The organism is Neoaquamicrobium microcysteis (genome assembly GCF_008180155.1).
GTDB classification, from domain to species: Bacteria; Pseudomonadota; Alphaproteobacteria; order Rhizobiales; family Rhizobiaceae; genus Aerobium; species Aerobium microcysteis.
Map to the genome: position 1 here is coordinate 1 of NZ_VSZS01000051.1, position 53,375 is coordinate 53,375.

Annotated in this window: 61 protein-coding genes, 2 tRNA genes, 4 pseudogenes and 1 riboswitch; of the genes and pseudogenes, 23 read left to right on the top strand and 44 right to left on the bottom strand. The window is 63.5% G+C overall.

Features of this window, described 5'->3' with window-relative positions:
* Positions 1-95: 95 nt before the first annotated feature.
* Together FY036_RS01815 and FY036_RS01820 are read right to left on the bottom strand one after the other, a co-directional pair.
* Positions 96-425: pseudogene (locus tag FY036_RS01815) on the bottom strand (alpha/beta fold hydrolase); the annotation flags it as partial.
* Between the two features lie 208 nt (positions 426-633).
* Positions 634-1,056, bottom strand: coding sequence for a DUF4260 domain-containing protein (locus FY036_RS01820; RefSeq protein ID WP_148913005.1), 423 nt, complete (start codon positions 1,054-1,056; stop codon positions 634-636).
* Between the two features lie 309 nt (positions 1,057-1,365).
* On the opposite strand from FY036_RS01820, the pseudogene FY036_RS01825 reads away from it, so the two are divergent.
* The 7 genes and pseudogenes from FY036_RS01825 to FY036_RS01850 form a co-directional block, all read left to right on the top strand.
* Positions 1,366-1,550 (top strand): annotated as a pseudogene (locus FY036_RS01825) (chromate resistance protein ChrB domain-containing protein); the annotation flags it as partial.
* 427 nt (positions 1,551-1,977) lie between these two features.
* The gene (locus FY036_RS01830) at positions 1,978-2,268 is read left to right on the top strand and encodes a hypothetical protein (protein WP_148913006.1); all 291 of its coding nucleotides are present in this window, start codon (positions 1,978-1,980) and stop codon (positions 2,266-2,268) included.
* A 44-nt stretch (positions 2,269-2,312) separates the two neighbouring features.
* On the top strand, positions 2,313-3,083 hold the full coding sequence (locus FY036_RS01835; RefSeq protein WP_148913007.1) for an SOS response-associated peptidase: 771 nt from the start codon (positions 2,313-2,315) through the stop codon (positions 3,081-3,083).
* Positions 3,084-3,177: 94 nt separating this feature from the next.
* Entirely contained in the window at positions 3,178-3,351 is a 174-nt protein-coding gene (locus FY036_RS23700; RefSeq protein WP_161601076.1) for a hypothetical protein, read from the top strand.
* Between the two features lie 60 nt (positions 3,352-3,411).
* Complete coding sequence (locus FY036_RS01840; RefSeq protein WP_148913008.1) at positions 3,412-3,621, top strand: hypothetical protein; 210 nt, start codon at positions 3,412-3,414, stop codon at positions 3,619-3,621.
* Positions 3,622-3,803: 182 nt separating this feature from the next.
* A tRNA-Cys gene (locus FY036_RS01845) sits at positions 3,804-3,880 on the top strand.
* Positions 3,881-3,882: 2 nt separating this feature from the next.
* Positions 3,883-3,958: transfer RNA gene (locus tag FY036_RS01850), tRNA-Lys, on the top strand.
* A 626-nt stretch (positions 3,959-4,584) separates the two neighbouring features.
* Here the strand turns inward: FY036_RS01850 and FY036_RS01855 are convergent.
* Both FY036_RS01855 and FY036_RS24285 read right to left on the bottom strand, forming a co-directional pair.
* Positions 4,585-5,295 (bottom strand): methyltransferase, encoded by a 711-nt coding sequence (locus FY036_RS01855; protein ID WP_148913009.1) that lies wholly within the window; start codon positions 5,293-5,295, stop codon positions 4,585-4,587.
* 81 nt (positions 5,296-5,376) lie between these two features.
* Positions 5,377-5,583, bottom strand: a pseudogene (locus FY036_RS24285) (methyltransferase family protein); the annotation flags it as partial.
* Between the two features lie 660 nt (positions 5,584-6,243).
* Here FY036_RS24285 and FY036_RS01865 point away from each other — a divergent pair.
* Positions 6,244-6,780 carry an Ntn hydrolase family protein gene (locus FY036_RS01865; protein WP_235897453.1) on the top strand — a complete coding sequence of 179 codons (537 nt, stop codon included), beginning with the start codon at positions 6,244-6,246 and terminating at the stop codon, positions 6,778-6,780.
* 487 nt (positions 6,781-7,267) lie between these two features.
* Here FY036_RS01865 and FY036_RS01870 read toward each other — a convergent pair whose 3' ends face one another.
* The 8 genes from FY036_RS01870 to FY036_RS01905 form a co-directional block, all read right to left on the bottom strand.
* Positions 7,268-7,975, bottom strand: a complete 708-nt coding sequence (locus FY036_RS01870) for an aspartate/glutamate racemase family protein (RefSeq protein WP_148913011.1) — start codon at positions 7,973-7,975, stop codon at positions 7,268-7,270.
* Positions 7,972-9,276, bottom strand: coding sequence for a TRAP transporter large permease (locus FY036_RS01875; protein WP_148913012.1), 1,305 nt, complete (start codon positions 9,274-9,276; stop codon positions 7,972-7,974). The genes FY036_RS01870 and FY036_RS01875 overlap by 4 nt, the downstream gene beginning before the upstream one ends.
* Positions 9,273-9,842 (bottom strand): TRAP transporter small permease, encoded by a 570-nt coding sequence (locus FY036_RS01880; RefSeq protein ID WP_148913013.1) that lies wholly within the window; start codon positions 9,840-9,842, stop codon positions 9,273-9,275. Before FY036_RS01880 ends, FY036_RS01875 begins: the two co-directional genes overlap by 4 nt.
* Before the next feature lie 27 nt (positions 9,843-9,869).
* Positions 9,870-10,907 (bottom strand): TRAP transporter substrate-binding protein, encoded by a 1,038-nt coding sequence (locus tag FY036_RS01885; protein WP_148913014.1) that lies wholly within the window; start codon positions 10,905-10,907, stop codon positions 9,870-9,872.
* A 260-nt stretch (positions 10,908-11,167) separates the two neighbouring features.
* A complete protein-coding gene (locus FY036_RS01890) occupies positions 11,168-12,010 on the bottom strand; it encodes a MurR/RpiR family transcriptional regulator (protein ID WP_148913015.1) in 843 nt (280 codons plus the stop codon).
* Positions 12,011-12,399: 389 nt separating this feature from the next.
* On the bottom strand, positions 12,400-13,665 hold the full coding sequence (locus FY036_RS01895) for a type II toxin-antitoxin system HipA family toxin (RefSeq protein WP_148913016.1): 1,266 nt from the start codon (positions 13,663-13,665) through the stop codon (positions 12,400-12,402).
* On the bottom strand, positions 13,649-13,966 hold the full coding sequence (locus FY036_RS01900; protein ID WP_235897455.1) for a helix-turn-helix transcriptional regulator: 318 nt from the start codon (positions 13,964-13,966) through the stop codon (positions 13,649-13,651). Before FY036_RS01900 ends, FY036_RS01895 begins: the two co-directional genes overlap by 17 nt.
* Positions 13,967-14,168: 202 nt before the next feature.
* On the bottom strand, positions 14,169-15,119 hold the full coding sequence (locus FY036_RS01905) for an alpha/beta hydrolase (protein ID WP_235897457.1): 951 nt from the start codon (positions 15,117-15,119) through the stop codon (positions 14,169-14,171).
* Positions 15,120-15,272: 153 nt separating this feature from the next.
* On the opposite strand from FY036_RS01905, the pseudogene FY036_RS24290 reads away from it, so the two are divergent.
* Positions 15,273-15,554 (top strand): annotated as a pseudogene (locus FY036_RS24290) (transposase); the annotation flags it as partial.
* A 551-nt stretch (positions 15,555-16,105) separates the two neighbouring features.
* On the opposite strand, the gene FY036_RS01915 reads toward FY036_RS24290, so the two are convergent.
* The 3 genes from FY036_RS01915 to FY036_RS24240 form a co-directional block, all read right to left on the bottom strand.
* Entirely contained in the window at positions 16,106-17,443 is a 1,338-nt protein-coding gene (locus FY036_RS01915; protein ID WP_148913017.1) for a type II toxin-antitoxin system HipA family toxin, read from the bottom strand.
* Positions 17,443-17,697, bottom strand: a complete 255-nt coding sequence (locus FY036_RS01920) for a helix-turn-helix domain-containing protein (RefSeq protein ID WP_148913018.1) — start codon at positions 17,695-17,697, stop codon at positions 17,443-17,445. The genes FY036_RS01915 and FY036_RS01920 overlap by 1 nt, the downstream gene beginning before the upstream one ends.
* A gap of 466 nt (positions 17,698-18,163) precedes the next feature.
* Entirely contained in the window at positions 18,164-18,532 is a 369-nt protein-coding gene (locus FY036_RS24240; protein WP_328593092.1) for a 5-formyltetrahydrofolate cyclo-ligase, read from the bottom strand.
* Positions 18,533-19,290: 758 nt separating this feature from the next.
* Here FY036_RS24240 and rnk point away from each other — a divergent pair.
* The 4 genes from rnk to FY036_RS01945 all read left to right on the top strand — a co-directional run bounded on the left by rnk (position 19,291) and on the right by FY036_RS01945 (position 21,598).
* On the top strand, positions 19,291-19,743 hold the full coding sequence (gene rnk / locus FY036_RS01930; RefSeq protein ID WP_148913019.1) for a nucleoside diphosphate kinase regulator: 453 nt from the start codon (positions 19,291-19,293) through the stop codon (positions 19,741-19,743).
* 144 nt (positions 19,744-19,887) lie between these two features.
* Positions 19,888-20,427 (top strand): nucleoside-diphosphate kinase, encoded by a 540-nt coding sequence (locus FY036_RS01935; protein WP_148913020.1) that lies wholly within the window; start codon positions 19,888-19,890, stop codon positions 20,425-20,427.
* A gap of 27 nt (positions 20,428-20,454) precedes the next feature.
* Entirely contained in the window at positions 20,455-21,201 is a 747-nt protein-coding gene (locus FY036_RS01940) for a sulfite exporter TauE/SafE family protein (protein WP_148913021.1), read from the top strand.
* Between the two features lie 208 nt (positions 21,202-21,409).
* Entirely contained in the window at positions 21,410-21,598 is a 189-nt protein-coding gene (locus FY036_RS01945) for a DUF1127 domain-containing protein (protein WP_083534785.1), read from the top strand.
* A 168-nt stretch (positions 21,599-21,766) separates the two neighbouring features.
* On the opposite strand, the gene FY036_RS24185 is transcribed toward FY036_RS01945, so the two are convergent.
* Positions 21,767-21,889 (bottom strand): hypothetical protein, encoded by a 123-nt coding sequence (locus tag FY036_RS24185; protein WP_268932154.1) that lies wholly within the window; start codon positions 21,887-21,889, stop codon positions 21,767-21,769.
* Positions 21,890-22,820: 931 nt separating this feature from the next.
* Positions 22,821-22,943: a hypothetical protein gene (locus FY036_RS24190; RefSeq protein WP_268932155.1), complete on the bottom strand. Its 123-nt coding sequence runs from the start codon at positions 22,941-22,943 to the stop codon at positions 22,821-22,823.
* Positions 22,944-23,254: 311 nt separating this feature from the next.
* On the opposite strand from FY036_RS24190, the gene FY036_RS01950 reads away from it, so the two are divergent.
* Both FY036_RS01950 and FY036_RS01955 read left to right on the top strand, forming a co-directional pair.
* Positions 23,255-23,803 carry a PTS sugar transporter subunit IIA gene (locus FY036_RS01950; RefSeq protein ID WP_148913022.1) on the top strand — a complete coding sequence of 183 codons (549 nt, stop codon included), beginning with the start codon at positions 23,255-23,257 and terminating at the stop codon, positions 23,801-23,803.
* A gap of 161 nt (positions 23,804-23,964) precedes the next feature.
* The gene (locus FY036_RS01955) at positions 23,965-24,672 is read left to right on the top strand and encodes a hypothetical protein (RefSeq protein WP_148913023.1); all 708 of its coding nucleotides are present in this window, start codon (positions 23,965-23,967) and stop codon (positions 24,670-24,672) included.
* Here the strand turns inward: FY036_RS01955 and FY036_RS24260 are convergent.
* Genes FY036_RS24260 through FY036_RS01975 form a run of 4 tightly spaced genes read right to left on the bottom strand, consistent with a single transcriptional unit; the run spans position 24,611 to position 28,755 of the window.
* Positions 24,611-25,138 carry a uroporphyrinogen-III synthase gene (locus FY036_RS24260; protein WP_148913024.1) on the bottom strand — a complete coding sequence of 176 codons (528 nt, stop codon included), beginning with the start codon at positions 25,136-25,138 and terminating at the stop codon, positions 24,611-24,613. The genes FY036_RS01955 and FY036_RS24260 overlap by 62 nt on opposite strands.
* Positions 25,068-26,333 carry a Glu/Leu/Phe/Val family dehydrogenase gene (locus tag FY036_RS01965; RefSeq protein ID WP_148913025.1) on the bottom strand — a complete coding sequence of 422 codons (1,266 nt, stop codon included), beginning with the start codon at positions 26,331-26,333 and terminating at the stop codon, positions 25,068-25,070. Before FY036_RS01965 ends, FY036_RS24260 begins: the two co-directional genes overlap by 71 nt.
* Before the next feature lie 56 nt (positions 26,334-26,389).
* Positions 26,390-27,505 carry an alanine racemase gene (gene alr / locus FY036_RS01970; protein WP_148913026.1) on the bottom strand — a complete coding sequence of 372 codons (1,116 nt, stop codon included), beginning with the start codon at positions 27,503-27,505 and terminating at the stop codon, positions 26,390-26,392.
* Positions 27,502-28,755 (bottom strand): D-amino acid dehydrogenase, encoded by a 1,254-nt coding sequence (locus tag FY036_RS01975; protein ID WP_148913027.1) that lies wholly within the window; start codon positions 28,753-28,755, stop codon positions 27,502-27,504. The genes alr and FY036_RS01975 overlap by 4 nt, the downstream gene beginning before the upstream one ends.
* Before the next feature lie 392 nt (positions 28,756-29,147).
* Positions 29,148-29,235, top strand: a riboswitch (glycine riboswitch).
* 468 nt (positions 29,236-29,703) lie between these two features.
* Between FY036_RS01975 and FY036_RS01980 the strand changes: the two genes are divergently transcribed.
* The 3 genes from FY036_RS01980 to FY036_RS01990 all read left to right on the top strand — a co-directional run bounded on the left by FY036_RS01980 (position 29,704) and on the right by FY036_RS01990 (position 31,309).
* On the top strand, positions 29,704-30,252 hold the full coding sequence (locus FY036_RS01980) for a L,D-transpeptidase (RefSeq protein WP_407941112.1): 549 nt from the start codon (positions 29,704-29,706) through the stop codon (positions 30,250-30,252).
* Positions 30,253-30,260: 8 nt separating this feature from the next.
* Complete coding sequence (locus FY036_RS01985) at positions 30,261-30,908, top strand: trimeric intracellular cation channel family protein (RefSeq protein WP_148913029.1); 648 nt, start codon at positions 30,261-30,263, stop codon at positions 30,906-30,908.
* 101 nt (positions 30,909-31,009) lie between these two features.
* Positions 31,010-31,309, top strand: coding sequence for an XRE family transcriptional regulator (locus FY036_RS01990; protein ID WP_148913030.1), 300 nt, complete (start codon positions 31,010-31,012; stop codon positions 31,307-31,309).
* A gap of 166 nt (positions 31,310-31,475) precedes the next feature.
* On the opposite strand, the gene FY036_RS01995 is transcribed toward FY036_RS01990, so the two are convergent.
* The 5 genes from FY036_RS01995 to FY036_RS02015 form a co-directional block, all read right to left on the bottom strand.
* Entirely contained in the window at positions 31,476-32,423 is a 948-nt protein-coding gene (locus FY036_RS01995) for a glutathione S-transferase family protein (RefSeq protein ID WP_148913031.1), read from the bottom strand.
* Between the two features lie 206 nt (positions 32,424-32,629).
* Positions 32,630-33,301: a VOC family protein gene (locus FY036_RS02000; RefSeq protein WP_235897458.1), complete on the bottom strand. Its 672-nt coding sequence runs from the start codon at positions 33,299-33,301 to the stop codon at positions 32,630-32,632.
* A 57-nt stretch (positions 33,302-33,358) separates the two neighbouring features.
* Positions 33,359-33,988, bottom strand: a complete 630-nt coding sequence (locus FY036_RS02005; RefSeq protein ID WP_148913032.1) for an NADPH-dependent F420 reductase — start codon at positions 33,986-33,988, stop codon at positions 33,359-33,361.
* Between the two features lie 115 nt (positions 33,989-34,103).
* On the bottom strand, positions 34,104-35,003 hold the full coding sequence (locus FY036_RS02010; protein WP_148913033.1) for a LysR family transcriptional regulator: 900 nt from the start codon (positions 35,001-35,003) through the stop codon (positions 34,104-34,106).
* Between the two features lie 105 nt (positions 35,004-35,108).
* Positions 35,109-35,297 (bottom strand): hypothetical protein, encoded by a 189-nt coding sequence (locus tag FY036_RS02015; RefSeq protein ID WP_148913034.1) that lies wholly within the window; start codon positions 35,295-35,297, stop codon positions 35,109-35,111.
* Between the two features lie 882 nt (positions 35,298-36,179).
* Here FY036_RS02015 and FY036_RS02020 point away from each other — a divergent pair.
* Positions 36,180-38,153, top strand: a complete 1,974-nt coding sequence (locus FY036_RS02020) for a heavy metal translocating P-type ATPase (RefSeq protein WP_407941113.1) — start codon at positions 36,180-36,182, stop codon at positions 38,151-38,153.
* Positions 38,154-38,179: 26 nt separating this feature from the next.
* Here FY036_RS02020 and FY036_RS24195 read toward each other — a convergent pair whose 3' ends face one another.
* From FY036_RS24195 to FY036_RS02075, 12 genes are all read right to left on the bottom strand, one after another.
* Positions 38,180-38,311, bottom strand: coding sequence for a hypothetical protein (locus tag FY036_RS24195; RefSeq protein ID WP_268932156.1), 132 nt, complete (start codon positions 38,309-38,311; stop codon positions 38,180-38,182).
* An 18-nt stretch (positions 38,312-38,329) separates the two neighbouring features.
* Complete coding sequence (ccoS, locus tag FY036_RS02025; protein ID WP_148913036.1) at positions 38,330-38,518, bottom strand: cbb3-type cytochrome oxidase assembly protein CcoS; 189 nt, start codon at positions 38,516-38,518, stop codon at positions 38,330-38,332.
* Positions 38,515-40,722, bottom strand: a complete 2,208-nt coding sequence (locus FY036_RS02030) for a heavy metal translocating P-type ATPase (RefSeq protein ID WP_235897459.1) — start codon at positions 40,720-40,722, stop codon at positions 38,515-38,517. The genes ccoS and FY036_RS02030 overlap by 4 nt, the downstream gene beginning before the upstream one ends.
* A 40-nt stretch (positions 40,723-40,762) precedes the next feature.
* Positions 40,763-41,581 (bottom strand): DUF2189 domain-containing protein, encoded by an 819-nt coding sequence (locus FY036_RS02035; protein WP_148913038.1) that lies wholly within the window; start codon positions 41,579-41,581, stop codon positions 40,763-40,765.
* A 13-nt stretch (positions 41,582-41,594) separates the two neighbouring features.
* The gene (locus tag FY036_RS02040) at positions 41,595-41,789 is read right to left on the bottom strand and encodes a hypothetical protein (protein WP_148913039.1); all 195 of its coding nucleotides are present in this window, start codon (positions 41,787-41,789) and stop codon (positions 41,595-41,597) included.
* Positions 41,786-42,667, bottom strand: a complete 882-nt coding sequence (ccoP, locus tag FY036_RS02045; protein WP_148913040.1) for a cytochrome-c oxidase, cbb3-type subunit III — start codon at positions 42,665-42,667, stop codon at positions 41,786-41,788. Before ccoP ends, FY036_RS02040 begins: the two co-directional genes overlap by 4 nt.
* Entirely contained in the window at positions 42,658-42,831 is a 174-nt protein-coding gene (locus tag FY036_RS02050) for a cbb3-type cytochrome c oxidase subunit 3 (protein WP_148913041.1), read from the bottom strand. The genes ccoP and FY036_RS02050 overlap by 10 nt, the downstream gene beginning before the upstream one ends.
* 3 nt (positions 42,832-42,834) lie before the next feature.
* Complete coding sequence (gene ccoO / locus FY036_RS02055) at positions 42,835-43,587, bottom strand: cytochrome-c oxidase, cbb3-type subunit II (RefSeq protein ID WP_148913042.1); 753 nt, start codon at positions 43,585-43,587, stop codon at positions 42,835-42,837.
* Positions 43,588-43,590: 3 nt separating this feature from the next.
* Positions 43,591-45,228 carry a cytochrome-c oxidase, cbb3-type subunit I gene (gene ccoN / locus FY036_RS02060; protein ID WP_148913043.1) on the bottom strand — a complete coding sequence of 546 codons (1,638 nt, stop codon included), beginning with the start codon at positions 45,226-45,228 and terminating at the stop codon, positions 43,591-43,593.
* A gap of 19 nt (positions 45,229-45,247) precedes the next feature.
* Complete coding sequence (locus FY036_RS02065; protein ID WP_148913044.1) at positions 45,248-45,703, bottom strand: Rrf2 family transcriptional regulator; 456 nt, start codon at positions 45,701-45,703, stop codon at positions 45,248-45,250.
* Positions 45,700-46,116, bottom strand: a complete 417-nt coding sequence (locus FY036_RS02070; RefSeq protein WP_210247464.1) for a hypothetical protein — start codon at positions 46,114-46,116, stop codon at positions 45,700-45,702. The genes FY036_RS02065 and FY036_RS02070 overlap by 4 nt, the downstream gene beginning before the upstream one ends.
* 70 nt (positions 46,117-46,186) lie before the next feature.
* The gene (locus FY036_RS02075; RefSeq protein WP_201744679.1) at positions 46,187-46,636 is read right to left on the bottom strand and encodes a group III truncated hemoglobin; all 450 of its coding nucleotides are present in this window, start codon (positions 46,634-46,636) and stop codon (positions 46,187-46,189) included.
* Between the two features lie 151 nt (positions 46,637-46,787).
* On the opposite strand from FY036_RS02075, the gene FY036_RS02080 reads away from it, so the two are divergent.
* On the top strand, positions 46,788-47,075 hold the full coding sequence (locus tag FY036_RS02080) for a DUF1858 domain-containing protein (RefSeq protein ID WP_148913046.1): 288 nt from the start codon (positions 46,788-46,790) through the stop codon (positions 47,073-47,075).
* Entirely contained in the window at positions 47,066-47,311 is a 246-nt protein-coding gene (locus tag FY036_RS02085; protein ID WP_148913047.1) for a DUF6455 family protein, read from the top strand. Before FY036_RS02080 ends, FY036_RS02085 begins: the two co-directional genes overlap by 10 nt.
* Before the next feature lie 22 nt (positions 47,312-47,333).
* Here the strand turns inward: FY036_RS02085 and FY036_RS02090 are convergent, their stop codons facing one another.
* A complete protein-coding gene (locus FY036_RS02090) occupies positions 47,334-48,032 on the bottom strand; it encodes a Crp/Fnr family transcriptional regulator (protein ID WP_148913048.1) in 699 nt (232 codons plus the stop codon).
* A 136-nt stretch (positions 48,033-48,168) separates the two neighbouring features.
* On the opposite strand from FY036_RS02090, the gene FY036_RS02095 reads away from it, so the two are divergent.
* Together FY036_RS02095 and FY036_RS02100 are read left to right on the top strand one after the other, a co-directional pair.
* The gene (locus FY036_RS02095) at positions 48,169-48,612 is read left to right on the top strand and encodes a pseudoazurin (RefSeq protein ID WP_148913064.1); all 444 of its coding nucleotides are present in this window, start codon (positions 48,169-48,171) and stop codon (positions 48,610-48,612) included.
* 203 nt (positions 48,613-48,815) lie between these two features.
* Positions 48,816-49,094 carry a DUF6522 family protein gene (locus FY036_RS02100; RefSeq protein WP_148913049.1) on the top strand — a complete coding sequence of 93 codons (279 nt, stop codon included), beginning with the start codon at positions 48,816-48,818 and terminating at the stop codon, positions 49,092-49,094.
* 12 nt (positions 49,095-49,106) lie between these two features.
* On the opposite strand, the gene FY036_RS02105 is transcribed toward FY036_RS02100, so the two are convergent.
* The 5 genes from FY036_RS02105 to napE all read right to left on the bottom strand — a co-directional run bounded on the left by FY036_RS02105 (position 49,107) and on the right by napE (position 53,298).
* Positions 49,107-49,835 carry a NapC/NirT family cytochrome c gene (locus FY036_RS02105; protein WP_148913050.1) on the bottom strand — a complete coding sequence of 243 codons (729 nt, stop codon included), beginning with the start codon at positions 49,833-49,835 and terminating at the stop codon, positions 49,107-49,109.
* On the bottom strand, positions 49,836-50,237 hold the full coding sequence (locus FY036_RS02110; RefSeq protein ID WP_407941115.1) for a nitrate reductase cytochrome c-type subunit: 402 nt from the start codon (positions 50,235-50,237) through the stop codon (positions 49,836-49,838).
* Positions 50,238-50,305: 68 nt separating this feature from the next.
* The gene (napA, locus tag FY036_RS02115) at positions 50,306-52,807 is read right to left on the bottom strand and encodes a periplasmic nitrate reductase subunit alpha (RefSeq protein WP_148913052.1); all 2,502 of its coding nucleotides are present in this window, start codon (positions 52,805-52,807) and stop codon (positions 50,306-50,308) included.
* A complete protein-coding gene (locus FY036_RS02120) occupies positions 52,804-53,097 on the bottom strand; it encodes a chaperone NapD (RefSeq protein WP_148913053.1) in 294 nt (97 codons plus the stop codon). The genes napA and FY036_RS02120 overlap by 4 nt, the downstream gene beginning before the upstream one ends.
* 3 nt (positions 53,098-53,100) lie before the next feature.
* A complete protein-coding gene (gene napE / locus FY036_RS02125) occupies positions 53,101-53,298 on the bottom strand; it encodes a periplasmic nitrate reductase, NapE protein (protein WP_148913054.1) in 198 nt (65 codons plus the stop codon).
* Positions 53,299-53,375: the final 77 nt, after the last annotated feature.

The window sequence follows — 53,375 nt, forward strand, 5'->3', positions numbered from 1 at the left end:
CCCGGTTCCGGATTTCTGTCTCATCTTCGCTCCTTTGAAAGGCTACGATGAACCAGAAATCCTCCGTTCTCAGTTAAGCCGATTTGGTCCCATCAGTGCTGACGCCGGACACGGGTCACTTCGCCACCGCCTGTCGAATGCCCGATATGAACCGCGTCGCGCAGATCGAGCGCCCTGGCGATTTCGGCCACGTCCGCGGCATATGTGTCCATGTCATTGCCGGTATCGGTCTGGTCGGACCGGCCATGGCCCCGCCGATCATGCGCGACGACGCGGTAGCCTTCGGACAGGAAGAACAGCATCTGGTTGTCCCAATCGTCGGCGCTGAGTGGCCAGCCGTGGTGGAAGACGACAGGCTGTGCGTCTTTCGGCCCCCAATCCTTGTAGAAGAGGGTCGTCCCGTCGGATGTCGTGATGGTCGCCATTTGCATGTCTCCTTGGAGGTTCAGCGGATCTTCAAAGTGGCAATGGGCCTGAGCAGTCGCGCTCTCACCTCGTCGGAACGCGCGCTCTCTATTCACGCCAAGGTTCTAGCGTGCCGATGAACGTGCTGCGGCGCAGAGGCTGCGGTAGAGGTGCCAATCTTGCTGGATCGTCCCAGCCAATCGCCGCCAGCGTTTCGTTCAAGCGAATTCAGTGGTCGTCTGGAGCAGGCTTGCCTATCGGCCCGAGGTGAGTATGGCGAAAGCCCGCCGCATATTTCAGCCCGTAGCCCAGGCTCCGGTCGAAGGCGGCATGAGCCACGAATATCAGGCCGATCTGCCAGACGATCTCGAGGTTGGAAAGAACACCGGCGACGGACAGCATGGCCGGCAGGGCGTAGCTGTGAACTGTATTGTAGACGAGCGCGCCCGCCTTACTGCCTGCGGCATAGGCCGCGATACTCAGGTCAGGCACAAAGAACAGCACGGCGAATAGCCAGAGTTCACCGCCTAACAGGACGAAGACCGTCGTGCTTGCACCGAATATAGCCAATGCTTCGCCACGAAGAACATGACGGACCTTGCCGGTCGCATGGCCGCATTCGACGTATCCGATCTCCGCCGTGCTGTTCATTTGCTGACCTGTCCCTGCTGCCAAACCTGCGAGATATGCAACCGCATCTCATTCCTCAAAAATGCGATCCGAAAGCCACTTGCCGGTTTTCGGTAACGTCTATGTGGTCGCTTTCCCACACAGACTACACAGTCTGACCTCTCTGCGCGGCGCAAGAGCTGCTGCGGCCGTCCCGGAATTGATGGCTTGGGCAGCAAGCCGTGATGCGAAATCTTGCCGTACCTGCCGTCGGACGCTTTGAAGTCGTTCCGAGCCAAACCTTAGCGGCTGCTTACGGCGAAGGGCAAAGTGTCCCTCGACGGCGGGAATAGGGTGCGCGTTGCGCCCGAGGTGGCCGGGCTGCTCTTGCGTCGCTTGGCCTGGCGCGGATATTTTCCGACGATCTGGAGCAGCTCGAGGCCGGCATGCTGCTTTACGACGCCATTTACCGCTGGGCACGCGACGTGACCGACGAGACCCACAACTGGCCTACCAGCAGGCTCAAGGAAGATTGATGCACGGCCGCACTTACTCCACCATAGCCGAGACCACCCGCATCGTGCACGCATCGGGCTCCTGAGCTTTTTTGGCGGCTCCGAAGGCCAAATCGCGCTCGCCACCTTGTTCTCGTGGAGGAGCAGCGCGACCGGAGGAACCATCGGTGTCGGCCGGGTCGCAGGGCCGGTGGTCGTGCTGGTGGTAGTTGAGACTGGGTTTCTCGCTACGAAGACCTTGGGTGGCCGATCCGGCGATAACCCCGGAAGCCAATATTGGAACATATGAGCGGTGACCGAATGGCTCGCAATTGTGGACATTCGAATGGAAACCTTGATGATCGGATGGTCGCACGTGTTGGGCGCATTGAGGGTGGCGACGCGCGTGCAGTGAACACCGCCGGAAGCTGGGCGGTAGAGAGTTCTCATCTCCAGTGGAGTATCCAACATGCCGCTTGGATTGAGATGCGAGGGCGCGAACGTCGACCAGATCGCCTATGGCATCGCCGCGGCGATGGAAGTGTTCGAAGCCGCAGGCGTAACACCGGAGGAAGGTGCGGACGGGATTGCGGCTCGCGAATGGTGGGACATCAACGGCTTTCCCGAGGAATGCTCGTACTATGGCGAACAAGAAGAACGGTGGGCGTCGGCATGGGATGAGGCGGAAGCTGCCGCGCTGCAGGCCTGCCTTGGCACCGCGCAGAATGCCAGGGGTGACTTCGCCCTCATGCTTGTCTAGGCGGCTGGCTGGATTTTAGGGAACAGCCATCGCATGATCGCCTGATGTGCAACCTTTATAACATCACCACCACAAGCGAGGCCGTGCGGCAGTTTACGAACGCGCTGCGGGACAATGGCGGCTGGAACCAGCCCTCCCTGGATGTCTACCCCGACTATCGAGCGCCGATAGTGCGGAACACCGAGGATGGTCGCGAGCTGGCGATGGTGCGATGGGGACTGCCATCGTCGGAAAAGGCTCTTTTCGACGCTGCGAAGATGCGGGCCGACAAGCTGCGCGCGAAGGGCAAGGAAATCGACGAGGCGGCATTTGCCGAGCTGCTGAGGATGGAGCCCGACGGCGGCACCACGAACGTGCGCAACACCACCAGCCGCCACTGGACGCGATGGCTAGGGGTCGAGCATCGCTGTGTCGTGCCGGTCACGAGCTTCGCAGAGCCGGACCCGGCCAGCAAGGTGGAAGGCGAGCGCACGCCGAACGCGTGGTTCGCGCGGGACGGAACCCGGCCGCTGATGTTTTTCGCCGGAATCTGGGTGCCACAATGGAAGAGCGTGAGGAAGGTCCGAGAGGGGATGACTGTCAACGATCTGTTCGGCTTCCTGACGACCGAGCCCAACGATGTGGTCAGGCCGATCCACGAAAAGGCCATGCCGGTGATTCTGACGACAGTCGATGAGGTGGCTGTGTGGCTCAACGCTCCATGGGAGGAGGCCAAGGCGCTGCAGTGGCCGTTGCCTAACAACAGGCTGACGATAGTGCCACCGCCGGCGAAGATCGAGCAGGAGACGCCCGCAGCCCAGGGCTCATTACTATAGTTCGATTATATGCGCTGCCGCGGTGAGCGCTCACTGTCGCTTGCGGAAACATCGCGCTTGTGTATGACGCGGGCATGCAATCTGGGGGTACGATATGAACCCGAAGCGAGAACAGCTGATCCGTCACATCCAGGACGCGCGAAAAATCGCGCAGGAACTCGACGACCAGATCACGGACTACGTGCTGGAGTTGTCACTGAGGGAAGCCATGCGCGACGTGTCGCCCCAAGGAGCGGCGAGCGTGGGGATCAAGCATACAGGCTGGTAAGCTGTGGTGGTGGATCCCAACCGCCGACGTACTCGATTTGTCTCGTCAAAGGGGATGACAATGGAAGACACGGGAAAGCTCACGCTCAACACCCTGAACCACGACGCGTCAGGGCAGTTTCTCGACTTCAGCTTTAGGGGGTCCCACGGCTCAGAGCCTGTCTCCCTGAGTGGCCGCGTCCCGCTCGTTATGCCAGCCTCCGGCGAGGCGAGACAAATCGCGAAGGACGCGGTGCGGCAGTTGCTGCAAGAGGCTCTGGAAGCCCTCTGATCAGGACTGATCGCGCGCTAGAGCGATTTCTTCTGGTCAGCTTCGGGCAAGGTTATTCCGCAACAGGTGTGAGCGGGCTTCTGCCCGTACTCGGATCCCCGCCACGCCCGGGCCCAACCTCGCTGGGCGGGGATTCTTTTCCCTAACCCCATGTCAACAGTGAGCGACTAGGTAACGTGCGTGGCCTTGTGGCGGAGTGGTTTACGCGGAGGACTGCAAATCCTCGAAGCTTTTGTTCGAACCCAAGGCAAGGCCTCCAGCGAACGGGTAGCTCAGTGTAGAGCGGACGACTCTTAATCGTCAGGTCGGATGGTTCAAATCCATCCCCCGTTCTCCAATCTCATTGCCCTGTGATGAGCCACTTCCAGAAATTGCAAGTCCCGCTGCCGGATACAACCCGGGAGGAAATAGAGACTGTCGGAGAGGCCTAACCCGAGGGGCACGAAGCAGCCAGCCAGAGCAAGCCGCCCTGGCCGATATAGTGAGACCTCAAGGAACGGAGAGAACGCGGTCGGCTTGAGGCAGGCCGGCAATCGTCGGATTCCAGTCGCTGGCCCGCGGCAGGGGTGCGGAGCGATACCGCACTATCGGAAAAACTTTACGACCGCAGTCATCATTCGCGTGGCGGAAAGTCATGACGCGCACATGGTGAATGGTCCCGATCCGAAGTACAGTGCTGTTGCCCTGAAAAACAGCGTTTATTGTCGAACCTGCTATGGAGGTCAGGGACCAGAAGCTACGCTTCTGGGCCCGAAAACGGACTGATCGTAGTTGGCGAGGAATTGTGGAGGCCGACGTTCAGCAGCCGACCCCATGTCGGTCCTTCACGCTGGGAGGCGGAGCACCCGACCTTCCCATTGCCCCGACTATACAGGCTGGCAATCGGAGTTGTCGGACAGACCCAATAGTGCTCGACGGACATATGGCGCCGTTGACGGCGTGGGATGTGGTGGGCAGCCCCGATCAGGCCGCAATTCCCTCGATGATCGCGCCGCGCCCCTCCAGTGTCACTACGCGCTGCAAGCGCCAGTCCGCTTCCGCCATGAGGGCCGCATAGTCGGATTCTGTACGCTCGCGCCCGCCGGTGACGGCCATCATCAGCACGTCGAGTGCGTGCGCGGGGTGTGGCGCACTGTTTTCCGGGATGATTACCTCGATGAGCAGAAGCTTAGCTCCGGGCCAAGCCGCCCGTCGGGCCGCGGACAGGATTTTCCGCGCCTCCTCGTCCGCCCAGTCATGCACGACCTGCATGAGGAGATAGGTATCGCCCGGCGGAAGGGGATCGGTGAAGAAGTCGCCGGCCACCACCTCAAAGGGCGGCATACCCGCGGCGACACGCTCGGCCACTCTCGGCATTTCGAATAGCGCCCCGCGCCCGCCGCTCTTCTTCAGGATGGCGTCGAGCAGGTGGCCGCTGCCGCCGCCTACATCCACGATCAGTTCACGGTCGGAAAAATCGTAACCTGCTAGCACGGCCGCCACGTCGGCCCGGGCCTTTGCCAGCATGGCCCTATCGAACAGCGCGCCTTCCTCCGGATAATGGTTATGATACTCAAACACGCCCATGCCGAATGCCCCGTGCATGCCGCTCTCGTCGGTCAGCACCGCGTGCTTGAGTTCTCCCACCGCACCCCAGCGACCGGGCGTGCCTAGGAGAGCAACGAAATCGCGCATGCTCTGCGGATGATCACTTCTTAGAAGGCGCGATAGGTCGTTATGACGGAACCGACCGTCTCGTGTCGCTTCGAACACTCCATGTGCGGCAAGCAGGCGAAGGAGCCGCCCAAGCCGTTCCGGCAGGGCTCCCTTGCCAGTCGCAGCAGCGAGTGCCGCAACATCAATGGCCTCGTCGTCGAGATGGTCCGCTACACCCAAATCTGCCACCACTTGCAATGCACGCGGCACTAGATGGGAGATGGCTAGCGTGAAAATCTGAGATTGTGGCGAAGACAGCGCACGCACCAGTCAACTCCCCTCGGTGTCAGGACAGTTCGGCAAGTGACTCCCGGCGCCGCTCTGCCCTCGTTATCTAGAGTCGATGTCGGCATTGCCTGTGAGCGAAGTTTATCGGTTTACTTTCGCCTAATCTACACGCATCTCGGAACAGATTCAGGTCCAAGGTATTTGCCGTGGCAATTCCGTGGAAGTTCGCAACCGCAACGGACAGGCTGACTGATGGGCCGACCGTTTCCGGGAGTGAGCGACGTCCCTGCGGCGCACTCAGGACCCGTGGCCCTCAATAGCGGGTGTCGACATGAATGGCCCCATTCCCATGCTCGCCGCCAAAAGCGGCAAATCTGATTTAACATCCCGGTGCATCGGGCCAGAATGTCGGTGTGACGTCAGCCGGTCGATAAGGAGGTGAAAACCGCCCTTATGTCGTCGGATCCCAAGGGCGGGTGGATAGCGCCATGGGGATCTGACGACGAAATTTGGAACCATCGAAAGTAGGACGGGTTTCACTGCCACATTGTCTGTGAGGGGCATGATTTCGGACGTGCGTGCCGGTTGGCGTCACCGCAGAACAACGGGCGCAGACCGCCCCGTCTGCGCGCGCAACGATCGGACTAAGCAGGCTGCGCCCAATACCGCCCCCGGAATTTTACCTGAGAGGATCAGCATATGACCGTCGTCCTTGCCACCGTGTGCCAAGATGGAGTCGTGCTCGGCTCAGACTCGCAGATCACAGACAAGGGGCGAGGCATGACATACCCCGCCGAGAAGTTGCACCCCTTGGGCGAGTTGGCAGCTTGGGGTGGCAGCGGGGCGCGATCGGTGCTGTGCGACGTCGAACGCTGTTTTAACGAGAACAGCACGGTCATTCTGGAGGCACTTGATATCGGACGTGCGCTACAGGAACAGGTCCTCCCAATCCTGCACCATCACTACGACACGTTTATCCCTGACGTGCCTGGCGACGAAGGCGGTGGGACACCTTCGGCCTATGTCATGGCTGCCGGATGGCGAGATGGTAAGCCGTGGATTATAGAGATCACGCCGTCGGGCATGATAGGCCACTATGCCGATATTGGTTTCCACGCTATTGGTAGCGGCGCGGCTATGGCTCAGCAGGCTGGCTCGCTGCTATCCCACTTCCATTTGACCGAGCGGTCCCTGCGCTTCGGTTGCGGCTGTCCTGCGTGTCTTGAAAGCGCTTGACCGCACCTCTGCCAGCGTAGGTGAACCGTTCAGCCTATGTCGCATTGGCGAGGACGGTGCTCACCACCTCAGCGACAAGGACATTGAGCAGGTGAACAAAGACGTGCGCCGATGGGAGCAGGCCGAGCAGGCCGCAATCGCCAAGATATTCGATTAAGCTCTGCTACCGAAGTCGGCGCCTGCGCGCCGCAGCACAGAGAAGTCCCCTTCTGAGATGAAGACATGTTGCCCCGCAATGTGAGTTCTCCTCGTCCTTGATTGGCCGGGGGAGAAACGCTGTAGAATATTACGGCTCATTGGCCCTCTGCGGACAGTCCACTCAGGGCGCCGAAAGGTGACTAGCTGCCACTAGATCGACCGGTTGGGGTCGATATAACCGGTCATGATGGCGTCCTCACCCAACCAGGATCGCGCGCCGCGAGGCGGGCACACGGGTGTAGCTACAGCGACGCCGGATCTGACACGTGGCTGCCCCAGTCCTCCCGGTCTAGTGCCGACCAACCCGCTGCGCCGCAAGTCCCTCGGCCATCGTCACCGCTGCCTGAATACCGTCGATGACCGGTACCGGAACCTTCGTCCGCAAGTGCGGGGCCTTCCCGGCTAAACCGCCCGAGCCCAGCAGGATCGCTTCAGCGCCATCGGTGCCAATCGCCTCGGCGATCGCTGCCAGTACCAACTTCTCAGCCGCCTCGCCGTCGCCGGCCGCATCCGCCACCCCTATGCCAGCCGCGCGCACGGTGCAGATGTCGGCTGCACCGTATCGTTCGAGCAGATCATAGATGCCTGGCACGGCCGAGTGGACGGTGGTGATGATGGCGAAGCGGGCGGCCAGGGTTCTGGCGGCTGCAATGCCTGCCTCGCAGGTGCCCACCACCGGGACGCCTGCCAACGCGCGGGCCTCGAAGAGGCCGATATCGTCGAAACAGCCGAGCACATAGGCGTCATATCCCTCATGCAGGCTGTCGCGAACCATCGAGATTACCTGCGGGACGGCGAGCGCACGATGTTCGGCGGTTTCGATGGAGAACGGACCGACCGACGGGTTCACCACCGTCACGCCGGTCGTGTCGTGCACGACCCCGTCCGCCGCGGCCTGGATCGCCGCGGTCACGGCCGGGTTGGTGTTGGGGTTGATGACCAGCAATCGCCTGGCAACTGCCCGTCCCGGTGCATTTTTCTGCACGGTCACGTTCATCGGCCGGCCAGCCTGTCCGGCAGCCACATGACAATCTCCGGAAAGATCATCAGCAGGATCGTGAAGGCGACCATCACAAAGACGTAGGGCAGCGAGCCCCAGATCACATCGCTATATGGCCCGCCATCCGTGCGTACACCCTGAACGACGAACAGGTTCATGCCGACCGGCGGGGTGATCAGCGCGATCTCGCACATAAGCACGATGAAGATGCCGAACCAGATCGGATCGATTCCGACCGACACCACGATCGGTATAACGATCGGAACAGTGAGGACGAGCATCGACATGGCATCCATGAACGTGCCGAGCAGGATGTAGAAGACGAGCAGCACAAGCAGCAGGGTGAGCGCGTTGAGACCGAGCGATGCGATCCACTGGGTCATGGCCTGGGCCGCGCCCGTCATGGAGATGGTAACGTTGAGCAGCAGCGCGCAGACCAGCACGATGATGACCATGCCGCTTGTCTTCGCCGCCTGGATCGAGCACTCGATCAGGAAGTCGACCGACATCCGGCCATTCAGAGCGACGAAGACCATGGAGATGACGACGCCGATCGCGGCCGATTCCGTCGGCGTGGCCAGCCCGCCATAGATGGAACCCATCACGACCGCGAAGATGACGAAGGGCGGGATGAGATGGCGGCCAAGGGCAAGCTTCTCGCGAAACGGCATTTCGATGAGGTTGGAGGCTTCCGCACCCGCATGGCGATGGGCCACGAAAATGTAGGCCGAGAAGCAGAAGGCCAGCAGCAGCCCGGGGATCAGGCCCGCGGCGAAGAGCTGCCCGACCGAGGCATTGGCCAGCGAGCCATAGACGAGCAGGTTGATGCTGGGCGGGATCAGGATGCCGAGCGTGCCGCCGGCTGCCAGCGAGCCCAGCGCGGGGCGCATCGGATAGCCGTATTGCCTGAGAGCGGGCAGTGCGATGGTCCCCACGGTCGCTGCCGTTGCCACCGAGGAGCCGGAGGTGGCGGAGAATAGGGTGCTGGTGGCGATGTTGCTGTGCAGCAGCCCGCCAGGCAGACGTGCCAGCCAGGCGGCCATGGCGTCATACATGCGATCGGCGATGCCGCCGCGAAGCAGGAGCTCGCCGAGCAGCATGAAGAGTGGAATGGCCAGGATGGACGGGCTGTTGACGGTCTGCCAGATGACGCCTCCCATCATGTTGACCAGCGGCGCGCCATACATGAGGTAGCCGCCAAGGGCCCCGACGGTGACGATGGCAACGGCGACCGGCATGCTGAGGAACATCAGCACAAGCATGGCCCCGAAGCCGAGGAAGACGATGCCAATGCTCATGACGCAACCCCTTCGCGCTTCTTGATGTCGTCAAGCTCGGCCTGCAGTTCCTCATCGGCCGAAATGGTGCCGAACCGGCGCGAGATCGCAGTCCAGTCGCGCCGGGTCAGAAACCGCAACGCTTGCACGGCAAGGACAAGCGCGGCGATCGGGAAGGTGGCCGAGGCCACAAGCCAGACCACCTGCGGATAGATGAGAGGTGTCGCCCAGGGCGTCTGGGCGATCGTTTGGTAGGCGCGCGTGTCCATCACCGTCTGAACAGTGAAGAAGAAGAAGTAGCCCGACAGCACCGCCAAGGAGAGGATCGCAAGCACGTCAAGTACCGCCTGGGCGGACCTTGGGAGCAGTTTGGCGACCTGGTTTATGCGAATATGCGACTTGTGGACGAGCGCTACCGTGAAGGCGAGAGGGGCGGCCACGGCAATGGCGTAGCCGCTCAGCTCGTCAATGCCGCCCAGCGAGACGGAGAAGATCTTTCGAAGCAATGTCTCCGCGGTGACCGCGAAGGAGAGCAGGATCATCAGGACCCCGAAGATGATGCCGAGCACGCGCGCATAGGCCTGCATGGGTCTTCTCCGTCTGTTGCGGGGAGCCTACAGGCCGAGCTGCGCGCCGACCGCGGCCCGCCAGGCGGATTCGCAATCGGGCGCGACCGCGTTGCACTGGGTGGCCCAAATCGGCAGCGACACCTCGCCCACAGCAGCCGCGACCGTCTTCAGGTCTGCATCCGTGACCGCAGCGGTGGTGAGGCTGTAGGGCTTGCCGCGCTCGCACGGCGTCTCTCCTGCGTTGCAGCGCATGGCGTCCTCGTAGAGCTCTTCGGAGAAGGCCCAGATATCGGTCGTCAGCTCGCCGATCGCGGCGGCCAGCTTCTCCTGCTGCTCGGGTGTAAACTTCGCCCAGCTCACGGAATTTATCGCATAGCCGTTGACGGCAAGCTGCAGCGCGATCGGCAGAACGGTGGTCGTCGCCTCCGGCCAGCCGCCGGAATTGGCGGATGCTGGGCCGGTGATGGCGCAGTCGACCACGCCGCGTGCCAGCGACTGCTGCACTTCGCCGAACGGCATCGAGATGCCGGTGGCTCCCAGCTTGGCGACGAAGTTGGCCGCACTCTGGTCGCCGACGCGAACCTTATGGCCGGACAGGTCGGCAAGGCCCTTGATTTCCGGCTTGCAGAAGATGACTTGCGGCCCGGCCGGCCAGACGCCGAGGAGCTTGCCATTGAACTGGCTTTCGATGCGCCCCGCAACATAGGGCATGAAGGCATCGATGTTTTTCCTGCCGGCCTCGTAGCTGGTGTTCAGGCCGACCAGATCGAGGCCGAGCACGGACGGCTCGTCGCGGCTGACCTGCGGACCGCGGATCGACACGATGTCGAACAGGCCGCCCTTGAGGATGCGAAGGCCGTCCGTGTCGGGAATGCCCGCGACATCCACCGGCAGGTATTCCACCTTGATGTCGAGGCCGGTCTTTTCGGCCAGGCTTTCGAAGAAGGGCTTTTCCTTCTGCTGGGCGATGAGACCCGAGCCGGAAGGCTGTCCCAGCACGCGCAAGGTGATGGTTTCGGCATGGGCCGGTGCGAAGGCGAGCAGGCAGAGGCCCGCTGTGGCAATGAGGATACGGTTTGGCATGTGATCGTCCTTTCCCTCTGGATCGATTTCCGGTTGCAAAGCAGTTCCGGAGCGGCGCCGCTTCTTGCCCTTTGCGGGTCTTACGCGGCAGCCGAACCTAAGATACTGCAAAGCAGATTTCATGCCAAGAGGTGTGAAACTGAGGTTTCATAATTAATTTCAGTAGGTTGACGGATTCTCACGAAAATCGCGGATCCGAAACTCAGGTTTCAGATGCCTAGATAGTAGCCTGGAGTTTTTGACCGCTGCACAAATTGCAGTCAGAGTTCTTCAAGCGCGTCATTGACGGCTTCGATGTTGCGCAGCCTCTTGCGGCCTTTGGTGGCCGCCAACTCGATGCAGCGCGTGGCAATCACATGGCACATCGCCATGACGGAGACATGGCTGAAGAGGGGGCCGGGCGCGAGCGTCTGGCACCTGAGATGCCAAGTGGCGTTGCCGTGGAAACTCGCGCCCTCGTCGGAAATGTAGAGCAGCCTGGCCGACGATTTGCCAATCTGGTCCAAGACCAGTTCCATCCTGGCGATCCGACGTCGTAGCCCGAAGACGATGACGACATCGTCGGGAGCCACGCTGACCAGATGTTCGCCAAGCGTCTGCCCGGCGCTGGGAATGGCGACAATGTTCTCGACAACCTGAGTGAGCTGCCATTGCAGATAGGCGGCAAAGGGATGGCTGGCGCGAAAGCCGATGACCCAGACCTTGCGGGCATCCAGTATGGCCTGGGCGATCGCAGCGACCTGCTGGTCGGTTACCGACAGGAAGGTGGCCTCGACATTGGCGACGGCCTGTGCGGCATGCGCCGCGACGGACTGTTCGCCGCTGGCATCGGCCGCCGTCGTCAGGAAGAGGCGCGACCCGGTCTGCTTCTCCAGCCGGGCATGGCGACGCGCCTCCTCATAGGTCTCGTAGCCGAGCCCCTGGATGAACCGGGTGACGGTGGCCTTCGACACATGCGCCAGGGCCGCAAGCTCCTGGGCCGAATAGCTGGCCAGTTCGCCCGGAAAATCACATACGAACTCGCCCAGGCGCCGCTCCGCTGGCCGCAGGTTAGGGAGTGCGTCGCGCACGCGGGTAAGGAAGGAGCGGTCGCGAACGATCATGGCGCCTCTCTGAAATTGAGATCTCGTGGAATTGTGACGATCGCGACTTCTTTGACAATGGGTGGCGTTGGAAAGATTGGGCACACGCGGAAATGAAGCCTGTGACGGATATCGGTCAAATGCGGCTTTGCTCCAGCTCGCTCCTGAAGTGAACCCTGGTTGAGGCAGGAACCCGAGAAGCGAACCCATGCCCGCCAAAGCCCGCACGCCCCTCCAGACGGTACCGATCGACGCCGGCAACGCCTCGGCCAAGATCATCGATGGTCCGTTCGAGGGTGTGCGTCCCAAACCGCATTCGCACTAGCTTGGTTCGAATGAACGCGATCAGCCGCGTTCCCATCCTTCCGTGTCGGGGCCGTGTATGGACGGCTGTCCGTCTGTGGGGTTAGCTAACGCGATTCTTGTCCGGCGCAGGTCATCAGTATTGGCGTCATCGTTCTCACATGGTCATCGATCCGCTGGAGCACCTTCCCCGGAACCACGGTCCGTTCCGGCAGTCCCCACCAGTGGTCGTTGACGCGCTCGACGGTTTCCATCACCGCCTTCAACACCGCCGGCTCGGGCAGCCGAGCACGGTTGGCGAATGCTTTCCATCTCGGTGCAGCGAGGGCCTTGAAAGATCGCTCGCCGCCGAGGGAGAGGGCCATCGCGTCGGCACGGATATAGGGCACGGTCGATAGGACGTCATAGACTGGCGCGAGGTCCGGCTTGTCGCCATCGCCAGGATAGATAAGCGACCAGTTTTTGAGGTGCATGTCACCATTGCCGGTAATGGCGGTCAGTGCCAGGCGGCGTACGAATTCGAGAGCAGCCCTCGGAGAAATTGCCGCGCTCAGGGCGGCGGCAATGTCGTGATATGCGGCACCTTCGTACTTGCGTGCGGGGTAGACGCCGAAAACCTGCGCAAAATCCTCGATATGGATGCGCTCGCCGCCGCCGCCGCGGTCGAAGCGCTTGATGAGCAAAACCTTGCCGTCCGACAGCGTGTCGAATTCTTCAGGAATTCCGTCGAATTCCGACTTCTCCACGAGTTCGCGCGTAGGCACGTCCATGCCGATTGCGGCAGCCAGCGCCAAATTGGCAAACTCATTTTCCGAAACGCCGGGGAAGGCCGTCGAAGGGAATTTGGCGATGTATTCGCCCTGCTCGTTGCCCATTGGCAAGGTCAAGCCGCCGCCCTTGCCAGTGTTCTTCATCACCGAGAGCTTCATCTGTACGCCCGCAAGGGAGAAGCGGGCTTTTGGTTTGTTTTTTGCGGCATCGTCGACAATCGCCGGGGTGCCGTCGCTCGGCAGGACCCTTACAGCGCCTGGAAGATCCGCACCCAGAGCTGCCAGCAGGTCAAAATCGTTTCCTGGACGCACATTGCCGGCGTGATGTGTTTCCATCGCCTCGCGCAGTTTGTCTTCGGGAAGTAGGTTCGCGAAAAACGCGGGCAACGCACCAGCGACAGGCTTCGGATCCTTTCTCAATCCTCCCGCTGCTGCCCTGAAGGAAAGGCTGAGCACTGGAAACCCGCCGGTCGCGCGGTATGCTGCTTCGAAGTTGAACGCGTTGAAATCGCCCGGGGTCCTGACGATCGTTCCGACCTTCAAATCTCTCAAAAACACGTCAAGGGACGAAATGGTTTTGGGTGCCCTAGGCATTTCGACCATGATCGTCGTCCTCGGCTTGGGAAACAAAGGCGGGGAGATCATCATCGTCATGCGGTCGCAGCAAAGAGTTAACTGCCGGAACCATGGACTGTGGGATCAGCATCATCTCCAAGCCCAAAGCGCGGGCAATGTTCATCAAAGTGGTCGCTCGGGCTGCGGCTGTCCCAGTCTCTATGTCGCGATAGCGGGGACGCGATATGCCGGCCATATCAGCTATCTGTTCCTGCGTCAGCGACGCGGCAAGGCGCGCCTGCTTGAGCAGGCGACCTATTTCCAGTAGTGCAGCCGACTCTGAAGGCATGGAGATACCTATACATTTCATCGCAAAGGCCAAAGATACGTAAAGGTATCGTCATGCCCCCGGCGTGTCAAGGAAATGATCCGTTGAGAGATCATTATCGCGATGAATGAAACGTCTACAGATCACCACAAGCGCCGGTCCCAGCATGGGGCCGGCAGAAGCTGCGGGGCGGCTGACGTCGTACCATCCTCTCTGGTCCCGTCTAATCCCTCCCTTCGGGCACCTTTATGAACTGAGCGATTGCCTCCACTACACCTGGTGCAAGCGGTAGGTTTGGATCGGAATAGGTGGCGACGTTGGCCGCGGGATCATTGGGGGGAACTGCTTTGAGAGCATGGTTGGTGTCGGGCAGTCGGACGAGATCAGCCGAGGGCGCGGCTGCCTCTAAAGCCTCGGCATCCGACATGCTGACCTGAAGGTCCGCGTCGCCTTGAACGATCAGGACCGGCTTGGAGACACGCTCGGCCAGCCGGGCTGGGTCGAGGGAGAACACGCTGATAAGGAAGCCTTGAATGGTGGGCGCGAACAACGGGACCAGCGGCGCGGGCAGATCGGTTTCGTCAACCCGGTTGCCCGCCGCAAGAGCGTCGATAGCCGCGTCGGCTTTCGGCAAAAGCGGGGCGTTGGCCGGGTTGGCATGGAGCTGCTCCCTCAACACATCCCCGAGCGGGCGGCCGGGGGACGCGACGAGGATCAATCCGCAGACGGCATCTTCCTCTTGAGCGGCGGCCAAAGCGACAAGGCCACCTTCGCTGTGCCCTAGGAGCCAAACGCAATCCGCCCCGGTCGTTTCGCGAATGACCTGCACCCAGGCTCGGGTATCGTCCACGTAATCATTGATCGTCACCGCGTTGGCATCCGGAACCGCATCTGCGCTACCGAACATGCCGCGCTTGTCGACACGAACCGTCGAGATCCCCTCTGCCAGCAGTCCCTCGGCAAGTAGCCGATATGATCCGGCGGTGACCCCGAGAGGGCTGTTTCCATCCCTGTCCGTCGGTCCAGAACCCGGGATGATGAGAACAACCGGCGCGGTGGGATCTTCAGCTCTCACCAGCGAGCCTTTCAGGTCGCCGGAAGGACCGGGAGCCCGGATATCCTGCGAGGCCAGGAGTGCGACGGAAATCCCCAGCATGGACGCAAACAGAACCATTGACTTCTCCAACGTTCGGAGGGGATCCTCCACATAACGCACGTTCGGGCGGTACCCGATTTCAAGCAAGCATTGATGGCCATGAGAAGGCGCCGTTCGCGATTGCAGGCCATCGTAGATCAGCCCAAGCTGAAAGGCTGCTTTGCGCCCCGCAGAAGCCGCTGGGCCTCTTCGCGTCCGGTATTACTTTTTCCGGTTGCGTGCTCGGAAAGCTGTTCCGACGGCTGTTCCTCACCCGCCTGGTGGCTCTGCACGACGGCGGGGGAGCAGCTTCTTCGGATTGATAGCGGACCTGGCCGACCGCCGCGCATTCATGCGCCACCTTGCTCCCGTCCGGACGAAGCCCTGGAACGTGTATGCCAAGGCTCCGTCGCCGGGCCGGAGGCGGGGCTCGCCTATCGGTCCCGCAACACCCACCGCGTGGCGATCTCGAACAGAGGTCAATGTATCGACGGATGGCGGCGCGGCGAGCCTCTTCGGGATTTGCTTTGAAGGCGCGGACCGTGTCGACAAGCTGTTGCTGTTCCTCTGAAAAGACTCCCTTGGGCATGGTGGCGGGCAAGGAGCTGATGACTCGGCTTACGCACGAGGAAGGGGTCGAGAAGGCAGGCGGCGAGTTAGCGGCGTGGCTGGTCGAGGCGGGTTGTGGCGTCGGAGAGCGCGGTCAGATCGTACTCCACTGCATCGAATTGACCGAAGATGTGGGCATGAAAGGCCGCACTGGCAGAAGAGATGAAGCTTACCGCATCACGCGGCGCGCCGCCGCGTGTCGGATGACCCGGCCATCGGCGAGAGGCAGCGATCGTGGCAAAGCCGAGCGTGCTGGTTAGGCAGGCGGGGCCGCACCTTGGGAGACTGGTGCCTGATGGCCGCTGCCTGGAAAGTCGATTCTCGAAGGCGTTTTATCGGCCCCCCGAGGCGTGGCCCAACAAGCGCAAAGCGCGCCCGTGAATGCCCGTCGTTTGTGCCGCTGCGGCGCTGTCATTTCAGCTGTCTACATCAGTGAAGGCGGTGTCGTGGGCGTCGGCGAGAAGGCCTGCGCGGTGCTTGATGGCCGCGCGAACCGATGTGATGAGTTGGTCGGGGAATTCGCGCGGCAGCGTAGCGATGACGGCATCGGTTTGCTTTTCGGCGTGTGCGGCAAGGTCTTCGAAGATCGTGCGCATCAGCGGTGTGCCGACGCCTGCCAGTTCGGCGGTCTGCAGGAAGTGGCGCGGCATGATGGTGTCGACGGGGTAATGCCGGTTCTTGCCGACGGACATGGCGAGCTTGAATTTCTTCTGCTGGATTTGTCCGGCATCGAGACTCGGCTGCGCGGTCAGCACATCGTAGAGCGGGGTCATACGGAAGCGTCCGCCGGGGCCAAGCGTGATACTGAAGTTCTTCGCATGGCCGTCGGTGGCGCCGAGCATCCAGAACAGGATGCAGGCGCGCATGAAGGTGGCGATATCCTGCTCGGGCGTATCGCTGCCCTTTAGGAGCTGGACGATGTCGCGCATGCCGGGGCCGCCTTCGGACTGGTATTTGCGGGTCGGCGGCACGGAGAGGGCCTGGCAGATGTCTTCCTGTGGCAGGCGCAGGAGGCGGCCGTCGCTCGTCCAGCGGCGGTCGAAGCGTTCGATGATGAGGGTGCGGCGGTCGCCGAAATCAGCGATCTCGGTATGGGCTGTCGGTACGCCGAGGCCGGCGAGCAGCGTCAGGCAGAGATGTTCGTTCTCAACGCTGTTAGTGAGGTCGATGCCGTTGGGCAGCTGGCCGATTTGCGGCTTGAGAATATGCGTGGTGGCGGTGGTGCCAGCGGGTTTGAACCATCTTTTGTCCTTGCGCAGGAGGGCGGTCTTTTCCTGCGCGCCCGCGATCGAGATGCGGAAATCTTCATCCTCCCCCATGCCAAGCGGAGCGGCGGCGAGGTTATTGATGATGGCGGCGACGTCGTCATCGGTGACGGGAGTGCCGTCGGTGGCGCCGGCTTTGCCCGGATCGACGCCGTCGGGAATAAATTGCAGCGCGCCGACGCAGTCACGGCCAAGGGCAGTCAGCAGGCTATACGCGTCCGTGTCCCCTGCCCCGACGCGCTCAGCAACGCGCTTGCGGATGGCGTCGCTATCAGGCAGGAGGTTGTCGAAGACGTTAATGACGGGCGCGCCGATATAACGATCTTCGCGCAAAGGCAGGGAGAGCGAGACCGGGAAGGTGCTCTCCCAATCGAGCCAGTCTTTCGCGTACTGAAAATCGATGGCGCCGGTGGATTCGCGGCGCAGGGTTCCGACGAGGCGGGCGTTCAAGAAGACATTGAGGGGCGCGTGCGCCCGGCGGCGCGCCATCAGAACATTTCCTCGATATCTGCGGCGCTCGCCTTGCTGCGCGGGCGCACGACGAGTTCGAGGTCGAGCGCAGAAAGCGCGGCCATGAGCGTGCGCAGCTGGAGGGCGGGCTCGCCGGCCTCAAGGCGGGAGACGGTGGCCTGGCGCAGATGTATATGGTCGGCGAGCGCGCCCTGTGTCAGGCCGGCTTGTTTGCGGGCGCGGCGCAGGATAGCGCCGAGCTGTTTTTCGTTGCGGGCAATCTGGTCGCTCATGGGTGCCTCCATGATCACTATACGGGAGTGCGTATAGAGCTTCAATATACGGGTTTGCGTATTGAAGACCCTTATACGGATTAGCGTATAAGTTGAAATATACGCTTAAGCGTATCGCGCGATAAACGTCCGGACGGCTGTACCGGGAAGCTTTGCAGGTGAGGTAAGAGAGCGCCCGGGCGATGGCGGCCCTCTTTCCATAGGATTGCGGAGCGAGAAGGCGCGACGGAAACGGGTGGCAGCGCTCGTGTAACCGTTCGCGGACAGCCAGGTCAGGGCCGCGTGGGTGTCCAGGCAGGTTCGCAAGTCTTGCTCGACGCAGCGCTCGACAGCTGATCATCGGAATCGTCTCGCGCCTGCCGCGTCTCGGAGCGGTATCTCCGCAGATGCACCTAACTTGAGGATGGGCTCATCGAAATTCTCCAATTACGTGCCCAGCTCGACCCGAGCCACCGCATTCTTGCTTTCAAGTGACAAGCGGCATGGCGGCTCGTTGAGGCCGCGGACCGAGGGCCAAGTGGCTGGGCTGCGCTCGATATATGATCATCCTGTCGAGCGGGATGTCGTGCCATTGCGGATAGATGGTCGGCAGTTTCGCAAGCACGTATCCGACGCCAAACGTCAGCGGCCTGCTCGACATCGCGGCGAGCGTCCGGTCGTAGAACCCGCCGCCATAGCCGAGCCTGAACCCGGCATCGTCATAGCCCACCACCGGAGCCACGACGATGTCCGGAAGGGTCGCCACGCCGCCAGCCGGCACCGGGATGTTCCAGACGCCCTTCTCCAGAACGACAGGGAGAGCAAGTTCCCCCGCGCCGTCACGCCCGAAGCCCATTCGCGAAGGTCCGGCTCGCCGCGGAACGGCCAGTAGATGCCCACGACGCTGCCCTCGACGGTTCCGATCTCAGCATCGAGCCGGCTGGCGATCCTCTGCGCAGCCTGCGCCGAGACATCGGCCGGAAGGGCCAGGCGCTCCGCCAGCAGCCTTGTTCTCTGGGCTTTCCGCCAGCGCGCGACATCGACGGCGGCCAGCGCGTCCGTCTGTCCTGCAGAGAAAGCGGGGTCAAATTCGTGCATGAAGCACGGCGGGGAAGCGTGGCCGGGATTGTCCTCGTCTCCGAGATGTATCGCAGTCTCCTTTCGTTCGTCAGTTTCGTTGCAGCAGGCTGGCTCGTGGCGCAGAACGAAGTGCGTCGCAGACCTACGGCGGTCATGTGCGTCTATCGTCGGAACGACAGATCACCGTTGAAACATAGGTCATCGCAAGCGCTTTGATTTCGAAAATGCGTCGTCGGCCTGCCGCGGTATGGCAAGTCGCCGCGGACTGCTCCCTCAGCTTGACTTTCCGACCTCAAAGCCCCACGTCTGTGGCATGTGCATGAACGACCGCCGCCTTCTGACATTTTACAGGGTGTGCCCCATCGCGGGCATCTGACCCCCGGTCAGGTCGCGTCGCGCCCCGGCCGCGGGGCATAGGCTGAATTCCGGTTTGCCGGAGCTGCCTTACTAAAGCGGCAACCAATCCCAGATCACCGAAGACGTCCGTCATGCCGTGGGTGCATGCGGGTGTCGTTTACATGAGAGGGCCCAAAGATGGCTCAGCCGACCAAGAAGAACCGCAAGCCGGCGATCGCCGTGACGCGCACCGACAGCGAACGCCTGTGGCGGCTCGCTGAATCCTTTGCAGACCGCAACCGCGCCGTGGCGGAAGAACTGCTCGCGGAACTCGACCGCGCGAAGGTCGTCGAGGACGGCCGGCTCGCGCCGGACGTGGTGCGTATGGGATCGTCCCTGCGCTTTACCAACGATCTCGGCGAGGACAGGAACGTCACGCTGGTGTTCCCGGGCGAGGCCGATATCGCCGAAGGCAAGGTATCGGTTCTGACCCCGATCGGCGTCGCGCTGATCGGCCTGTCCGCCGGGCAGTCGATCGACTGGACCGCGCGAGACGGGCGCCTTCACCGCCTGACGGTGGAATCCGTCCGCCCACCGATGCCTTCTGCGCTTCCGGCAGGGGCTTCGCAGGAACTGCGGACAGCGTCATGACCGCAATCCGGCCGCCGTGCCGCCTCTCGTTGTTCGGGGGGTGCCTCATCGCAGGATAGCCGCCCCTGAGCCGCGCCATGTGGCCAGGGGATTCTCCAGTGCGCCGAAACGTAACCGCTCGAAGCCGAGCGATGGAGAACTGCGATGACGAAAGATACCTGCTTCCTCACCACCAAGGACTTCACCATCCTGGAGGTCATGCGCGACCGCTGCCTTGGCCGCGACGATCCCCTTGCGCCGATCCTCAAGCGGAAGATCGAGGCGGCGACCGTGATGTTCCGGGACGACATCCCGATGAACGTCGCCACCCTGAGCAGCCGCGTCACGTTCAGCGTCAACGGCCGCAAGCCTGACAGCCGCATCATCTCGCACGACCGGATGACCTCTGCGATCGGAATGTTCCTTCCGATCACCACGGCGCGCGGGCTCGCGCTGCTCGGGCTTTCCGAGGGCCAGGAATTCACGATCGCGAACGCCGACGGCGAGGAAGATCGGATCTTGCTTCACGAAGTCCACTACCAGCCGGAAGCGGCCAGACGGGAAAAGGAGGCCTTGGAGAGGATGAGCGGGCCGAATTCGGGCAAGCCGTCCTTGCGGGTGATCAGGGGCGCCTTCCACGTTCAGCCCCGCCTCGTGCCGGTGTCGCATGACGGCTTCGACGACCCAGGCCCTTCGGCCGCCTGAGGGTCCGGCGCGGCGCAGGAGCAATAAATGATCGAATACCTCATCCTCGCCGCGGCGGCCTTCTTCGCCGGAATGCTGAATACGGTCGCGGGCGGCGGCACGTTCCTGACCTTCCCCGCGCTCGTATTCACGGGGGTGCCCCCGGTTGCCGCCAACGCCACCAGCGCCGTCGCGGTGTTTCCGGGATACCTCGGAGGGGCGCTCGGGTTTCGCAAGGAGATCGCCGCCTACGACAGGAAGCGGCTGATGAAGATCGTCGCCTTTACCGCGATCGGAGGGCTTGCGGGCTCGTTGCTGCTCCTCGTCTCTTCAAACGAAGCGTTCTCCGTCGTGGTCCCCTTCCTTCTCGCAGCGGCCACCCTAGCCTTTGCCTTCGGCCCTCGCATCCAGGCGTGGGCGAGCCGCCGAAGCGTGGGCAAGCCGGAGGGCGCCTTGGGAACGCTGCTCGTCTCCGTGTACGGCGGTTACTTCAACGGCGGCCTCGGCATCGTGCTGCTGGCGCTGTTCTCGCTGTGGGGAATGCGCGACCTCAACGCGATGAACGGTCTCAAGAACGCGCTGTCCTTCGTGCTGTCCGGGATTTCGGTAGCCACCTTCGCGGCGGCAGGGATCGTCGCGTGGCCGCAAGCAGTCCTCATGATGGTCGCTGCCACCGTCGGCGGATACGCCGGGGCACCCATCGCAAGGGCGCTGCCTGCGCCCGTGGTGCGGACGATCGTCATCGTTGTCGGGGCATCGATGAGTGCCCTCTTCTTCTGGCGGGCCTTCGCATGAGCCGCCCGTCTCGCTTCCGGTCAGGAGCGTTGCTCATCCGTCAATGACCCCGGGGACCAGCTATGCGGCGGTCTCCGGGGTAGCCGGCATCAACGCAGGCAGCGTGCTTCGCGTCCGCTCGGTGGCGGAGCTTCCGCGCGCCTGACTTCCAGCTTCCGGGCACGCCGCCGACCGCGGCTCGCAGCCCGGCCGTTTTTCGGAGACTGACATGTCTGATCATAACAATCCTCGCCCGCGATCCGCTTTCGCGCGGATGATCGTCCGTGGGTTCGGGCGATGGCAAAGACGCAAGGCGATGGACCAGCTTCAGGCCTTGGACGACAGGGAACTCTGGGACATCGGCCTCTCCCGCAACGACATTCCCCGTGCGGTCGAGGGTCTCTTCCGGGACAAGTAGCCGGATGAAGCTCAGGTCATTTGCTTGAATGGAGATCGCCAATTGGACATGACGACCAAGGTCATAATCGCGTGCGGCACGCTTAGGCTGTTGCTCATCGCGTTCGCGGTTCTCTGACCATTTGACGAAGCCCTGCACGCGGAGAACTTTCCGCGTGCAGGGCTTTTCCTATCGCCGCTTGCTCGGCATCGTCGCTCGCACCATGAGCTCCGACACGGAACCGGTTCCGGTCTTCTCTGCCTTTTGCAGCTTGGGCTTTCGGGCTTCCTTGTTGCCCTTCCGTTTTGCCATGACGGCTTCCTTCCTGACGGCGCCGCGCACGGCCGCATGGCAGCTCGCGGCGCGGTTGATCCATGATGTGAAAGGAATGTCCCTGGCCCGCCGCCCGAGGCTGCACGAGCCAGGGCTAGATGCCGTTTTTCGGACGCTTCCGGAAAGGAAGCCGCATTTCGGAGAAAGTAATCACCGCCGCATCTTGGCCAGGATGCAGGCGATGTCAAACCGTCTTTGCAGTAAATGGCCGTTGGCCGGGCGACATAAGGTCGCCTCGCAAAGAAGGCTGCGAACTGCTATATCGGCGGCATGTGCATGGAGACTTTCATCAAGGTTTCGAGGCTTGCCGGGAACGGTCGCATCCGCCCCCGGAGCAGGCTTCCTCACCCCGATTTCCGCACCTGATCCTGCTCCGGGAAATCTCTACGAAACCTGCGGTCTGATCCTGCGGCGCTGAGCGCCGCATCGATGGAGCGTCCGATGAGAGCCCCCCGTTCACGGCTGATATGCCGTCCCTGCAACCGCCATCTCCCACTGTCCGCCAGCCGTTGTCCCTGGTGCCTGTCTCCGCCCGCCCACAGCTCCGCGGGCCCGTCCCGGATTCCCGCGCTTTCGCGCTTGATCTCGTCGGAAATGGGGGCGCGGTCATGATGCAGTCCCTCACTAACCCTGCAGCTTCCGGCGACCTCCTGAGGGAACACGCAGCGCTCCCGTGGCGCATGAACTGCGACGGAAACCTCGAAGTCATGCTCCTGCGCCCGCGGAGGGGCGGAAGCTGGCGCGTTCCGGCAGCCCTCTGTTCCGGCACGAGAATGGAGCTCCAGTCCGCCGACCGCGCGGCCTTCCAGGAAGCCGGCATCACGGGAAGGGTCGGTTCCGAACCGCTCGGGCGATACGTGGCGCTGAGACTCCGACCATGCGGCAGTTGCAAGGCGGTCGAGGTGACGGTCTATGCGCTCCATGTCTGGGGCACCTTGGTCAGCTGGCCGAACGACGTGAAGGTAATCCGTCGCTGGATGGCTCCTGCCGAGGCGGCAGTGTCGGTCGAGGAAACCGGGCTGCGCGGTCTCATCGCGTCCCTCGTCTCGGGCGCGGCACCTGTTCAGCCGGAACTGTCTTCAGGTCGACCTGTCGCAGTCCGGAACGGGTCCGTTTCAGGGCTTGCTTCGTCGCGAACAACGGGTAGGTTCGCTCCATGCTGAAAATGCCAGCCTTCGTGCGCCTCGACGGCGCGCGCCTGCTCAAAGCGGGCATCTAACCCGGACGCGATCTGACCCCTGGCTCAGCGTCCGGGTCCGCCAGGCTCAAGCAACCTCATTCGATCTTCGCGCCCGCGATCCCGGGCGGTCGCCTGCGGCGTTCGGCCGTGGCGGGGAGTCATTCATGGAAATCCTCGATCTCCTGCGTCCCCAGGACGTCCTGATGCGCCATCCGGCGCAGGCGAAACGCCCGCTTCTGGAGGCCATGGCGCGCCAGCTTGCTTCGCGGACCGGACTTACGTTCGTTTCAGTGCTGTCGGCACTGCTCGACAGGGAGAAGCTGGGCGCCACCTGCATCGACCAAGGCATCGGCATGCCTCACGCGATGCCTGGCGGATTGGGGGAGCCGGCTGCTGTCTTTGCAGTCCTCGAACATCCGATCCCTTACGACGCGTCCGACGAGCAGTGCGTGGATGTCGTACTCGGGGTCGTCTGGCCGCGCGAGGGCTCGACTGAATTCCTGAACGCTCTGGCGCGCTTCTGCAGGCACCTCTCCCGTCCGCAGGTCTTGAAGAAGGTCAGGGCCGCTATGTCGGCCGAGGAAGTCCTGCAGCACCTCGGCAAGTCGAAAGATGCCGGATGTCCCGCGGTCTCCGCGCTGTCGACCGCAGTCACGCCTCTGCCCTTAGCGATGCCGCGGCCGCAGGCAGCAGCAAGGTGGGCTTGGCGATGAGCGCGGTCGCGATGGACAGGCCCACCAGCAGGCTGGACGGCCGGATGACAGATCAGGATCTGGCGGACGTGCTCGGATGTGACATCGGGTTCGTCCACGGTATCTTGGAGTGTTGGGGCCGGAATTCCCTTTCCAGGGCGCCCGCAGAGCGAACACAGGGCGTGCAGACCTGCACAAGGCTGGCGATAGCCCACGCACTGCACGCGACCGGCGCGCTGACGCTGCCGGACGCTGCCGCCGTGGCGGCTGGAAGCTGGCAGGTTTCGGCATCCCTGCTGAGGCTCCTGGAGTTCCGTCCGCCTGGCTGTCGACCCGGCGACGGTGATCCTGCGGGCGTCTGCGACGCGGACCCGCTGATGCAGTTCGTCCCGCATGCGGCGGAGGCCATCCCGATCGCAGCAACCGACGAATATCTGGACGTGGCGGACGGCCGTCGGGTCTACTGGCGCAAGCCGCGGCGCGACGCATACCTGCTCGCCTGCGACCTTCATCGCCTCTCCTGCGCAAGCAGACGCGAAGACACGCCCGCCCTGCACGAAGAGTATCTTGAGCTGCTTGCCAGGCTGCGGGAGCCGGAGGACCACGTCTGCGAATGGATCGGGACCGTCGCCGACGGCCGCTTCCGCCCCGCTCCCGACAGATTCGCCGGGCGCTCGCCTGCGATGCGTCAGGGACTTTTCGACCAGGGGAGCCGATCGTTCGCCGAGTCCTACGCGACGAAGGTTTCCGTCAACGTGTCGCTGGCGGCGCGATCGATGAAGCGGCGCGCGCTTGGCCTCGCCGTGATCGACCCGCTGCGGACGGCGGCTAGACTTCCACACGTCCGCAGCTGTAGCCCTGTGCCACAAACGCTCCCGCGACATCCATAGAGACGTTCCGGCCGCTAGGATATGCCAACGGCCCATACTCCGGCCGCCAGTGGTGCGTGACCATTTTGAGCAGGCTTTCAGCCGTGCCGGAAGCGGCCGCGACGTTAGACAGGCCCGCAGCCCTCGCAGCCGACGCCGTGTCGGGACCTACCGCGAAAACCCGGAAGGCCGCATCCAGACCCTCGAGAGCAGGCACCGCGTTGGCGGAGGTTAGGATGATCGCCGAAGCTGTCCGGAGGACCCTGCCGTCGAATGGCAAGGGATTCACATGCAGCAGAGGCGCAAGATGGACACGGTGCCCTATCCGCTCCAGAACCTCCGACATGGCGGCAGCCTGCGCCTTGGGCCGGGTGAGCAGCAGGTTCAGCGCGATCGATGAAGGACATGCCGCGCCATCAGCTGGTGAAGAAGCTCTGGGTCCCGTGAGCCTCGATCGCCTCGGCGAGACGGCCGAGCGCGTGGACATAGGCTGCGGTCCGCATGGTCACCTGCTTCTCCCGGCTGACGTTCCAGACTTCGCGGCCTTCCCGTTCCATGATGGTCTTCAGCCGATCGTGGATGTCCTCGAGGGGCCAGTAGAACCCCTGTCGGTTCTGGACCCATTCGAAGTAGGAGACGGTGACGCCTCCGGCGTTCGCCAGGATGTCTGGAAGGACCACGGTTCCCTGCCGCGCAAGGATTTCGTCCGCTTCCGGCGTTACCGGACCGTTCGCGAGTTCAAGCACGAGCTTCGCCTTTACCGAGGCGGCATTGCCGTCGTGAATCATGTTTTCAAGCGCTGCGGGAACAAGCAGGTCGCAGTCCACGGCAACGAGTTCATCCGGACCGATCTTCTCGTGACCGCTCGTGCCGACGGTGCTGCTGACAGGCTTTCCGTTCGCCTTGGCGTCGAGCAGAAGGTCGACATGCAAGCCTGCACCCGAATAGACCGCGCCTTCCGAATCCGAGACTGCGACGATCTTGTGGCCGTCCGCGGCGAGAAGGCGCCCGATGTTCTGCCCGGCATTGCCGAAGCCCTGGATCGCCACACGCATCGTCTGTACGAGCTCCAGGTCCGACGACAGATGGCGCACCAGATAGTAGCCGCCCCGAGCGGTCGCGTCGCCCCGCCCGAGAGATCCGCCAAGCGAGATCGGCTTCCCCGTGATCACGGCCGGCTCATGCTGGCCGACGATCTGGGCATACTCGTCGGCCATCCAGCCCATGATCATGGAGTTCGTGTAGACGTCCGGCGCGGGGATGTCCCGGTCCGGGCCGATGATGCGCGCGAACGCCTGGATGTAGGCGCGGGAAAGCCTTTCCAGCTCAGCCTTGGAGAGCGTACGCGGATCCACCTGAACGGCTCCCTTGCCGCCGCCATAGGGCAGGTTCATCACCGCGCACTTGAATGTCATCCAGAAGGCCAGCGTCTCGACTTCCTCTGCGGTCGAAGCCGGGTGGAAGCGGATGCCGCCCTTGGTCGGTCCGCGCGTGTCGTCGTAGCGGCAGCGCCAGGCAAGGAAGGACTTCCGCGATCCGTCGTCCATGCGGATCATGAGCCTGACCTTCGTGGTCTCGCGGGCGAATTTCAGCTTCTCGATCACGTCGGGGTCGATGCTCAGGTGAGCGGCGGCTTCGTCGAGGCGGATCAGGGCGTCGTCAAGCAGGGTATGTTCAGCCATCATGGCTCCTTCGTTGGTGGGTGCTGGGTTCTGCGTGTTGAAGAGTTGGGGCGCGATCAGGCTGCGAGCGCTGCGTGACGGCGGTAGTCCCGGCTGAAGCGGCGGCCGAGCCGTGTCATGATCTCGTAGCCGATAGTGCCCGAGGCGCGGGCAATGTCGTCCACCGTCTGCCGCTCGCAGATGACATCGACAAACTCGCCTTCGCCTGGAGGATCGGCGCAGTCGGTCGTGTCGACGACTATGCTGTCCATCGACACTCGGCCTGCGAACGGCAGTTCCTGCTTCTTGTAGAACGCCGAAAGGCTGGCGCCTCGCGGCCAGCCGTCGGCATAGCCGATCGACAGCGTCGCGAGCCGGGATCGCCGCTGGACCGCAAGCGCATGGCCGTAGCCGACACGGGTATCGACGGGCACCTCGCGCAGCTGCAGCACACGCGCGGATACCGTCACCGCCTGCCGCACGGCGCTCAGCTGTCCGGCGACGGGATTGATCCCGTAGAGCGCGGCTCCTGGCCGGACCAGGTCGAAGTGGTATTCCTTGCCGAGCAGGATGCCCGCCGAGTTGGCGAGCGAGGAAGCGGCATGCTTCGGAAGCACCGTGCGCAGCTTGCTGAATTCCCGCAGTTGCGCGCGGTTGGCCGGATGGTGAGCCGCGTCGGCACAGGCCAGATGGCTCATGACCAGTTCGACCGACAGACCGCCCATCAGCGCCGGATCAGTCGCCTGCATGGCCACGTCGCCGGGCGACAGGCCGAGGCGCGACATGCCCGAGTCGATCTGGAGCGCGACAGGCATGCTGCGCCCCTTCTCGCTCGCATGCCTGCGCCAGCTGTCCGCTTCGCCCCTGGTGTTCACGACAGGCATAAGGACCGAATTGAGGAATTCGCCCTCGGTGCCGGGCGGCGTGCCGTTCAGGATGAAGACGCGCGAGCTGAACCCGATGGCCTTCCGCAGTTCGAGACCCTCTTCGAGATGGGCGACGAAGAAGGTCCGGCATCCCGCCGCCTGGAGCGCGAAGCCGACTTCCGCCGCGCCAAGTCCGTAGGCATCCGCCTTCACAACGGCTGCGCACTCCGCCTTGCCCGCCAGCTTGGACAGCATGCGCCAGTTGGAGACGACCGCGTCGAGGTCCACCGTCATGATCGCTTCTGCGCGCTGCATTGCGGCGCTCATGATCGGTACCGTCCCGGCCCGAGATCGGTCACGTCGATCTCGGGAGCCTTTCCGGACATGATGTCTGCCAGGACCCGGCCGGAGCCGCAGGCCATCGTCCAACCGAGCGTGCCGTGCCCGGTGTTGACGAAGAGGCCTGGTACGGAGGTTGCTCCGACGATCGGGGGGCCGTCCGGGGTCATCGGCCGGAGGCCGCACCAGAAGGAAGCCTCTCTGGCGCGTCCGGCTCCCGGGAACAGGTCCGTGACCGAATGCTCGAGCGGCGCGCGTCGCGAGCGCGGCAGGGAGAGGTCGAAGCCCGAGATCTCCGCCGTGCCGCCTACCCGGATCCGGTCGCCAAGCCGCGTGATGGCGATCTTGTATGTCTCATCCATCACGGTGGACACGGGCGCGGCAGTCTCGTCCGTCATCGGCATCGTCAGTGAATAGCCCTTCACGGGATAGACCGGGACGTGAACCCCGAGAGGTCGCAGCAGGCGCGGCGAGTAGCTTCCGGCAGCGACGACGACAGCGTCGGCGGGCAGAAGCGCATCAGCCGTGCGAACGGCCGAGACCCTGCCGCCTTCCAGCACGACGGCGTCGACCGACACGCCGTAGCGGAAGTCGACTGCGCCTGATGCGAGCGCCGCGAGCTTCTCGGTGAATATGCGGCAGTCGCCAGTCTCGTCGCCGGGGAGCCTCAAGCCCCCGACAATCTTTTCGCTCACGCGCGCCAAGGCAGGTTCGGCAGCGACGCACCCCGAGGGCGCAAGGACCGCGAATTCGACGCCGAACTGCTTCAGGACCTCGATATCGCCGACGACCCCGTCGAGCTGCTTCTGCGTCCGGAACAGCTGCAGGGTGCCTTGGGTCCGCTCGTCATAGTCGATGCGGGTGGTCGCTCGCAGGTCGCGCAGGCAGTCGCGGCTATACTCGGCGATCGGAACCATGCGCGCCTTGTTCACCGCATAGCGTGGCGACGTGCAGTTCGAGAGCATCTTCAGGAGCCACGACCACATAGCAGGATCGATCCGGGCACGGACGGCGAGCGGCCCGTGCTTCATCAGGAGCCATTTGATCGCCTTCAGCGGCACGCCGGGTCCTGCCCATGGCGAGGCGTAGCCCGGGGACACTTCTCCCGCGTTGGCGTATGAGGTTTCGAGAGCGGGGCCCGCCTGGCGGTCGAGCACGGTGACCTCGTGCCCCGCCCGCGCGAGATACCAGGCAGAGGTCACGCCGATGACCCCGCTTCCTACGACGATGATTCTCATTGCAGTCTTCCCCAGACGAGGAAGATGAATGCCGCGCGGCAGCGGCGATGCATTTCGACTCTCATGATGCGTCTCCACCGGGCCAGCGGTGGCGGACCCGGAAATCAAAACCGAATTTCAGGCTTGGTTGGATTTCCGGCCCCCGGTCGACGGCCTTGCGGCCGCGCCAGGGCTAAATGCACGCGATGAGGCTACCCGCATGGTTCATGAACCGAATGCGGGTCCTCGAGTTCTTCCGGTCGGTCTGCGGCTTACGGCGCAATCGGTTGCTCGCGGCTGGGTTGGCGCGGTCAACATAGCACCGTGGCCGAATTGTTCAACTTCAACGGAGGTCATCAGTCGGCACATCCGGCGGCCTCAATGCCGCCCCAAAGATTGCGTCAACTGGACCGAATTGACGCGCGGGAGAGAGCCGGGGGACCGGCCGCCGAAGGAGCAACCGCCCCGGAAACTCTCAGGCACCCGGACCGCCCGTCGATCAAAGACTCTGGAAAGCGGAGCGGCAGCTCCCGCCGAAGGTGAAAGCCGGGCCCGTGCGAGACGGTCCCTGCCAAGCTCTCAGGCCAATGACAGAGGGGGCATGCATGCGAACAGGCATGCATCGCGCCGGAGGTCTGTCATGAATCCTAGCCCTTGATACGCGCCACAGGTTCCCCGCGCCGTGATGGCGTGCGGTGATCCTGCTCGACATTTCACCTTCGCTCTTCCGGTCGCACGTCCGCTTCGTTGAAGCTGGCGGCGCGCCGCTTTTCAGAATGCAACGATATGACTGATTTCCCACCTTCTGCCCTGAGCCGTCGCGCACTGCTCGGCGGCGGCGCCGCGTTCCTTGCCCTCGCCGCCGCGGGCTGTTCCACAACAGCTCCGGCGCCTTCGCTGGCTGCGGCCCCACCCCCTGTCGCGCCACCTCCCGCTCCAGAAGCCTCATTCGACACGGATGTGCTGTCCATGTATCGGGCGATGCCGGAGGAGACGTTCCCGGTGCCGGCCGCCGACCTGAAGCGTCTCGACCCGAAATATGTCCGTCGCGTCGTCGACTACGTCACAGCCGAAAAGCCCGGCACGGTGATCGTCGATACGGACGCACGCTACCTCTACCACGTCCTGCCAGGTGGCCTGGCCACCCGATACGGTGTCGGCATCGGCCGCGCGGGATTCGAATGGTCGGGTCGCGCTCACATCGCCTACAAGCGTGAATGGCCTGTGTGGACGCCTCCTTCCGACATGATCAAGCGCCAGCCCTCGCTTGAGAAGTGGCGTCACGGCCAGCCGCCCGGCATCGACAATCCGCTTGGGGCACGCGCGCTCTACATCCACCAGGGAAACCGGGATACGCTCTACCGCATCCACGGCACCGCTGAGGCATGGACGATCGGCAAGGCGATCTCGTCGGGCTGCGTTCGCCTGCTGCATCAGGATGTCATCCATCTGCACGATCACGTGCGACCCGGGTCGGCCATCATCGTCATGGGGTCAGCCGGCACTGCGAACGTTTGAGGACTGTCATGATCGACCAGGCAATGACTTTCCTCGACTGGTTCGGGGTGGTTGTCTTCGCGACCACTGGCTCGCTGGCCGCTGCTCGCAAGCGGATGGACCTGTTCGGCTTCATCCTCCTTGGCACGGCCACGGGCATCGGGGGTGGAACGATCAGGGACACAGTCCTCGGCGCCACGCCCGTGTTCTGGATCACCAGCCCGGAATACCTGCTGGCCTGTGTGGCCGTGTCGTCCGCCGTGTTCTTCCTGGCGCATATCCCGCAGTCACGTGAGGCCCTCTTGCTGCGCGTCGATGCACTTGGCCTGGCGCTCTTCGCAGTTCTTGGAGCCGATAGGACCCTGGCCATGGCCGGAGGACCGGTGGCCGCGGTGGCGATGGGCATCGTGACAGCCACGTTCGGCGGAGTGGTCAGGGACGTCCTCAGCGGCGAGAGTCCTGGAATCCTCAGCCGTGAGGTCTATGCCTCCGCGGCGCTCGCAGGCGCCTCCATGTTCGTACTGCTTCACGAGGGTGGCGCCGGACGGGAGATCGCGGTGATCGTCGGGTTCTCGGCGGCGGCTGCTATCCGCTTCGGTGCATTGCACTGGGGGTGGTCGCTTCCCCGCTACGGCGCTCGCGGCGCCGATCGCGCCAACGAGGTTGTCTCCAGCTAAAATGGCATTCTGGACCCGGGTGGCCAAAAGGCTTGCCCTTGCTCCGACGGAGCAAGGGCGCAACTATCGCGGCTTCGATGGACCTTCGAGGAGAAAGTTAGATGATTTCAGGTTCGCAATGCCGAGCCGCCCCCGCCCTGGTGGAAGTCACCCGGGCCAAGCTCAGCCTTCGTTCGGGAGTGTTTGAAGACGCAATCCGTGACTTCGAGCGCAAGGTCGACAACCCGAACGACCGCGGTATCGAGGCCCTGCAGGCCGCTCTTGAGGAGCTTGGAGCCGTGTTCATCCCCGAAAATGGCGGCGGCATCGGCGTACGGCTGAAGTTCACCGCGGCGGAAGCCCGCCAGATTGAACGACTTGAAGGAGAAGGCGGCATTGTTGCAAATGATCGAGTGCCATGAGCCGGCAGGACTCCCAGCTGCATTGTCGAAGCAGCGTCACGGCCCGGCCATCAACCGCGCCGCGCGACGCTCTGGATATCACGCTCCGAGTCGCGACAAGCGACACCCTGCGCCCCGCTAGTCCGACATTTCGTCCGTGACGGCGAGCCCCGTGTGAGACGCAACATCAAAGGCCTAGATACGAGAGATCAGGCCCCTTCGGCACGATACCGTTCGGATTCAGCGACTTGATCGAGTAGTAGCCCTTTTTGATGTGATCGATATTCACGGTGTCGCGAATGCCCGGGATGTCCAAAACTCTCTTCAGGTACGTCGTCAGGTTTGGATAATCGGCCAGCTGACGCATGTTGCATTTGAACAGGCCGTAATAGGCGGCATCGAAGCGTACGAGCGTCACGAACAGGCGGATGTCGGCTTCCGTGAAAGCGGCGCCCAGCAGGAATGGTCCATTCGCAAGGCGAGCCTCGAGCTCGTCGAGCATCTCGAACACGCCCACATAGGCCTCGTCGAATGCGATCTGCGTCGTCGCGAATCCTGCTCGATAAACGCCGTTGTTCAGCGACGGATAGATGCGCTCGCTGAGGGCGTCGATCTCCGAACGGAGGGCTTCCGGATAAAGGTCGACTGACGTGTCCGCCAGCATGCCGAAGCCCGAGTTGAACATCCGCACGATGTCGGCGGATTCGTTGTTCACGATCGTCCTCCGCTTCCTGTCCCACAGAACAGGCACCGTGGCGCGGCCCGTGAAGTCTCCGTCGGCGCGGCTGTAGAGCTCGTGCATGTAGGTGGCGCCGTTGAGGTCGTCCCGGTTCGAGCCGGGATAGTCGCCGAACCGCCAGCCCTGGTTGGTCAGGGCCGGCTCCACCGCCGACACCGAGACGAGCTTCTTCAGCTTGCGTGCTGCCAGGGTTCGCGATGCCCAGGGACAGATGTAGGCGACATAGAGATGGTAGCGGTCGGGCTCGGCCTCGAATCCGCCTTCTCCGGTTGGCCCAGCGCTGCCGTCAGGCGTGATCCAGTTGCGGAAACTGGAGACCTGGCGGACGAAACCGCCTTTCTCGTCCTTCGCCTGCACCGGCTGCCAGTCCTCGGTCCATTTTCCATTCACGAGCATACTCGGTCTCCTCAGGTTCTCAGCAGCAGGGACGTGCCCCATGGGTCACGCAGCCTTGTGGTGCCTTCCGCGTCCGTCTCGATCGGCAATCCCACGGCTTGGGCCCGCGAGATGACAGACTGGATATCCGCGGCGTCGCGGACGATGATCTCGACGGTATCGAGTCCTGCCGCGCCGTCGAGTCGCCGGGAGGTGCCGCGGCTGCTCTAGACGTTGCCTGCGAGCTGATGGTGGTAGCCGCCGCAGCCGTAGAAACGCGCGCCGGGATAATCGACGGTCACGTCGATGCCCAGGATGTCGCGGTAGAAGCGGTCGGCCTCGCCTGTGTCGCCCACGCGCAGATGGACGTGGCCGATGTTGCCGTTTTCGGGGAAGCCGCTCCAGACGGCCCCCTCGTCGCCGGCAAGAAGATTCTGCACGTCGAGGGGATCGGTGGTCATCTGGATGTTGCCGTTGGCGTCAAGCCAGTCCGGCACGGGTCGATCGACATAGACTTCAATGCCGTTGCCTTCCGGGTCGCCCAGATAGATCGCCTCGCTGACGATGTGATCCGAGGCGCCCTGAAGCGGGGTCCGGGCATCGGCGACATGCCGAAGCCACCTTGCGAGATCGGCGCGCGGCGGGAGCAGGAACGCAGTGTGGAACAGCCCGGCCTGATACCTGCCAGAAGGCGCCGCGCTCGGATCTCCTTCGAGCACCAGCAACGGAGTGCTGTCGGTCCCGAGAACGGCCCGACGCTCTTCCTTGTCAAGCACGGCGAGACCAAGCGTGTCCCGGTAGAAGTCCAAAACCTTGTCGAGGTCGCGCACCTTGAGCGTGACCCCGCCGATCCTCATGGGAGCGGCGCTCATGTCGAAATAGTACGTCGCGTCTGTCATTGCCCTTCTCCCGGAAAGTGGGCGACCGCGCATCTTTTGCGCGGTCGTCGCTATCGTTCAGGAAATGCCCTGCCAGGCAGGTGCGATGTCGGTTCCGTGGCCCAGACCGTACCCAAGCGCGATGTTCAACGCGGCAACGGGCTCCAGCAAGCGGGCGCTGGCAAGGCCTCCGGTCTCGACGGCCCTGAAGCCTGCACTCTTCGCCAGGGCCGCGACCTGCCTGCGCGCGTCCTCGTCATCGCCTGCGACGAACACGGTCGCCGCCTTGCCCGCAGCTTTGCCGCCATTGGCCAGCACGGAGGCGAACACGGTGTTGAAAGCCTTCACGACCTTCGCACGAGGAGCCGCATTCTGGATCTCTTCGGCCGCGCTGGTGGAGTGGCCGATGGCGAGCCCTGAGAAATCCGCCTTCATGGGGTTAGTGACATCGACGACGATCCGGCCATCGAAGCCTCCTGCACTGACGATCTCAACCGCCGCATCATATGGCACTGCGAGGAACGTCACGTCGCTCGAGTTTCCGGCTGCATCGAAAGCGCCGCCCTTTGCCTCGTGGCCGATTTCATTTGCGACGGCCTGCGCCTTCGCCTTGTCTCGACCGACAACGGTCACCTGATGTCCGGCCTCGGCGAATACGCCAGCGAACCCCTTGGCCATGTTGCCCGTTCCGATGATCGAGATGTCCATCTTGCTACTCCTTGGTTAGCGACGCTGCATCGCGTCCTCTCCAGGAAAATGGCCCCGCGAGCCGAAGAAGATAATCCCCGCAATCAGGAAGGGATTGCGTCCATTTCGGCAGCAATCAGTTTGATCGGCCTGAATAGCGGTTCGCCAGGAACTCCACGAGCAGCCGCACCTTTGCGGCGAGATGGAGCTTGTGTGGATAGAGCACGTGCACGTCGTAAGGATTTGTCTCGAATTCCTGAAGCAGCCGCACCACCCGTCCTTCCCGCATCGAGTCTTTGGCAAGGAACTCCGGCACGCAGGCCAGTCCCAGACCAGCTTCCGCCGCGGCAAGACAGGCTTCTCCGTTCGAATACCGGATCCGGCCGCTGACGGGAGCGAGCATCGTTTCGCCCTGGGCTTCTCCGCGGAAGGGCCACTTGTTTGGTTCGCGGAAGTTGGTGTCGATGATGCAGGCATGGTCCGACAGGTCGGCGGGAGCCATCGGTTCAAGATGCCTTTCCAGATAGGCTGGCGACGCGACGACCACGATCCGCACTTCCAGCAGCTTTCGCATCATCAGGCTTGAGTCGCGCGGCCTGCCGACCCGAACGGCGAGATCGAACCCCTCTTCCACGAGGTTGGCGACACGGTCTGAGAAGCTGACATCGAGTTCTATGTCCGGAAAGCGGATCGCGAAGGCATTGAGTGCAGGCGCGAGTTCGAGCACGCCGAAGGTCAGCGGCGCCGTCATACGTAGGCGCCCGCGCGGCTCTTGGGAAATGTTGCGGATATCGAGATCGAGCGTTTCGAGTTCCTCCAGCAGCGGCCGCAGGCGCTCGTAGTAGGCCTGTCCGGCTTCTGTGGGAGAGACCGACCTTGTTGTCCTGTTCAGAAGTCGGACGCCGAGGTCGTTCTCCAGGCGTGAGACGAGCTTTGATGCCTGTGCGGCCGAGGTTCCAAGCTTTTGCGACGCGCCGACGAAGCTCTCTGCTTCCATCACGGCAACGAACATGCGGTCGCATTCCAGACGGTCCATGCGCATCCTCCGAACACGCTCAACCTAGCGGGCGGATCACGGCGCGGTCGGATTAACGAACCGCCGCGGCCGCCTCAAAGGCTCAGCGTCACACCGTACTTGCATTCATTGGTAGATCGGCAGTCCGGAGGTCCAGATCGCCAACCCAACAACTGCCATCAGGATCCAGAACAGCGAATTGACGAGCATCCGCATCAGGTCCCGGTTCTGGTCAGCGGTCACGCCGAGCCTATCCGACACCCAATCGCCCGGTGCCAGAAATATCGAGAGGATAAAGCGGCCAATGCTGTTCATCGTGTCCTCCGTCGGAAGCGGATTCTGCATAAGGCACAGTATGGGCCGAGAAGCGGCGGCGAGCACGTCCGGATGACACTGACAGTTCGCGTTCAGGCGGCCACATCTAGCTGAATTATGATAACGTTCTAAGAAGCCGACCGTTTTTGCAAAGTGATTGAAGAAATGCGCCTTCCCAATCTTCTCGTCTGCGGATCGCTTGTCCTGCTCGGCGGATGTGTGACGCAGATGACCACCCCGGCAGAGTCTCATTCGATCCACGATCTGACCGATACTCAGATGCGACGGATCAGGGATGACCTTCTCGTCGGTCTGAACGTGTCAGATGCGCTGTTCTCGACGGTGCGTGCTGCGGTCTCGTCATCGGGCACGATAACGGTGTGCGGGTGGGTCAGGGTCAGGTCGGACTTTCCAGACTATCCCAGATACCCTGACAACAGGCCGTTCGTCGTTACCTACACCTACGATGGCGGGCAACTCAGAAACTTCCGGGTGGCACACTTCGCCAATTCGAAAGCCGAAGTTCCTCCACTCTACGTTCGCTGCTCAGCGCTTGGAATCCCGCTGTAACTGCCCCGGCCGACGATCGGAACACACTCCAATCGATAGATGGTTCCGCAACATTAGCCACCATAGCAACGCCGGAGCCTTGGTCGAGATGATAATTCGGAAGAATTCCCAGATTTTAATCGACGTTTGCGAGGGTAGCACGGCGAGGCCGAAGGCCCTGATCGCAAAGCGCTCATGCTGATTGGTGCTACCGCATCTTTTCGGGCCGCGTTAACTGAGCTTAATCCTTACTCTACTCGCCCCCAGCACAAAGCGGCTGTTGGCGCAAAACTGGCGAACGTTGATGAAGGCTCGGATGCGATGAAATGGCGAATGGGAGTAGATACTCCCGTTATCCTGACGGGATTGACGGTCCTCGGCATGCTGATGGCCATTTCCGGCAGGTGGCTGCTCGAAGGGGTTGTCGCTGATCGGCTTTCGCTTGCAGGACTGATTGCGGTCTATTTCGCCGGAGGGCTTCCAGCCCTGTGGCGGGCCATCGAAGCCTTATGGCGAGAGCATATCCTCGACATCGACCTCCTGATGGTGGTGGCGGCGGTCGCGGCCGCCGCGGTGGGCGCGCCCTTCGAGGGTGCCGTGCTGCTGATGTTGTTCAGCGTCTCCACGACGCTAGAGGATCGCGCGCTCGGTCGCGCCCGGCGCGCCGTCGAATCCTTGATGGCGTTGAGACCGGAGACGGCCTTCCTGAAAAGCCCCGACGGTTCGGTGCGGGAAGTCCCTGCGGCTGAGCTCGCCGTCGGCGACGTCGTCGTCCTGCGCCCCGGTGCGCGCGTTCCGGCGGATGGTGTGATCGCCCACGGTCACGGGGCACTCGACGAAGCCAGCATCACCGGCGAGTCGATTCCCGTCAGCAAGCAGCCCGGCGCGCAGGTCTTCGAGGCCACGGTCAACCTGGACGGCGTGCTGGACGTGACGATCACCAAGCCGGTCGCTGCAAGCACTGTCGCGAGGATGATCCAACTCGTCACTGAGGCGCAGGCCGCCAAGGCGCCGTCGGAGCAGTTCAGCGCATGGTTCGGCCAGCGATACACGATCGCCGTGATGGCAGGCGCCGCGCTGGCATTCGTCGCGTTCTACTGGCTCGGTCGAGACTGGGAGGATGCGCTCTACCGGGCGGCCACGCTGCTGGTCGCGGCCAGCCCCTGCGCCATCGTCATCTCGGTGCCGGCGGCGATCCTATCGGCTTTGTCGGCCGCCGCCCGCCGCGGCGTTCTCTTCAAGGGCGGCGGGGCGCTCGAAACGCTGGCGACGGTGGACACGTTCGCCTTCGACAAGACCGGCACGCTGACGACCGGCAAGGCCGTAGTGAACCGGGTCGTCGCCTTGGACGGCGACGAGGAGAAGTTGCTCGCCCTGCTTTCTGGCGTCGAGGCGCATTCCGAGCATCACAGCGCGGCCGCCATCCGGCAGGAGGCGGCGCGGCGTTCCATCGCCCCCGCGCAGGTGGAAAAAGTCGTGACACGGCCAAGCGCAGGCATTGTCGGAGAGCACGGACAATGTCAGCTGTGGGCCGGCAATCGCCGACTGGCCGCGCAGATGGGTGCATCCATCGACCATCCCGCGCTGGCCGAGCTGGCGAAGGACAGCCAGACCGTCATCTACGTAGGCAAGGATTCGACCGTGTTCGGCGCCGTGACAGTCGCCGACGAGGCGCGCGCCACATCCTCGCAAGCTCTCGTGGCCCTGAGAATGGGTGGCGTGCGCCGGATCGTGATGATGACGGGCGACCGCCGCCCGGTCGCCGAGAGGATCGGCGCGGAACTCGGCCTGCGGTCGGACCAGATCCACGCCGACATGCTGCCAGAGGACAAGGTTCGCATGGTCGGGGAGCTTACCACCACGGGTAAGGTCGCGTTCGTCGGCGACGGTGTGAACGACGCGGCCGCGCTTGCCCGCGCCGATGTCGGCATTGCAATGGGGGCCGCAGGGTCGGACGTTGCCCTTCAGGCGGCCGATGTCGCGCTTCTGTCGGAAGACATGCGACAGCTCGCCGACGCCCAGAACCTCGCCAAACGAACCGCTCGGATCATCCGCCAGAACCTCGCCTTCGCGATGCTCGCCATGGCGGTGCTGGTCATCGGCGGATTGTTCTTCGAGCTTCCCCTTCCGCTCGCCGTGATAGGCCATGAGGGGGGTACCGTCATCGTGGTCCTCAACGGCCTCAGGCTGCTAGCAGGACCCGCAAAGGACCGCAGTGAAACGAGCTCAGCTTTGCCGCGGCGAGCCATAAATTCCTCAGGTGTCGCCCGACAAGCTTATCGTCGAAAGATCTATCGGCCAACGTGAATGGTGTCAGGCGGCGTACTCGCCGCTCAGAACAGCTTGAGCGCGACCGCGGCCAAGCTGATAGCCAGAACTGCAAGAGAAGGGATTACTACCGCCGCTCCTGCGGCAACAGAGAGCGCCGCGATCCAGTCGAACTTCCTGTCGGCCGTCATTCCCATGGTCGTTCCTTTTCGTCCTCAACGCCTGCTTCCGGGGCGACGTTCCGGCCCGGGCAGCGGCGCATCACTGCCTTGGTGGAGAACGCGCTCCGCCGCTCCGTCGAGATCCTCGAGCTGGCCGCTCTTCATCGACCAGAGGAAGGCAAGCAGGCCCGCCAGGCCCATGCCGAGAGCAACAGGGACCAGCCAGGCCAGAAGACCGGTCATGCCGTCGCCGGACTCAGGACGTCCGCCCCCGTTTTTGGCGCTGGCTCGCGCCTGTCGGAAAGCACCCGCAGCGAGTTCGCCACGACCAGGATCGACGACGTCGACATCGCCACTGCAGCGACGAGCGGCGTGACGTAGCCCGCCACGGCCAGCGGCAGCGCGAGCGCGTTGTAGGCGATCGAGATCGCGATGTTCTGGCGGACCAGGCGCATGGACTTTCGGGCAACGGATATCGCCTCCGGCACGCTGCGCAGGCTGGATCCCAGGAAGACGAGATCGGCCGCGCTGCGACCCACATCGGCTGCCGTCGATGGTGCCATAGATACGTGCGCCGCTCCAAGGGCAGGCGCATCGTTGATGCCGTCGCCGACCATCAGCACCCGTCGCTCCCCGTGCCGGAGCGTTTCCAGGTGGCTGACCTTGTCTTCCGGACGCTGCCTTCCCGACATCTGCCCGATGCCCGTCAGCTTCGCGACCCGCCGGGTCTCTTCCTCGGCGTCCCCCGACAGCAGTTCCACCGACAGCCGGGAATCCTTCAAGGCCGTCACCGCCGCGGCGGCTCCCTCGCGCAACGTGTCCGACACGTCGAAACGGCCGACCAAGATGCCGTCGCGGGAAAGGCAGGGGCCCGAGCCGCTCGGATCGCCATCTCCTTCGACCGCCCAGCCGGGCCTGCCGAGCCGCCAGAGGCCGGCCCCGATACGGGCTTCGATCCCGTTGCCGGGAATCTCGCGCGCCTCGGATGCCTCGACGCTCTCGCTGCCGCCAAGTGCTGCGACCGCGTTGGCCGCCGGATGGCGTGACAGCCGTGCCAAGGCGGCAGCGACAGGCAGTTCGGCCTGGGGCACGTCATACGAAGTGACCCGCAGCCGTCCGGTCGTCAGCGTTCCTGTCTTGTCGAGAACGATGTGGTCGATCTCCGCAAGCCGCTCCAGCGCACTTCCGTCCTTCATGGTGACGCCGATTCCGAACAGACGGCGCGCGGCGGCCGCCTGGACCATGGGGACGGCGAGGCCGAGCGCGCAGGGACAGGTGATGATCAGGACGGCGATCGCCAGCGTCAGCGAACGGTGCCAGTCGCCGGTCGCCGCGAGCCAGCCCGCGAACGTCGCCAGCGCGACCGCATGGACGACTGGCGAATAGAGGGCGGCGGCGCGGTCGGCGATCCTGCGGTAGCGTGCGCGGCTGCCTTCGGCGGCCTCCATCAGCCTGACCATGTCGGCAAGGAACGAGTTGGCGGGGCGGCGGTTGATGCGCACTTCGATCGGGCCGCTGAGGTTCAGCGCTCCTGAGAGCACCCGCGACCCGGGCGCGATGCTCTCCGGCGAAGTCTCCCCTGTGACGACGGAGAGATCCAGCGTTCCAACGCCCTTCAGCACGGTGCCGTCCGCAGGTATCCGCTCGCCTACGGCCACGAACACGGTATCTCCCTCGCGCAGCGACTGAACGTCCCGGAAATCGCGGCCGCCGTCCCCATCCAGCACGGTCGCTCCGCGCGGCATCATCCGCGCCAATGACCGCACCGCATCGCGCGCCCTCCCGCGCATGGAGTGATCGAGCGCGCGCCCAGCCAGCAGGAAGAACAGGAGCGACGTCACTGCGTCGAAGTAGGCGTGCTCTCCTCCGGACAGCGCATCGTACGTGCTGAGGACGAAGGCCAGCAGGATGCCCACGCTGATGGGCACGTCCATGTTGGTTCGCCCGACGCGCAGCGCGCTCCAGGCGGACGCGAAGAAAATGCGGCCCGAATAGGTCACCGCGGGCACGGCCAGGGTCGCGGAGATCAGGTGGAAGGCATGGCGCGTGCCCTCCTCGGCCCCGGACCAGATCGAAACAGACAGGAGCATGATGTTCATCGCGGCGAAGCCCGCGACGGCCGTTGCCCGCAGCAGCTTCCCCATCTCCGGGTCGCCGATCGGATCGGGCTCGGCCAGCGTCGCCGCGTAGCCGACCCGGCGAACGGCGTCGATCATGGGCGGCACCGGACCGTCCGTCCGCCACTTTACGGCTGCCCTCCTCGCAGTCAGGTTCACGCGTGCGGCCGTCACGCCCGGAAGCCTTCCCAACGCGCCTTCGATCGCGCCGATGCACGCGCCGCAGTGCGCGCCGGGAACGCTCAGGTCGGTCTGCATGATGCCGTTACCGAGGTCCCGGCTGGCCAGCCGGATTTCCTCGGAGGGCACGTCCCGCCCCGGCCCCGCCATCAGGGCGGCCTCCGCTCCGGGCGCGCAGCAGCTCATCGCCTCAGGCCTCCGGCCGCGCCACGGCGACATAGGCATGCCAGGTCGCATGCCCGAGCAGCGGGAAGATCACGATCATGCCCAGCAGTCCGGTGGCGACGCAGAGCGCGAAGAGCACGATCACCATCGCTCCCCATCCGATCATCGCCGGAAGGTTGTTCCACACCAGCTTCATGCTGGTCCCCATGGCCGTCAGCGCGTCGACCCGGCGGTCGAGCATCATCGGCACGGAAAACACGCTGATCGAGAAAGCAAAGGCTGCGAACAGCCCACCGATGGCTGTCCCGACCGCGATCATCGTCCAGCCATAGGCCGAGCCAACCAGAACGCCGATGACGTTGTCCAGGCCCGGGAAAGCGGTGACCCCGAAGAACAGGGCCCACAGAAGCACCGCGGCCCTGGTCCAGAGCAGCATGAGCAGGCTGAGCAGCAATCCCGCGAAGAAGACCTGCGGCCCGGCGTTCGGGCGGGTCCTGAGCATCGAAGCAAGCCCGATCGTCCTGCCCTCGCCGAGAGCGCGGCTCTTCGCGTAGAGGCCTATCGCAAGGAAGGGGGCGACGATCAGGAAGCCCGCCAGTGATGGGAAGAGGATGTAGTCCCGGCCGAACTCGAACAGAGTCCAGACGAAGGCTGCCGACAGCAGGAACACGCCGACGCCATAGGCGATGCTGGTCGAAGGCGCGCGCCAGAAATCTTGCCACCCCAGCGCCAGCCACCGCAGGCCCGCCAGCACGGTCAGGCCGCGCTGGAGCGCCGGGTCGCGCGTCTCACCGATGCCGGAGGTCTCGCTCAGCAGCCAATAGGACCTGTCAGTCTCACTCATCGAAACTCCTCCCTCAGCACGCCGACTTCGCGGCCCGGTAGCTGCCGCTCGTTCCCGCCTCCTTGAGATGAGGCACGCATTCCGGCTGCGACGAGACTGCCACATAGACAAGATGCGCATTCGCCGCCGCGACAAGCAGCAGTCCGGCAGGAACCAGCAGCCATGCGCAAGTCCAGCGTCGGCGGCTGCTCGCGGTCCGGGCCGTCATGGCTGACCCGTCCCGAGATCATGGACATAAAGCGACAGGGTCCGGATTTCGGCATCCGTCATCCGCTCGTCCCAGGTCGGCATGTGGCCCTGCCTGCCTCCATGGACGGACGCGATGATCGTCTGCAGGTCGCCCCCGTAGACCCAGCGCGAATCCGTCAGGTCCGGAGCGCCGACCTCGCGGTTGCCTTCAGCGTTCTCGCCGTGACATGCCGCGCATGTGGTCACGAAGACCTCGCGTCCGGCTTCGATGCGCTCCAGGTTTTCCTCGGTCGAGTAATCGGGATTGCTCAGCGAATAGACATAGGCCGCGACGCTTCGAACCTGGTCCCTCTCCAGCATCCCGTCGCGTCCGAAAGCGGGCATCTGCGCGATCCTCGTGTCCGGATGGGTGGTGTTGATGCCGTAGCGCAGCGTCTGCTCGATCAGCTCGGGACCGCCGCCCCACAGCCAGTCATCATCGGTCAGGTCCGGGTAGCCGGCGCGTCCGCGACCGTCGCGCCCGTGACAGGCCGCGCAGTTGTCGCCGAAGAGCTGTCGTCCGGTGCCGCGAATGGTCCGCATCAGGGCCTCGTCGGCCAGGATGGCGTCGTAGGCCTCGGCTTCCAGACGGGTCATCCAGACCGATCGTTCTTGCTGGCCCTCGGCGACACGCTCTTCGACAGTCGTGCGCTGGTCGACGCCCAGCAGTCCCTTGGTGTAGGTCGTGCCGATCGGCCAGGCGGGCACGAAGAACCACCAGGCGATCGCCCAGAGATGGGTCACGATCAGGAACATCAGCACGCCGCGCGGGACGGGGGTGTCAAGTTCCTTGATACCGTTCCATTCGTGCCCGGTCGTTTCCCTTCCGGTGACGGGATCGCGCTCATTCACTTCCATGGCTTGTCGTCCCTGTCGAGGATGCTGGTCTTTGCCCTGTCGAAACGTTTCCGGTTCGAGGGCCAGAAGGCATAGGCGATGACGCACAGGAAGAAGCCCATCAGGTAGAACAGGCCCCAGCTTTTGGAGAAGGCGACTAGGGTTTCGTGGCTGATCTCGAACATGGCTCAGTCCTCCGCATCGGGAGCTGGTTCGGTCGCGGCCGTGTCGCGGAACGCGGCGTCGGTTAGCCTGCCAAGCACCTGCAGGTAGGCCACGAGCGCGTCCATCTCGGTAAGCCGCGTGGCGACCCCATCGAAGGCGCTCACCTGTGTTGCCTCGCCGTAGCGCTCAGTCACCCCTGAGGCAGCCTCGCTGTCGGGGGAGGCCTGGCCGTAGGCATCACGGGCCGCGTTGGCGACCATCTCGTCGGTGTAGGGCACGCCCAAGGCCTGCTGGGCCGCAAGATGCTGCCCGAGGTCGTCAGTCCTCAACACGGTGCGCGCGAGGAAGGCGTAGGCGGGCATGTTGGACTCCGGCACGACGTCGCGCGGATTGATCAGGTGGGCGACGTGCCAGAGATCGGAATACTTGCCGCCGACACGGGCAAGGTCTGGCCCTGTCCGCTTCGATCCCCAGAGCATCGGGCGATCGTACTGGGACTCGACGGCCAGCGAATAAGGTCCGTAACGCTCGACCTCGTCGCGCAACGTACGGATCATTTGGCTATGACATGCATAGCAGCCTTCACGCACATAGATGTTTCGTCCGGCCAGCTCAAGCGGCGTATAGACCCGCATGTCCGGCGCTTCCTCAACCGTTTCGTCGATGGTGAAGAGCGGCGCGATCTCGACGATGCCTCCGACGCTCGCGGCGGCGATGATGGCCAGCACGAACCCGATCGCCGAGCGCTCAAGTTTGCGGTGGAAGAGTTCAGGCATCGGTCATTCTCCCGGGGCGGCGACGGTCGCGGGCACGTCGCTCTTGTGCGGCTCCGCCAGTGGCACCGTCCGTACCGTCATCCAGATGTTGTAGCAGCAGACGACTGTTCCAATCAGGAACAGGAGGCCGCCGAAAGCGCGAGCGATGTAATATGGATACATCGCAACGAGGGAGTCGACGAAGGAGTAGGCGAGCGCGCCGTCTTCCGTGTAGGTCCGCCACATCAGCCCCTGGATTATGCCGGAGTTCCACATCGCGAAGACGTAGATGAGCGTGCCGGCGATCGCGAGCCAGAAGTGGACCTCGACGAGCCTGGCCGAATACATGCGCTCCCGGTTCCAGAGGGTCGGCACCAGCGTGTAGAACGAGCCGAACGTGATCAGCGCCACCCAGCCGAGCGCCCCCGCATGCACATGGCCCACCGTCCAGTCCGTGTAGTGGCTGAGCGCGTTTACCGGGCGGATCGCCATGAACGAGCCTTCAAAGGTCGACAGTCCGTAGAATACCGCCGCCGCCATCATGAAACGCAGCGTGGCGTCGTCGCGCACCCGGTGCCATGCGCCATTGAGCGTCAGCAGCGCGTTGCCCGCCGAAGCCCAGGACGGAACCAAAAGCATGACCGAAAAGGTCATGCCGAGCGTCTGCACCCAGTGCGGAAGCGCCGTGTAATGCAGGTGGTGGGAACCGGCCCACATGTAGAAGAAGGTGATGCCCCAGAAGCTGAGGATCGACAGGCGGTAGGAGAAGATCGGCCGCTGCGCCCGCACGGGGAGATAATAGTATAGCATGCCGAGGAAGCCTGCCGTCAGGAAGAACGCGACCGCGTTATGCCCGTACCACCACTGGACCATCGCATCCTGCACTCCCGGCCAGATCGTGTAGCTCTTGGCATGACCCCACGAGACCGGAACGGCGAGGTTGTTGACGATGTGAAGGATCGCGACGACCACGATGAAGGCCATGAAATACCAGTTCGCCACGTAGATGTGCGGCTCCCGGCGGCGTGCGATGGTGCGCAGGAAGAGGACGAAGTAGGTGATCCACACCACGACGAGCCAGAGGTCGGCATACCATTCGGCTTCGGCGTATTCCTTCGACTGGGTCACACCGAGCAGGTAGCCGGAGACGGCGAGCAGGCAGAACAGGTTGAAACCGAAGAGGACGAACCACGGGCTGAACTGTCCGGCGAGCCGCGCGCGAGACGTGCGCTGCACGACATGGAAGGACGTCGCGATCAGCGCGTTGCCGCCAAAGCCGAAGATGACCCCGGAAGTGTGCGTTGGCCGCAGCCTGCCGAAGGTCGACCATGCCGCGTCGAAGGCAAGGTCCGGCCAGGCGAGCTGGGCTGCGACCCAGACGCCCATGAACATGCCGAAGACCGCCCAAGCCATTGAGAGCACGATGCCGACCTTGATCGGGTCGTCGTAATAGGACTCCTCGCGGTCTTCGTTCGGCTCGGGCTCGTAGAAACCGGACAGGACCGGGTAGAGCAGACCTCCCGCAAAGAGGATCACCAGCAGGCCGTGAACGCCAAGCGTGTCGCTCCTGCCGAGCGCGGCCATGGCGATCCCTGCGGCGGCCAGCATGACGAGGACGACCGCCGCGTACTGCCTCTCGGTGGAACTGAGTTTCGCGATCATAACGCCCTCTGAAAGTCGATCATGCTGGCTCCGCAGTCTTGCCCATTAGTCCAAGCAGCTCGGCAAGAACTTCGCTGTTTCCGGATATGTCCGCCAGCGAATAATCGTCGAAGGCGGATAAGAACGCCTCTACTGCTTTCCTTACAACCCCCTTCAGCCGGCAGGCGGGAGTTATCGCGCAATTGCCGCCATCCGCGCGCATGCACTCAACAAGCGCGAAGCCATCTTCCATCTGCCTGACGACCTCTCCGAGATTGATCTCTTCCGGTTTCCTTGCAAGCGCGATGCCGCCAGAGCGTCCACGAACGTTCGTCAGGTAGCCGAGGCGTCCGAGCCGCAGGGCAACCTTGAGCAGATGGTTGCGGGAAATGCCGTAGCTTTCGGCGACGTCGGCGACGCGGGTCGACCCGTCTCGGTTGACCGTGAGGTAGACCAGCATGCGCAGCGCGTAGTCGGTGTGGAGGGTCAGTTTCACAGGCTGCCCGCGACTTTCTCCGGGCGGACGCGCCAACCCAGTCTGAACAACGCGACGAGCCCGACGGCCACAAGGGTAACGGCTTTGACTGCTTCGAGCACTGTATAGGCCAGATGGTGCGGCGACGGCGGCAACGGCTCGCCCGAGATGACAGCCTCGACCCGCATTTCTAGAACAGGCAGGAGCCAGAAAGCCTGGATCGAGACGACCAGGACCGCCACGGCGGTGAAGACCATCTCCGCGCGCGGCGCTCTCGGAAAGAACGTCGCTATGACGAGGAGCGCCGCCAGGCCCAACTCAATCTTTGAGAAGATGTCGAAGGTCACACGGCCTACATCGAGGGCGACATCAAGCTCAAGCGAGGGCGCCTGAAACTTGACCGGGGTCGCGAGGAAGGAAACGCCAAGGAGCATTCCAAGCCAGACGAGCGAAACGAACGCCGCAATGGCATCCGGAAAAGGATCGGTAGAGCGAGGCAACATCTCAGCCTTCCTTCGAAACCGCTCCGGCGGCGGGCAGGCGGAAGAACATGGCGAGCTGCAAGCTTCGGGCGATCCGCTCCGCGCGTTCGATGAAGACGGCAGCGAGCTCCGGCTCGCAAAGCTCGCCCGCTGTCTGCCGAAAGGTGTCGAGCCAGATCCCGAAATCTTCCTCGCGGACCTGGTTCAGTTTGAGATGAGCGGGCACGGGCCGCCCGCTGTACGAGCCGTCCTTCAGAATGACCGAACACCAGAAGTCCGTCATTTTCTCAAGATGCGGCTCCCAGGTCTCCCCGATGTGGGCGGCGAATATTGGCCCCAGGCGATCGTTTCGGCGGACGCGTCCGTAGAACTCGCGCACGAGGCGGCCGATGAACGTCCGGTCGACTTCCGGATGGACGACGGCTCTTTCCTCGGGAGGGCGTTGCAGCTGCGCGGGCGCTGGATGGGCCAATGTGGTATCTCCAATGCCACTTTCTAGCGTAGGCGCGCGGCGAATGAAAGCTCCCGGATGTCGCAGCCCGCATTATTCGTGCTCTTTGCGCCGGAACAACGATCAGCCATTCGCTGCCGGCTACGCTTCTGATTTGAGGAGACCGGCTGAAATGAAGCCTTCCGCCATAGACCCCGACATGTCGGTCGACGAGATCATGCGCCGATGGCCCGCGACAATCCGGGTCATGATCCGCCATCGGATGCTGTGCATCGGCTGCCCGATCGGCATCTTCCACACCGTGGCGGACGCGGCCGCGGCCCATGCGATCGACGAGGCCGCCTTCTCGGCCGAACTGCTCGCCGCGATGAGGTCGGACCCGTCCGCGGCGGCTCCGTCCGCTTTCGAGACGAACGCTCACAACCGCGAAGCTCGCAAAGGAGAACCATCATGCGCGTGATAGAAGCCGTCGCCGCCCGACTCGACCAGCCGGTCAAGATGGCGGGCAACCTCGGGATCGATTTGCCCTCCTCGGGCCTGTGGTCCGAGAACCAGATCCGCAACGCGATCTGGCGCTGCATCTTCTGCAGGCACGGGTCCGAATGCGCGGAGTGGGTCAATGCCGGAACGCCAGGCGTGCCGGGCTTCTGCAGGAACCGCGAGTTCTATCTCGGACGCGTCCGCGACGCAGCATAGTTTCGGCCAGGCGCCCGGGGGCTCATTTCTTGCGTCGGTTCTCGGCGACCAGCATGAGCGCGTGCGGATCGGTGACGGTCACCTTCTGGCGGCCGCTCTTCACGATGCCTTCGTCCTCCCAGGCGCTCATCAGCCTGCTGACCGTGTGTAGCGTGCTCCCCGTCATCTCCGCGATGTCCTGGCGCGTGATGGGGAAGTCGATCTCGACGCCCTCCTCGGTCTTGCGGCCGGACTGCTGGACCAGCCGCATCACCGCGCCGGCGATCCGTTGCTCCACCTGGCGCGTCGACATTTCCACCACGCGCGACTGCGTGTCCTGCAGGCGGGCGCCGATCGTCTGGTAGGCGTTCGCACCAAACGCCGGAGCGCGGGACTGCAGTCCGGGCCAAGCAGCGTTCGGCCAGCTCAGGACGACGCAGTCGACAGCGGCGACGGCAGTCGCCGGGTAGGTCACCTGCCCCATCGCGATGGCGATGCCGAACAGTTCGCCCTCGTTGATGTAGCGGGCAATAACCTGATCGCCCTCGGGCGTCGTCCTCACCACCCTGATATGGCCGGAAAGGAGCAGGAAGAACTGCGCGGCTTCCTCGTCCTGCGAAAAGACCTCAGAATCCTTCGGGAAACGCGACGAGCGCGCGGTGGCAAGGACTGCGTCGACGTCATCGCCGCTCAGTCCGGCGAAGGCGGGAAGTCCCGATACGAGCGACCTGTTGAGCGGCATGCTGGAAGTCATCCGGAAGTCGAAGCTGTTCAGGTTTCTACCCTTTGTTTGCGCTTGCGCAAACTGCCTTATGGCGTCGCGGGCTACTGGTTGGTCAACGGCAGATCAAGCCGTGTACACAAAAGGACTGGAAAAAATGAGACACATCCTCGCAGCACTTGCCCTTGGCGCGGCAATATTCGCAGTCGGCGCGGCCCAGGCTGCCGAAATCGAGGTCCTGATGCTCAACAAGGGCGCAAAGGGCATGATGGTGTTCGAGCCCGACCTCATCGTAGCGGCCCCCGGCGACACGATCCGCTTCGTGCCGACCGACAAGGGACACAACGTCGAGACAATCAAGGGCATGTTTCCGGAGGCCGCGGAGCCCTTCAAGAGCAAGCTCAACGAGGACTTCAGGATCACGCTTGATGCGGAAGGTGTCTACGGCGTGAAGTGCGCGCCGCATTATGCCATGGGCATGGTCGCGTTGATCCGCGTCGGCGAACCCGCCAATGTGGACGACGCGAAGGCCGTGAAGCAGACGGGCAAAGCCAAGGCGGTCTTCGCTGAACTCTTCGGCCAGGTGTTAGCCGCAAAATGAGAGGACAAACGTGAACCGGGACAATAGCAGCTCGGCCACTCGGGTTACGGCAAACTGGAGCGTTACCGCCTCTCGATAAGACCTCTGCCACCCGTCCGACAGCTTCAGTGATCTGTGCCACAGGGCGCGTTTTTCGAAGGAGGAACGCCGTGTGGTGGAGGACTGGCTTGCCGCCACGAAGACACTCATGGAGACCGATGCCCATGTCGGCTGAGCGTCCTGCAGTGACATTGAACGACGAGGGCGCGACAGTCGACGTCGCGACCCTCGCCGAAGGCTTGGAAATCGGTGCGGCGGATGTCGAAGCCCTTATGCGACAGGGCAGATTGACGTCGAAATTCGAGAAGGGCGTCGGCAGTGACGCGGGGCGGTGCAGGCTCACCTTCTGGCTGGACGGTAAACGGTTCCGGATCGTCGTCGACGGCCGAGGAAACGTGCTGAAGAAATTGCGAACCGATTATGGGTCCTTGGGACGGAGGTGACCGTTTCAGCAGTCACTTCGACATCGCTGCAAGATCGCTTTCACTCCACATGAACCCGTGCGGTGATCGCGCGACGCGTTCCAGCCTGTCGAATACCGATGCCTGTGGCAGCTCCTTGCCCTCCAGTTCCGGCGGCACCTTCCAGCCCGGATCGACGCCCTCCATGTTAGGAAGCTCGTGCGCGATGCCTTTGTGGCAGTCAATGCACGTCGCCTCGCCCGACAGCAGATAGCGGGTGTGGATCTCTGCAGCGCGCGGAGCCTGCTTCGACAAGTCCATTGCGACCGATGAGTGGCAGTTGCGGCATTCCAGGCTGTCGTTGGCTTTCAGCCGCGCCCATTCGTGCTTTGCCAGCCGCAATCTCTGGTCCAGGAACTTCTGGCGTGTGTTGATGGTGCCGAAAATCTTGCCCCAAACCTCCTTGGAGGCTTGCATCTTGCGGGCGATCTTGTCTGTCCATTCATGCGGAACGTGGCAATCCGGGCAGGAGGCGCGAACGCCTGACCGATTCGAGAAGTGCACGGTCCGTGTCATCTCCTCGTAGACGTTGGCTTCCATCTCGTGACACGAGATGCAAAACTGCTCGGTGTTGGTCACTTCGAGCGCGGTATTGAACGCGCCCCAGAAGATCACGCCCCCGAGGAACCCGCCGAGCGTCAGGAAGCCGAGGCTGAGCGTCGCCGCTGGCGTCGAGACGATCCGCCAGGCCCAGAGTGCGGCCGCCTTGATGCGCGCCCACATCTATTGGTCTCCGGCGTGGCCTACGCCAAGCTCGCTCATGTCGACGAAGGTGTTGCCGACGAGCGGCGCCGTGTCGGCCTGGGGTACGTGGCAGGCGGTACAGAAGTAGCGCCTGGGCGACACGTCGGCCAGCATCTGGCCCTCACGCGTCATGTAGTGGGTGACGCTGATCATCGGCGCGCCGGAGCCTTCCGTGAACTCGCGCTTGTGGCACGACATGCAGCGGTTGGCATTCACCGAAAGCTGGTAGCCCTCGATCGAGTGCGGGATGATCGGCGGCTGCTCGGGATAGGCGCGCATCTTGCGGATGTCGTCGACGATCCAGCGCGGGATCGGATCGGCGGGCAGGTTCTCCATGGCCTGCCCGGCGCCCGTCAGCGGCGGCACGATCTCGGCCGACATCTGTGCAAGCGCGGCCGTGCCCGCGAGCGCAACCAGCCCGAAGGCGATGAAGAGGCGCGCGCGGCGCGTCACGCGGGGACGATCTTGACCGCGCATTTCTTGAAATCCGTCTGTTTCGAGATGGGATCGGTCGCGTCGAGAGTGACCTTGTTGATGAGCTTGCTGGCGTCGAACCAGGGCACGAACACCACGCCGCGCGGCATGCGGTTGCGCCCGCGGGTCTCGACCCGGACCCGCAGTTCACCGCGCCGGGAGACGACCCGCACCTCCGCGCCCTGATTGATGCCGCGTCGTCGCGCGTCGTCGGCGTTCATGAAGCAGACCGCGCCGGGAAAAGCCTTGTAGAGTTCCGGCACACGCATCGTCATCGAACCCGAGTGCCAGTGTTCGAGCACCCGGCCCGTCACCAGCCAGATGTCGTATTCGTCGTCCGGCGATTCCGCAGGAGGCTCGTAGGGAACTGCGAGGATCACCGCCTTGCCGTCGGGCCTGCCGTAGAAGCGCACGCCTTCGCCCGGCTTCACGTAGGGGTCGAGTCCCTCGCGGTAACGCCACTTCGTCTCCCTGCCGTCGACGACGGGCCATCTGAGACCGCGGTTGACGTGATAGTCATCGTAGGGAGCGAGGTCGTGTGCATGTCCTCGCCCGAACTCCGCATATTCCTCGAACAGACCCTTCTGCAGGTAGAAGCCGTATTCGCGGCTCTCCCTGTTCTCGTATTCCGCGTCGAGATCGGCGAGCGGAAAGCGGTCGACCTTGCCGTTCCTGAACAGCACATCGAACAGCGTCTTGCCCTTGTATTCCGGATGCGCGTCCAGGAGGGACGCAGGCCAGACCTCCTCGGTCGTAAAGCGCTTCGAGAACTCCGTCAGCTGCCAGAGGTCGGAACGGGCCTCGCCGGGCGCGTTCACCAGCTGCCGCCATACATGCGTGCGGCGCTCGGCGTTGCCGTAGGCGCCTTCCTTCTCCACCCACATCGCGGCGGGCAGGATCACGTCGGCCGCCAGCGCTGTCACCGTCGGATAGGCGTCGGAGACCACGACGAAGTTGTCGGGATGGCGGTAGCCAGGATAGGTCTCGTTCGAATTGTTGGGCGCCGCCTGGACGTTGTTGTTGACCTGCACCCAGTAGAAGTTGAGCTTGCCGTCCTTGAGCATCCGGTCCTGCTGGACCGCGTGGAAGCCGACCTTATCGGGCAGCAGTCCATGCGGCAGCCGCCAGATTTCTTCCGCATGCTCGCGATGCTCGGGATTGGTGACCACCATGTCGGCGGGCAGCCGGTGCGCGAAGGTGCCAACCTCGCGCGCCGTCCCGCAGGCCGACGGCTGGCCCGTCAGCGAGAACGGGCTGTTGCCTGGTTCGGAGATTTTTCCGGTCAGGAGGTGGATGTTATAGACCATCTGATTGGCCCACACGCCGCGGACGTGCTGGTTGAAGCCCATCGTCCAGAGCGACATCACCTTGACGCCGGGATCGGCGTAGAGTTCGGCGAGTTGTTCCAAAAAGCCGGGTTCCACTCCGGACAGTTCCGAGACCATATCGAGCGTGTATTCGGAAACCAGCGCCTTGAACGCCTCGAAGTCGATCGGCTCCATCTTCCCCGGATCGGCAGCACCCTTGGCGGCCATCTCCACCGGATTGTCGGGCCGGAGACCATACCCGATGTCGGCCGCCCCGCTCATGAAAACCGCATGGTCGCGGACAAACGCCTCGTTCACCCGGCCCGTCTGGATGATGTGGTTGGCGATGTAATTCAGGATCGCCAGATCCGTCCCGGGCTTGAACACGATCGGAATGTCGGCCAGGTCCATCGAGCGGTGCGTAAAGGTCGACAGCACCGCGCAGCGGACATGAGGATGGCCCAGCCTGCGGTCCGCCAGCCGCGTCCACAAGATTGGGTGCATCTCGGCCATGTTCGAACCCCAAAGCACGAAGGCGTCAGCGTGCTCGAAGTCGTCATAGCAGCCCATCGGCTCGTCCATGCCGAAGGTCCGCATGAAGGCGACGGCCGCCGACGCCATGCAGTGGCGGGCGTTGGGATCGAGGTTGTTGGTCCGGAAGCCCGCCCGCATCAGCTTTGTGGCCGCATAGCCCTCGAAGATCGTCCACTGGCCGGAGCCGAACATGCCGACGGCTTCGGGGCCCTTCTCGCGCAACGTCGCCTTGCACTTCTGCGCCATCACGTCGAAGGCCTCGTCCCACGACACCGGCTCGAACTCACCGTCCTTGTCGTAGACCCCGCCGGACTTGCGCATCAGCGGCGTGGTCAGACGGTCCTGGCCGTACATGATCTTGGAGAGGAAGTAGCCCTTGACACAGTTGAGGCCGCGGTTGACTTCGGCCTGCATGTCGCCGTGCGTGGCGACGACATGGCCATCCTTGACGCCGACCATCACCCCGCAGCCGGTGCCGCAGAAGCGACAGGGTGCTTTCGACCATTTGATCTCCAGCGAGTCCACGCCGCCGGGAACGGGCTGAGCAGCGGCAGGCAGCGCGACGCTCGCCGAGGCAGCCGCAAGAGCTGCGGCATGAGCCTTCAGGAGATCGCGTCGGTTGATGGCAGCCGTCATGAGCTCGTCCCTCGGTCTTCAGCGTGTTCGAACACCATGTTGGCGGCAAGCACGCCGTCCATCACCGAAATCGCCGTCAACGTCTGCCCCAGCATGCCGCTGGTCGGGCCTTCGATGGTGATGACGATCCGGCTTCCTTCGCCGGCGTGGACCTCGACGCCGGGCATCGTCGCGAGCCGTTCCGAAACGTCCTTGCGTCGCTCAGGCAGTGCCAGCACGACGGCGCTCGATATATGGTGTTGATCGCCGGAGCCGGCCGTCAGAAGGTCTCTGCGTGTGATCGCGCGCATATTTCAGCCTCCCGGAGGCCCAGGCGGGCCGAATACGATCTGATACATCCAGACGAGAAAGCCGTAGCCGCCCACGACGCCAACGGCGACGACGGGCCAGATGCCGAATGCCAGGACCAGAAAGGTCAGCAACTCTCGTCGCCGCGTCTTCTCGGGCGGGAGATCCGTTGGTGCGGTTGCCTCTCGGCTGTCCTGCGTCATGACCTTCTCATCATGGGCCTGGGACTTGGCAATTTTGCCAGAATAGGCAGAATTCTAACCGGCACCTTCTGGTTGTC

Coding starts and splice junctions, on each gene's coding strand:
- FY036_RS01820 (WP_148913005.1), bottom strand. CDS start 1,056: ATGAACAGCACGGCGGAGATCGGATACGTCGAATGCGGCCATGCGACC.
- FY036_RS01830 (WP_148913006.1), top strand. CDS start 1,978: ATGCCGCTTGGATTGAGATGCGAGGGCGCGAACGTCGACCAGATCGCC.
- FY036_RS01835 (WP_148913007.1), top strand. CDS start 2,313: ATGTGCAACCTTTATAACATCACCACCACAAGCGAGGCCGTGCGGCAG.
- FY036_RS23700 (WP_161601076.1), top strand. CDS start 3,178: ATGAACCCGAAGCGAGAACAGCTGATCCGTCACATCCAGGACGCGCGA.
- FY036_RS01840 (WP_148913008.1), top strand. CDS start 3,412: ATGGAAGACACGGGAAAGCTCACGCTCAACACCCTGAACCACGACGCG.
- FY036_RS01855 (WP_148913009.1), bottom strand. CDS start 5,295: ATGCGCGATTTCGTTGCTCTCCTAGGCACGCCCGGTCGCTGGGGTGCG.
- FY036_RS01865 (WP_235897453.1), top strand. CDS start 6,244: ATGACCGTCGTCCTTGCCACCGTGTGCCAAGATGGAGTCGTGCTCGGC.
- FY036_RS01870 (WP_148913011.1), bottom strand. CDS start 7,975: ATGAACGTGACCGTGCAGAAAAATGCACCGGGACGGGCAGTTGCCAGG.
- FY036_RS01875 (WP_148913012.1), bottom strand. CDS start 9,276: ATGAGCATTGGCATCGTCTTCCTCGGCTTCGGGGCCATGCTTGTGCTG.
- FY036_RS01880 (WP_148913013.1), bottom strand. CDS start 9,842: ATGCAGGCCTATGCGCGCGTGCTCGGCATCATCTTCGGGGTCCTGATG.
- FY036_RS01885 (WP_148913014.1), bottom strand. CDS start 10,907: ATGCCAAACCGTATCCTCATTGCCACAGCGGGCCTCTGCCTGCTCGCC.
- FY036_RS01890 (WP_148913015.1), bottom strand. CDS start 12,010: ATGATCGTTCGCGACCGCTCCTTCCTTACCCGCGTGCGCGACGCACTC.
- FY036_RS01895 (WP_148913016.1), bottom strand. CDS start 13,665: ATGGTCGAAATGCCTAGGGCACCCAAAACCATTTCGTCCCTTGACGTG.
- FY036_RS01900 (WP_235897455.1), bottom strand. CDS start 13,966: ATGCCTTCAGAGTCGGCTGCACTACTGGAAATAGGTCGCCTGCTCAAG.
- FY036_RS01905 (WP_235897457.1), bottom strand. CDS start 15,119: ATGGTTCTGTTTGCGTCCATGCTGGGGATTTCCGTCGCACTCCTGGCC.
- FY036_RS01915 (WP_148913017.1), bottom strand. CDS start 17,443: ATGGCGCGCCGCCGGGCGCACGCGCCCCTCAATGTCTTCTTGAACGCC.
- FY036_RS01920 (WP_148913018.1), bottom strand. CDS start 17,697: ATGAGCGACCAGATTGCCCGCAACGAAAAACAGCTCGGCGCTATCCTG.
- FY036_RS24240 (WP_328593092.1), bottom strand. CDS start 18,532: ATGGGCTTCGGGCGTGACGGCGCGGGGGAACTTGCTCTCCCTGTCGTT.
- rnk (WP_148913019.1), top strand. CDS start 19,291: ATGGCTCAGCCGACCAAGAAGAACCGCAAGCCGGCGATCGCCGTGACG.
- FY036_RS01935 (WP_148913020.1), top strand. CDS start 19,888: ATGACGAAAGATACCTGCTTCCTCACCACCAAGGACTTCACCATCCTG.
- FY036_RS01940 (WP_148913021.1), top strand. CDS start 20,455: ATGATCGAATACCTCATCCTCGCCGCGGCGGCCTTCTTCGCCGGAATG.
- FY036_RS01945 (WP_083534785.1), top strand. CDS start 21,410: ATGTCTGATCATAACAATCCTCGCCCGCGATCCGCTTTCGCGCGGATG.
- FY036_RS24185 (WP_268932154.1), bottom strand. CDS start 21,889: ATGGCAAAACGGAAGGGCAACAAGGAAGCCCGAAAGCCCAAGCTGCAA.
- FY036_RS24190 (WP_268932155.1), bottom strand. CDS start 22,943: ATGAGACCGCGCAGCCCGGTTTCCTCGACCGACACTGCCGCCTCGGCA.
- FY036_RS01950 (WP_148913022.1), top strand. CDS start 23,255: ATGGAAATCCTCGATCTCCTGCGTCCCCAGGACGTCCTGATGCGCCAT.
- FY036_RS24260 (WP_148913024.1), bottom strand. CDS start 25,138: ATGTCCACGCGCTCGGCCGTCTCGCCGAGGCGATCGAGGCTCACGGGA.
- FY036_RS01965 (WP_148913025.1), bottom strand. CDS start 26,333: ATGGCTGAACATACCCTGCTTGACGACGCCCTGATCCGCCTCGACGAA.
- alr (WP_148913026.1), bottom strand. CDS start 27,505: ATGAGCGCCGCAATGCAGCGCGCAGAAGCGATCATGACGGTGGACCTC.
- FY036_RS01975 (WP_148913027.1), bottom strand. CDS start 28,755: ATGAGAATCATCGTCGTAGGAAGCGGGGTCATCGGCGTGACCTCTGCC.
- FY036_RS01980 (WP_407941112.1), top strand. CDS start 29,704: ATGTATCGGGCGATGCCGGAGGAGACGTTCCCGGTGCCGGCCGCCGAC.
- FY036_RS01985 (WP_148913029.1), top strand. CDS start 30,261: ATGATCGACCAGGCAATGACTTTCCTCGACTGGTTCGGGGTGGTTGTC.
- FY036_RS01990 (WP_148913030.1), top strand. CDS start 31,010: ATGATTTCAGGTTCGCAATGCCGAGCCGCCCCCGCCCTGGTGGAAGTC.
- FY036_RS01995 (WP_148913031.1), bottom strand. CDS start 32,423: ATGCTCGTGAATGGAAAATGGACCGAGGACTGGCAGCCGGTGCAGGCG.
- FY036_RS02000 (WP_235897458.1), bottom strand. CDS start 33,301: ATGACAGACGCGACGTACTATTTCGACATGAGCGCCGCTCCCATGAGG.
- FY036_RS02005 (WP_148913032.1), bottom strand. CDS start 33,988: ATGGACATCTCGATCATCGGAACGGGCAACATGGCCAAGGGGTTCGCT.
- FY036_RS02010 (WP_148913033.1), bottom strand. CDS start 35,003: ATGGACCGTCTGGAATGCGACCGCATGTTCGTTGCCGTGATGGAAGCA.
- FY036_RS02015 (WP_148913034.1), bottom strand. CDS start 35,297: ATGAACAGCATTGGCCGCTTTATCCTCTCGATATTTCTGGCACCGGGC.
- FY036_RS02020 (WP_407941113.1), top strand. CDS start 36,180: ATGGGAGTAGATACTCCCGTTATCCTGACGGGATTGACGGTCCTCGGC.
- FY036_RS24195 (WP_268932156.1), bottom strand. CDS start 38,311: ATGGGAATGACGGCCGACAGGAAGTTCGACTGGATCGCGGCGCTCTCT.
- ccoS (WP_148913036.1), bottom strand. CDS start 38,518: ATGACCGGTCTTCTGGCCTGGCTGGTCCCTGTTGCTCTCGGCATGGGC.
- FY036_RS02030 (WP_235897459.1), bottom strand. CDS start 40,722: ATGGCGGGGCCGGGGCGGGACGTGCCCTCCGAGGAAATCCGGCTGGCC.
- FY036_RS02035 (WP_148913038.1), bottom strand. CDS start 41,581: ATGAGTGAGACTGACAGGTCCTATTGGCTGCTGAGCGAGACCTCCGGC.
- FY036_RS02040 (WP_148913039.1), bottom strand. CDS start 41,789: ATGACGGCCCGGACCGCGAGCAGCCGCCGACGCTGGACTTGCGCATGG.
- ccoP (WP_148913040.1), bottom strand. CDS start 42,667: ATGGAAGTGAATGAGCGCGATCCCGTCACCGGAAGGGAAACGACCGGG.
- FY036_RS02050 (WP_148913041.1), bottom strand. CDS start 42,831: ATGTTCGAGATCAGCCACGAAACCCTAGTCGCCTTCTCCAAAAGCTGG.
- ccoO (WP_148913042.1), bottom strand. CDS start 43,587: ATGCCTGAACTCTTCCACCGCAAACTTGAGCGCTCGGCGATCGGGTTC.
- ccoN (WP_148913043.1), bottom strand. CDS start 45,228: ATGATCGCGAAACTCAGTTCCACCGAGAGGCAGTACGCGGCGGTCGTC.
- FY036_RS02070 (WP_210247464.1), bottom strand. CDS start 46,116: ATGCTCCTTGGCGTTTCCTTCCTCGCGACCCCGGTCAAGTTTCAGGCG.
- FY036_RS02080 (WP_148913046.1), top strand. CDS start 46,788: ATGAAGCCTTCCGCCATAGACCCCGACATGTCGGTCGACGAGATCATG.
- FY036_RS02085 (WP_148913047.1), top strand. CDS start 47,066: ATGCGCGTGATAGAAGCCGTCGCCGCCCGACTCGACCAGCCGGTCAAG.
- FY036_RS02090 (WP_148913048.1), bottom strand. CDS start 48,032: ATGCCGCTCAACAGGTCGCTCGTATCGGGACTTCCCGCCTTCGCCGGA.
- FY036_RS02095 (WP_148913064.1), top strand. CDS start 48,169: ATGAGACACATCCTCGCAGCACTTGCCCTTGGCGCGGCAATATTCGCA.
- FY036_RS02100 (WP_148913049.1), top strand. CDS start 48,816: ATGTCGGCTGAGCGTCCTGCAGTGACATTGAACGACGAGGGCGCGACA.
- FY036_RS02105 (WP_148913050.1), bottom strand. CDS start 49,835: ATGTGGGCGCGCATCAAGGCGGCCGCACTCTGGGCCTGGCGGATCGTC.
- FY036_RS02110 (WP_407941115.1), bottom strand. CDS start 50,237: ATGTCGGCCGAGATCGTGCCGCCGCTGACGGGCGCCGGGCAGGCCATG.
- napA (WP_148913052.1), bottom strand. CDS start 52,807: ATGACGGCTGCCATCAACCGACGCGATCTCCTGAAGGCTCATGCCGCA.
- FY036_RS02120 (WP_148913053.1), bottom strand. CDS start 53,097: ATGCGCGCGATCACACGCAGAGACCTTCTGACGGCCGGCTCCGGCGAT.
- napE (WP_148913054.1), bottom strand. CDS start 53,298: ATGACGCAGGACAGCCGAGAGGCAACCGCACCAACGGATCTCCCGCCC.